The sequence below is a fragment of the Providencia sp. PROV032 genome, assembly GCF_028484875.1.
GTDB classification, from domain to species: domain Bacteria; phylum Pseudomonadota; class Gammaproteobacteria; order Enterobacterales; family Enterobacteriaceae; genus Providencia; species Providencia rettgeri_E.
In genome coordinates this window covers 1-57,671 of sequence record NZ_JAMPSX010000019.1, presented here as the reverse complement: position 1 = coordinate 57,671, position 57,671 = coordinate 1, and the positions used below count along the sequence as shown (strand labels likewise).

General features: G+C 40.3%; 55 protein-coding genes and 2 pseudogenes (1 of these 57 running past the window's edge). 31 read left to right on the top strand and 26 right to left on the bottom strand.

The genetic code is table 11. The features are described 5' to 3' along the window. Both narX and narL read left to right on the top strand, forming a co-directional pair. A protein-coding gene (narX, locus tag PSF42_RS13630; RefSeq protein WP_272680216.1) for a nitrate/nitrite two-component system sensor histidine kinase NarX crosses the window boundary here: on the top strand, positions 1–1,153 show its 3' portion. The gene continues 590 nt to the left of window position 1, outside the view; 1,153 of the gene's 1,743 nt are visible here — the last part of the coding sequence; the start codon falls outside the window, past its left edge; it ends in the stop codon at positions 1,151–1,153. Between the two features lie 21 nt (positions 1,154–1,174). Then, a complete protein-coding gene (gene narL, locus PSF42_RS13625) occupies positions 1,175–1,831 on the top strand; it encodes a two-component system response regulator NarL (RefSeq protein WP_272680215.1) in 657 nt (218 codons plus the stop codon). A gap of 12 nt (positions 1,832–1,843) precedes the next feature. Here narL and PSF42_RS13620 read toward each other — a convergent pair whose 3' ends face one another. The 7 genes from PSF42_RS13620 to PSF42_RS13590 all read right to left on the bottom strand — a co-directional run bounded on the left by PSF42_RS13620 (position 1,844) and on the right by PSF42_RS13590 (position 10,781). After that, a complete protein-coding gene (locus tag PSF42_RS13620; RefSeq protein ID WP_125890607.1) occupies positions 1,844–2,998 on the bottom strand; it encodes a CdaR family transcriptional regulator in 1,155 nt (384 codons plus the stop codon). Positions 2,999–3,012: 14 nt separating this feature from the next. Continuing rightward, positions 3,013–4,176 carry a glycerate kinase gene (locus PSF42_RS13615; RefSeq protein WP_272680214.1) on the bottom strand — a complete coding sequence of 388 codons (1,164 nt, stop codon included), beginning with the start codon at positions 4,174–4,176 and terminating at the stop codon, positions 3,013–3,015. 33 nt (positions 4,177–4,209) lie between these two features. Beyond that, positions 4,210–5,550: an MFS transporter gene (locus tag PSF42_RS13610; RefSeq protein WP_125890609.1), complete on the bottom strand. Its 1,341-nt coding sequence runs from the start codon at positions 5,548–5,550 to the stop codon at positions 4,210–4,212. A gap of 120 nt (positions 5,551–5,670) precedes the next feature. Further along, positions 5,671–6,855, bottom strand: a complete 1,185-nt coding sequence (locus PSF42_RS13605; protein ID WP_125890610.1) for a thiolase family protein — start codon at positions 6,853–6,855, stop codon at positions 5,671–5,673. A 9-nt stretch (positions 6,856–6,864) separates the two neighbouring features. Next, positions 6,865–7,602, bottom strand: coding sequence for a 3-oxoacyl-ACP reductase FabG (fabG, locus tag PSF42_RS13600; protein ID WP_272680213.1), 738 nt, complete (start codon positions 7,600–7,602; stop codon positions 6,865–6,867). 26 nt (positions 7,603–7,628) lie between these two features. Continuing rightward, a complete protein-coding gene (locus PSF42_RS13595; protein ID WP_272680212.1) occupies positions 7,629–9,197 on the bottom strand; it encodes an acyl CoA:acetate/3-ketoacid CoA transferase in 1,569 nt (522 codons plus the stop codon). Between the two features lie 66 nt (positions 9,198–9,263). Beyond that, positions 9,264–10,781, bottom strand: coding sequence for a class I adenylate-forming enzyme family protein (locus PSF42_RS13590; protein ID WP_272680211.1), 1,518 nt, complete (start codon positions 10,779–10,781; stop codon positions 9,264–9,266). Positions 10,782–11,274: 493 nt separating this feature from the next. Here PSF42_RS13590 and yghU point away from each other — a divergent pair, with 493 nt between their 5' ends. The 3 genes from yghU to PSF42_RS13575 all read left to right on the top strand — a co-directional run bounded on the left by yghU (position 11,275) and on the right by PSF42_RS13575 (position 15,946). Further along, a complete protein-coding gene (yghU, locus tag PSF42_RS13585; protein ID WP_125890614.1) occupies positions 11,275–12,114 on the top strand; it encodes a glutathione-dependent disulfide-bond oxidoreductase in 840 nt (279 codons plus the stop codon). A 652-nt stretch (positions 12,115–12,766) separates the two neighbouring features. Continuing rightward, the gene (locus PSF42_RS13580; RefSeq protein ID WP_125890615.1) at positions 12,767–14,035 is read left to right on the top strand and encodes a cytosine permease; all 1,269 of its coding nucleotides are present in this window, start codon (positions 12,767–12,769) and stop codon (positions 14,033–14,035) included. Positions 14,036–14,539: 504 nt separating this feature from the next. After that, complete coding sequence (locus PSF42_RS13575; RefSeq protein ID WP_125890616.1) at positions 14,540–15,946, top strand: cytochrome-c peroxidase; 1,407 nt, start codon at positions 14,540–14,542, stop codon at positions 15,944–15,946. Positions 15,947–16,012: 66 nt separating this feature from the next. Here the strand turns inward: PSF42_RS13575 and dmsD are convergent, their stop codons facing one another. The 4 genes from dmsD to PSF42_RS13555 all read right to left on the bottom strand — a co-directional run bounded on the left by dmsD (position 16,013) and on the right by PSF42_RS13555 (position 20,634). Further along, entirely contained in the window at positions 16,013–16,645 is a 633-nt protein-coding gene (gene dmsD / locus PSF42_RS13570; protein ID WP_125890617.1) for a Tat proofreading chaperone DmsD, read from the bottom strand. Between the two features lie 62 nt (positions 16,646–16,707). After that, positions 16,708–17,559: a DmsC/YnfH family molybdoenzyme membrane anchor subunit gene (locus PSF42_RS13565; RefSeq protein WP_248467139.1), complete on the bottom strand. Its 852-nt coding sequence runs from the start codon at positions 17,557–17,559 to the stop codon at positions 16,708–16,710. Position 17,560: 1 nt separating this feature from the next. Beyond that, positions 17,561–18,178 carry a DMSO/selenate family reductase complex B subunit gene (locus PSF42_RS13560; protein WP_102138125.1) on the bottom strand — a complete coding sequence of 206 codons (618 nt, stop codon included), beginning with the start codon at positions 18,176–18,178 and terminating at the stop codon, positions 17,561–17,563. A gap of 11 nt (positions 18,179–18,189) precedes the next feature. Next, the gene (locus PSF42_RS13555) at positions 18,190–20,634 is read right to left on the bottom strand and encodes a DMSO/selenate family reductase complex A subunit (RefSeq protein WP_272680210.1); all 2,445 of its coding nucleotides are present in this window, start codon (positions 20,632–20,634) and stop codon (positions 18,190–18,192) included. Between the two features lie 531 nt (positions 20,635–21,165). On the opposite strand from PSF42_RS13555, the gene PSF42_RS13550 reads away from it, so the two are divergent. Beyond that, positions 21,166–22,044 (top strand): SMP-30/gluconolactonase/LRE family protein, encoded by an 879-nt coding sequence (locus PSF42_RS13550; protein ID WP_272680209.1) that lies wholly within the window; start codon positions 21,166–21,168, stop codon positions 22,042–22,044. A gap of 68 nt (positions 22,045–22,112) precedes the next feature. Then, positions 22,113–23,453: an MFS transporter gene (locus PSF42_RS13545; protein ID WP_272680208.1), complete on the top strand. Its 1,341-nt coding sequence runs from the start codon at positions 22,113–22,115 to the stop codon at positions 23,451–23,453. A gap of 289 nt (positions 23,454–23,742) precedes the next feature. Here PSF42_RS13545 and PSF42_RS13540 read toward each other — a convergent pair whose 3' ends face one another. After that, positions 23,743–24,537, bottom strand: a complete 795-nt coding sequence (locus tag PSF42_RS13540) for an AraC family transcriptional regulator (RefSeq protein ID WP_442959229.1) — start codon at positions 24,535–24,537, stop codon at positions 23,743–23,745. A 316-nt stretch (positions 24,538–24,853) separates the two neighbouring features. Between PSF42_RS13540 and deoC the strand changes: the two genes are divergently transcribed. The 12 genes and pseudogenes from deoC to PSF42_RS13480 all read left to right on the top strand — a co-directional run bounded on the left by deoC (position 24,854) and on the right by PSF42_RS13480 (position 36,663). Next, positions 24,854–25,555 carry a deoxyribose-phosphate aldolase gene (gene deoC / locus PSF42_RS13535; protein ID WP_272680206.1) on the top strand — a complete coding sequence of 234 codons (702 nt, stop codon included), beginning with the start codon at positions 24,854–24,856 and terminating at the stop codon, positions 25,553–25,555. A 72-nt stretch (positions 25,556–25,627) separates the two neighbouring features. After that, a complete protein-coding gene (locus tag PSF42_RS13530) occupies positions 25,628–26,557 on the top strand; it encodes a ribokinase (protein WP_272680205.1) in 930 nt (309 codons plus the stop codon). A gap of 2 nt (positions 26,558–26,559) precedes the next feature. After that, positions 26,560–27,060 carry a D-ribose pyranase gene (rbsD, locus tag PSF42_RS13525; RefSeq protein WP_272680204.1) on the top strand — a complete coding sequence of 167 codons (501 nt, stop codon included), beginning with the start codon at positions 26,560–26,562 and terminating at the stop codon, positions 27,058–27,060. A 21-nt stretch (positions 27,061–27,081) separates the two neighbouring features. Further along, positions 27,082–28,128, top strand: coding sequence for an alcohol dehydrogenase AdhP (gene adhP / locus PSF42_RS13520; protein ID WP_272680203.1), 1,047 nt, complete (start codon positions 27,082–27,084; stop codon positions 28,126–28,128). A 1-nt stretch (position 28,129) separates the two neighbouring features. Then, positions 28,130–29,308: a mandelate racemase/muconate lactonizing enzyme family protein gene (locus tag PSF42_RS13515; protein WP_272680202.1), complete on the top strand. Its 1,179-nt coding sequence runs from the start codon at positions 28,130–28,132 to the stop codon at positions 29,306–29,308. Continuing rightward, a complete protein-coding gene (locus PSF42_RS13510) occupies positions 29,305–30,267 on the top strand; it encodes an aldo/keto reductase (protein ID WP_272680201.1) in 963 nt (320 codons plus the stop codon). The genes PSF42_RS13515 and PSF42_RS13510 overlap by 4 nt, the downstream gene beginning before the upstream one ends. Next, positions 30,251–31,111, top strand: coding sequence for an amidohydrolase family protein (locus tag PSF42_RS13505; protein ID WP_272680200.1), 861 nt, complete (start codon positions 30,251–30,253; stop codon positions 31,109–31,111). The genes PSF42_RS13510 and PSF42_RS13505 overlap by 17 nt, the downstream gene beginning before the upstream one ends. A 71-nt stretch (positions 31,112–31,182) precedes the next feature. Next, the gene (locus PSF42_RS13500) at positions 31,183–32,490 is read left to right on the top strand and encodes an MFS transporter (protein ID WP_272680199.1); all 1,308 of its coding nucleotides are present in this window, start codon (positions 31,183–31,185) and stop codon (positions 32,488–32,490) included. Between the two features lie 89 nt (positions 32,491–32,579). Further along, positions 32,580–33,746, top strand: coding sequence for a lactaldehyde reductase (gene fucO, locus PSF42_RS13495; RefSeq protein ID WP_432807054.1), 1,167 nt, complete (start codon positions 32,580–32,582; stop codon positions 33,744–33,746). Between the two features lie 23 nt (positions 33,747–33,769). Then, on the top strand, positions 33,770–34,678 hold the full coding sequence (locus PSF42_RS13490) for a dihydrodipicolinate synthase family protein (protein ID WP_336313771.1): 909 nt from the start codon (positions 33,770–33,772) through the stop codon (positions 34,676–34,678). A 10-nt stretch (positions 34,679–34,688) separates the two neighbouring features. Then, on the top strand, positions 34,689–35,021 hold the full coding sequence (locus tag PSF42_RS13485; RefSeq protein ID WP_272680198.1) for an L-rhamnose mutarotase: 333 nt from the start codon (positions 34,689–34,691) through the stop codon (positions 35,019–35,021). 118 nt (positions 35,022–35,139) lie between these two features. Continuing rightward, positions 35,140–36,663, top strand: a pseudogene (locus PSF42_RS13480) (carbohydrate porin). Positions 36,664–37,086: 423 nt separating this feature from the next. Here PSF42_RS13480 and PSF42_RS13475 read toward each other — a convergent pair. Next, positions 37,087–37,194: pseudogene (locus tag PSF42_RS13475) on the bottom strand (YccJ family protein); the annotation flags it as partial. A gap of 181 nt (positions 37,195–37,375) precedes the next feature. Between PSF42_RS13475 and rhaB the strand changes: the two are divergent. The 6 genes from rhaB to rhaM all read left to right on the top strand — a co-directional run bounded on the left by rhaB (position 37,376) and on the right by rhaM (position 43,577). Continuing rightward, positions 37,376–38,824: a rhamnulokinase gene (gene rhaB, locus PSF42_RS13470; RefSeq protein ID WP_272680197.1), complete on the top strand. Its 1,449-nt coding sequence runs from the start codon at positions 37,376–37,378 to the stop codon at positions 38,822–38,824. Positions 38,825–38,868: 44 nt separating this feature from the next. Further along, positions 38,869–40,119, top strand: coding sequence for an L-rhamnose isomerase (locus PSF42_RS13465; RefSeq protein ID WP_272680196.1), 1,251 nt, complete (start codon positions 38,869–38,871; stop codon positions 40,117–40,119). Between the two features lie 10 nt (positions 40,120–40,129). Continuing rightward, complete coding sequence (gene rhaD / locus PSF42_RS13460; RefSeq protein ID WP_272680195.1) at positions 40,130–40,951, top strand: rhamnulose-1-phosphate aldolase; 822 nt, start codon at positions 40,130–40,132, stop codon at positions 40,949–40,951. 74 nt (positions 40,952–41,025) lie between these two features. Then, positions 41,026–42,060 carry an L-rhamnose/proton symporter RhaT gene (gene rhaT / locus PSF42_RS13455; RefSeq protein WP_272680194.1) on the top strand — a complete coding sequence of 345 codons (1,035 nt, stop codon included), beginning with the start codon at positions 41,026–41,028 and terminating at the stop codon, positions 42,058–42,060. Positions 42,061–42,099: 39 nt separating this feature from the next. Beyond that, positions 42,100–43,251 carry a lactaldehyde reductase gene (fucO, locus tag PSF42_RS13450; protein WP_272680193.1) on the top strand — a complete coding sequence of 384 codons (1,152 nt, stop codon included), beginning with the start codon at positions 42,100–42,102 and terminating at the stop codon, positions 43,249–43,251. Between the two features lie 11 nt (positions 43,252–43,262). Then, a complete protein-coding gene (gene rhaM, locus PSF42_RS13445; RefSeq protein WP_272680192.1) occupies positions 43,263–43,577 on the top strand; it encodes an L-rhamnose mutarotase in 315 nt (104 codons plus the stop codon). A gap of 36 nt (positions 43,578–43,613) precedes the next feature. On the opposite strand, the gene PSF42_RS13440 is transcribed toward rhaM, so the two are convergent. After that, positions 43,614–44,471, bottom strand: a complete 858-nt coding sequence (locus PSF42_RS13440) for a helix-turn-helix domain-containing protein (RefSeq protein WP_272680191.1) — start codon at positions 44,469–44,471, stop codon at positions 43,614–43,616. A 43-nt stretch (positions 44,472–44,514) separates the two neighbouring features. Then, the gene (gene rhaS, locus PSF42_RS13435; protein WP_272680190.1) at positions 44,515–45,321 is read right to left on the bottom strand and encodes an HTH-type transcriptional activator RhaS; all 807 of its coding nucleotides are present in this window, start codon (positions 45,319–45,321) and stop codon (positions 44,515–44,517) included. A gap of 841 nt (positions 45,322–46,162) precedes the next feature. Here rhaS and PSF42_RS13430 point away from each other — a divergent pair. From PSF42_RS13430 to PSF42_RS13420, 3 genes are all read left to right on the top strand, one after another. Beyond that, entirely contained in the window at positions 46,163–46,552 is a 390-nt protein-coding gene (locus PSF42_RS13430; RefSeq protein WP_272680189.1) for a hypothetical protein, read from the top strand. A gap of 8 nt (positions 46,553–46,560) precedes the next feature. Then, entirely contained in the window at positions 46,561–46,842 is a 282-nt protein-coding gene (locus PSF42_RS13425; RefSeq protein ID WP_272680188.1) for a hypothetical protein, read from the top strand. A gap of 97 nt (positions 46,843–46,939) precedes the next feature. Next, positions 46,940–47,236: a DUF1240 domain-containing protein gene (locus PSF42_RS13420; RefSeq protein ID WP_336313769.1), complete on the top strand. Its 297-nt coding sequence runs from the start codon at positions 46,940–46,942 to the stop codon at positions 47,234–47,236. A gap of 24 nt (positions 47,237–47,260) precedes the next feature. Here PSF42_RS13420 and tssD read toward each other — a convergent pair whose 3' ends face one another. The 10 genes from tssD to PSF42_RS13370 all read right to left on the bottom strand — a co-directional run bounded on the left by tssD (position 47,261) and on the right by PSF42_RS13370 (position 54,967). Further along, the gene (gene tssD, locus PSF42_RS13415; RefSeq protein ID WP_336313772.1) at positions 47,261–47,662 is read right to left on the bottom strand and encodes a type VI secretion system tube protein TssD; all 402 of its coding nucleotides are present in this window, start codon (positions 47,660–47,662) and stop codon (positions 47,261–47,263) included. A 134-nt stretch (positions 47,663–47,796) separates the two neighbouring features. Then, positions 47,797–47,916 (bottom strand): Arm DNA-binding domain-containing protein, encoded by a 120-nt coding sequence (locus PSF42_RS13410; protein ID WP_442959228.1) that lies wholly within the window; start codon positions 47,914–47,916, stop codon positions 47,797–47,799. A 488-nt stretch (positions 47,917–48,404) separates the two neighbouring features. Beyond that, positions 48,405–49,343: a hypothetical protein gene (locus tag PSF42_RS13405; protein ID WP_272680187.1), complete on the bottom strand. Its 939-nt coding sequence runs from the start codon at positions 49,341–49,343 to the stop codon at positions 48,405–48,407. Positions 49,344–49,559: 216 nt separating this feature from the next. Beyond that, positions 49,560–50,387 carry a DUF932 domain-containing protein gene (locus PSF42_RS13400; RefSeq protein WP_272680186.1) on the bottom strand — a complete coding sequence of 276 codons (828 nt, stop codon included), beginning with the start codon at positions 50,385–50,387 and terminating at the stop codon, positions 49,560–49,562. Between the two features lie 60 nt (positions 50,388–50,447). Further along, positions 50,448–50,849 (bottom strand): antirestriction protein, encoded by a 402-nt coding sequence (locus PSF42_RS13395; RefSeq protein WP_272680234.1) that lies wholly within the window; start codon positions 50,847–50,849, stop codon positions 50,448–50,450. Positions 50,850–51,080: 231 nt separating this feature from the next. Further along, on the bottom strand, positions 51,081–51,419 hold the full coding sequence (locus PSF42_RS13390; protein WP_129466563.1) for a hypothetical protein: 339 nt from the start codon (positions 51,417–51,419) through the stop codon (positions 51,081–51,083). Positions 51,420–51,520: 101 nt separating this feature from the next. Further along, positions 51,521–51,985, bottom strand: a complete 465-nt coding sequence (locus PSF42_RS13385) for a hypothetical protein (protein WP_272680185.1) — start codon at positions 51,983–51,985, stop codon at positions 51,521–51,523. Positions 51,986–52,288: 303 nt separating this feature from the next. Next, positions 52,289–53,176 carry a GTPase family protein gene (locus tag PSF42_RS13380; protein ID WP_272680184.1) on the bottom strand — a complete coding sequence of 296 codons (888 nt, stop codon included), beginning with the start codon at positions 53,174–53,176 and terminating at the stop codon, positions 52,289–52,291. 95 nt (positions 53,177–53,271) lie between these two features. Beyond that, entirely contained in the window at positions 53,272–54,192 is a 921-nt protein-coding gene (locus PSF42_RS13375; protein ID WP_206276034.1) for a hypothetical protein, read from the bottom strand. Positions 54,193–54,706: 514 nt separating this feature from the next. Beyond that, positions 54,707–54,967: a hypothetical protein gene (locus tag PSF42_RS13370; protein ID WP_272680183.1), complete on the bottom strand. Its 261-nt coding sequence runs from the start codon at positions 54,965–54,967 to the stop codon at positions 54,707–54,709. 85 nt (positions 54,968–55,052) lie between these two features. On the opposite strand from PSF42_RS13370, the gene PSF42_RS13365 reads away from it, so the two are divergent. The 3 genes from PSF42_RS13365 (at position 55,053) to PSF42_RS20815 (ending at position 56,553) form a co-directional block, all read left to right on the top strand. Next, positions 55,053–55,622: an inovirus-type Gp2 protein gene (locus PSF42_RS13365; protein ID WP_206276036.1), complete on the top strand. Its 570-nt coding sequence runs from the start codon at positions 55,053–55,055 to the stop codon at positions 55,620–55,622. Positions 55,623–55,821: 199 nt separating this feature from the next. Beyond that, the gene (locus PSF42_RS13360) at positions 55,822–56,037 is read left to right on the top strand and encodes a helix-turn-helix transcriptional regulator (protein WP_206276037.1); all 216 of its coding nucleotides are present in this window, start codon (positions 55,822–55,824) and stop codon (positions 56,035–56,037) included. Positions 56,038–56,337: 300 nt separating this feature from the next. Then, a complete protein-coding gene (locus tag PSF42_RS20815) occupies positions 56,338–56,553 on the top strand; it encodes a putative zinc ribbon protein (RefSeq protein WP_439652720.1) in 216 nt (71 codons plus the stop codon). Between the two features lie 56 nt (positions 56,554–56,609). On the opposite strand, the gene PSF42_RS13355 is transcribed toward PSF42_RS20815, so the two are convergent. Further along, positions 56,610–57,572: an SH3 domain-containing protein gene (locus PSF42_RS13355; protein ID WP_206276038.1), complete on the bottom strand. Its 963-nt coding sequence runs from the start codon at positions 57,570–57,572 to the stop codon at positions 56,610–56,612. Positions 57,573–57,671 lie beyond the last annotated feature (99 nt).

Below are 57,671 nucleotides of genomic sequence, written 5' to 3'. Positions count from 1 at the left end.
TCGGCGCTTCCCTGTCGGCAAAAAACTAGATGAGCTAAATTCACTCGGTCAAACGTTAAATCAAATGTCGGATGAGCTCGCACAGAGTTACCATCAATTAGAATCCCGAGTTATCGAAAAAACGGCTGATCTACAAAATAAAAATAATGTATTACTCTATTTATACCAATCTAATCGCACCTTACATGCCATTGGGCCACTATCTGTCAGGCTAGAAAAAGTATTATCTGAACTGAAAAGCTTAATGCCATTACAACATATCAGATTGAGGCTATATGAAGAAAATAATGATGCCTGCTTTCAAGATATTCATTGTCCTGAAAACAAGGAACACTGCCTCAAATCACCCAAAATAGCTGAGCACCTTAAAGTAATATCATGGGAGATTTCCGATAACTTACAGCGTTATGGCATGATTTTGGCTGAAATAGATATAAACCAGCCATTATCTGAAGAGCAAAATAATTTAGTGCTCATGCTAGTCAAACAAATTGCTGGAATGCTAGCAATGGAGCACCAATTAGAACAACAGCAGCAGTTACTGATTATGGATGAACGCTCAGCGATTGCGAGAGAATTGCATGATTCAATCGCACAATCATTATCTTGCCTCAAAATGCAAATTAGTTATCTGCAAATGCAACCTAAAACATTGCCAACTAAGCACCAAGAACTATTAAACGAAATGCGCAATGAAATAAATTCCGCCTATAGCCAATTACGTGAACTTTTAACAACCTTCAGACTAAAGTTAACTGAATCAGGCCTATTCCCTGCCTTAGAAAGCACAATCCAAGAATTCAGCCAACGTCTTGGTTTTCAAATTGAATTAGATTACCGAATTCCAGCCAAAAGCCTCTCTCCACATCAATCTATTCATATTATTCAGATAATCCGAGAAGCGTTAAGTAATATTCTCAAGCATGCTAATGCAAACTGGTCACAAATCTCATTAATCGAAAGTAACGGGCTAATCACCATGACGATAGAAGACAATGGGGAAGGGATCCAACCTCAGCCAACAAAAAATAACCATTATGGATTGATTATTATGAGAGAAAGAGCCCTAAGCCTAAATGGGAAATATCAAATTTCCCCAAGAGTTCAGGGTGGCACTACGGTTAATGTCGTATTTCCACTGACTGTGGCCTAATTAAATTGGAGTAACTCATTAATGAAAAATGACAATAAACTGACTGGGCAATCTACCATTTTACTGATTGATGACCACCCGATGCTACGTAACGGTGTTAAACAATTAATTAGTTTAGAACCCACATTGAAGGTCATTGGTGAAGCAGACGATGGAATAACGGGTATTAAAATTGCGGAAGAGCAAGACCCCGATTTAATCCTATTAGATCTCAATATGCCAGGTATGAATGGCTTTGAAGTACTTGATAATTTACGCAGCCGCGAACTTTCAGGCCGAATTATCTTATTTACCGTATCCAATTACGGTGAAGACTTAATTCATGCGTTAAAACGAGGTGCTGATGGCTATTTACTCAAAGATATGGAACCCGAAAAACTCATTGTTGCATTAAAAGAAGCAGCAAGTGGTAAAATGGTCGTTAGCCCAACGCTTGCCTCCATTTTAGCTGAATCCTTAAGAGATAACCGAGCCTCTACAGAGCATAATTTATCGGCATTAACCCCAAGAGAAACCCATATCCTAGATTTAATCTCTCAGGGGCTATCAAATAAGATGATTGCGAATAAATTACAAATTACAGAGAGCACAGTCAAAGTCCACGTCAAACACTTACTAAAGAAGCTCAATTTAAAATCGCGCGTTGAGGCCGCTATTTGGGTTTTACAACAAAAGTAATGACACAGCACCTCAACTTAATGCATCGAGCCATGGCTGTTGTTTTGGGTAACGTCGACGGTAGCCATGCATCGCAACAGATAACTGAATGAGATCCGTAAACCTTGTCGGGTCCAAATTGGTTTGCTTTTTAATTTGCTGTAACCGATAACTTAATGTATTTCTGTGAATGCCTAATTGCTGTGCGGTGCTGCCTATTTCGCCATTTTGCGATAGGAATAACTCAAGGGTTTCAATCAAAATATCCCCCGAATCATGCAACAATATTTTATGGCAAATATCCAAGAAAAAATTAAATAGATAGCTATTTTCCAACTCATTAAAGAGGCACAAAGATGCCATTTCTTTAAATAGAAAAACCTGTTTATCAGGAACCGTTAGCCGGCCAACTTCAATGACTGAACGTGCAAAATGAACAGCATCCCTCACATGTTCCTGCGTGTCTGCCTGGACACCAACACCAATATAATATTGGCTAAGCTGGCTATCTAGAATGAAATGAAGACTCGGAATAAATGATTCATTTTGATAGTGAGTTGACGGAAATAGCATCAAAATTTCGCGGCTATTAAGTAATAACACATCACTTTTTTCTATCGCTGATAATTCAGTAATGATTGTATCGAGTATTTCAGGACGGTATTGAACCGCTTCAATATTTATAATCACAGGGATCGTCGGTAACGTGAATATAAAACCGGAATTATGTAGTTTGAGTAATGCGCTGCGTCCCTGTGCTTGCGTTGTACTTTCTATATATTGAACAAATAACATGTCACGCAAACGATGCTGCCAGTTAATACTACGCCGCTCAATTTCTTGCTGAATTAGCAGCTCAGCCGTCAGTATGGCAAGTTCGGCATAACGCTGGATCACGACGGGATCGCCACTCACACCAATCACTAATTCCACTTTATCCGCCACAACAATCGGATGGTTTATCCCTGGAGCCACATTCGAATAAGCTCGCGCTTCATTTTCATTGTAAATCGTGATCCGTTTGCCGCAGCGGATCACTTCCACTGCGGCTTCATGGATTTCACCAATACGTTTTTTTTCTCCTGAAGCGATAATCACGCCCTGACTATTAATCACATTAACGTTGTGATGGATAATTCCCATAGCACGCGTGACAATATCATTGGCTAATTTATCAGTCAGTAGCATCTTACCGCCTCACTCTAGGGTTTTATTTGCTTATTCGGATTTGCGAGTATGGTACGCAGCAAATTTTCAGCGGTATCTGCTAAATAACGCTCACCATTGATCATCGCTTGCTCAAGGGAAACCGGCCCGGGGCAAAGTGACCACATTGCAGTAATGCCATGTTGGTATAGGATACGGCTATCTTCACTATATCCCCCACAAAGAGCAATAACAGGTACATCATAATGACTGGCCATTCGAGCGACTCCCACAGGGGCCTTACCATTCGCACTTTGGCTATCAAGCCGCCCTTCTCCTACAATGACTAAATCCGCTTGTTGAATATAGGATTTTGCACCAAGGAGCCCCAGAACGAGATCAATGCCCTTTTCGAGTTTTGCCGAAACAAACCAACGAAGCCCCGCACCTAATCCACCCGCAGCACCACTGCCCGCCTCAAGTGAAACATCTTTTCCCGTTATTGTTGACATTAATTTTGCATAATGCGCCATCCCGATTTCAAGCTGGTCGAGTGTGGCTTGGTCTGCTCCCTTTTGGGGGCCATAAACATAAGTCGCCCCATTTTCACCTAATAAAGGGTTTTCAACATCGCAAGAGACACTAAATTCAACCTCTGCGGCGCGTGAGTCAAATTTATCAAAATCAATCTTTGCAATGTTAATGAGGTCTTTACCACAAATTGGCGCCTCAATAAGCTGCGAGTTTTTATCATAGAACTGAGCACCTAATGCTTGAGCAAATCCCGCACCACCATCATTAGTTGCACTTCCTCCTATCCCAATAATAATACGAGAGCAGCCCATATCTAATGCATGTTTGACCATTTCACCCAAACCATAAGTTGAAGCATTTTCAACGCGACGATGCTCACGTTGAACTAATTCCAGCCCACAGCATTGCGCCATTTCAATAAAGGCAGTTTTTTCCTCCAGCACTAATAACCCTGCATCAACCTTACTACCATAAGGCCCAGTACAGCTAAAAATGTAAGGTGTTACACCAGAAAGCGCGGGGCTATGTTCCAGTGACTCCAACAAACCTTCTCCACCATCAGATATGGGTAATAACGTCATATCTAACTCAGAGGATACACGCTTGAAACCCTCAGCAACGGCTTGACATGCTAACCTTGCAGAACAACTTCCTTTAAAGGAATCAAGTGCGATAACAATTTTCATGCAGACTTTCCTATTGTAAATGGCGATGTTGAATTACTTGCTTTCCACTGAAGCCGATACTTGTAATGATTCGGGTTCGCTCATACCGTTAGTATTCACTCGTGAAGCAATAATCGTTCCAATAACTAACAAACCGACACCAAACCATAATCCAGAAGTGGCTGTTCCTGTATAATCTTCAAAAAATCCTAGAATAAACGGGCCTAGGAAGCCACCAAATAAACCTAAACAGTTCAATAATGCCAAACTTCCTGCCAACATACTGCCACTCATATACGTCGGTGGAAGAGAGAAAATAATCGATTGAACTACAAAAAACATAAATGCCGTTAAACAAAAGCCAATTAAGCCAACTACTGGGCCGCCCACCGCACCAATCACTAACCCAACCGCCATCACGGCATAACCTGAAATTAAAATACGCGATGAACGCTGTGGTGTATTGGCTTTTCTCGCTACGAAAATGCCACCAATTGCGGCTGAAATCCAAGGGATCGCTGTTAATAACCCAATCTGAATAGGTGTCAATTTGCCATACTCACCGATAATAGTAGGCAAAAAGTAACTTAAACCATAGACCGAGAACTGGTGGGTGAAATAGATAGCAACAATCATCATGAAGGCTTTATTTTTAAATGCTGCCTTAAGTGAGAATTTACTATTACTCACACTAATACTATTTTTGTCTTGGTCGTGTTTATATTTAATATAATTCCGATCATCTTCATCTAACCATTTCGCATCTTCAGGTTTATTCGGTAACACAAACCACACAACAAATGCTAGGATAACTGCTGGCAAGCCTTCAATGACAAACATCCATTGCCAACCATGGAAGCCCCATAAGCCATCCATACTCAGTAATAGGCCGCTCAGCGGTGCCCCAATAATATTCGCGAGACAGACCCCTAGTAAAAATAACCCTGTTGCTTTAGCCCGCTCTTCTTGGCTAAACCAATATGTCATATACAAAATGACCCCAGGATATAGGCCCGCTTCAGCCGCTCCCAGTAATAACCGCAAGATATAAAAAGAAATCGGCCCTGTCACAAATGCCATTGCTGCAGATAATAGCCCCCACGTGATCATGATCCGCGTGATCCAAAAACGCGCGCCCACTTTTTCCATTATTAAATTACTTGGGATCTCAAGAATCGAGTAGGTTAGGAAAAAAAGCCCTGCACCAATACCAAATGCTGTTGCAGATAATCCTAAATCAATCGACATCGCATTTTTTGCCATGCCAATATTGGTTCGGTCAATAAAGCTAATAATGTACGCTAAAATCAACAACGGCATCAGGTTACGGTATATCTTTGCGTTGGTTTTTTTCCCCTGAGCCACATAATCTAACTTTGCATTTGTAGAAAACATAGATAAGATCCTCATGTTGTAGTGAAACAGGTACGGCTCTTGGCAATAAGTGACATACCTGTTGTTTTACTTCAGCAATAGCCCGACGCCCCACGTCGGGCTTTCTGCTTGCAGCTTTTCTTATTCTCTTTCGAACAACATTGATATCCCTTGACCACCACCGATACACATCGTGACTAACCCGGTAGCAACCTGACGACGCTCCATTTCATACATTAACTTCACTGGCAAAATAGCCCCACTGGCACCTACTGGATGACCCAGAGCAATCGCACCGCCATTCACATTCACCTTCGTGCTATCAAGAGACAAATCATTCATAACTGCGATAGCTTGTGCTGCAAATGCTTCATTTAGCTCAATTAAGTCAATGTCTTTTACATCCATTTTGAGCTTTTCCATTAATCGACGGGTTGCTGGCGCGGGTCCAAAGCCCATAATCGCAGCTTCACATCCCGCGACAGCCCAATCAACGACCTTCATTCTTGGCTTCAGGCCACGTTTTTCCGCTTCTTCACGGCGCATCATCACTAATGCCGCGGCACCATCATTGATCCCTGAAGAGTTCGCAGCAGTGATCACACCATCCGCCTTAAATGCAGGGCGTAACTTGGCTAATTTTTCACGTGGTGTGTCCCGCGGATGTTCATCAGTATCAAAAATACGTGTTCCTTTACGGCCTTCCGGTATTTCTACTGGCAATATCTGGTCAGCAAAATAACCCGCTTGAATCGCTTTTAACGCTTTTTGCTGGCTATCCCATGCAAAATCATCCATTTCTTCACGGGTAATATTGAACTGTTCCGCAACATTTTCTGCCGTCATTCCATTGTGATAAGGCCCTTCTGGCCAAGTTAGAATGGACGTTAACCCATCTTCGAGCACATCATTCCCCATGCGGTAGCCATAACGCGCTTTGCGTAAGTAATACGGCAGCATCGTCATATTTTCTGTACCACATGCCACCACAACATCGGATTGGCCAGTCTGTAGCAGCATCATGCCATCAGCTAAAGCTTGTAATCCTGAGCCGCATTGGCGGTTCACCGAATATGCCGTCGTTTCTTTTGGAAGCCCTGCCCGCAGTTGGCAAATACGTGCAATAAACCCACTTTCGGCGATTTGCCCAACATTACCCACGATGACTTCATCAACATCTTCGGGGGCAATTCCTGCTCTTTTCACAGCTTCACGGATCACCACAGCCCCGAGGTCATGTTGATGTGTATTTGCAAAACTTCCTCCCATCGTACCAATGGCTGTTCTCACACCACTCACAATGACAATATCATTCGCTTGTTTCATTATTTCCCCCTATAGCACCATTCCGCCGCCAACATTGATCACTTCACCATTGATATAACGCGCTTTATCAGAGGCTAAAAAGGCAACACATTGGCCTACATCGCGCGGATCGCCAGCAAACCCCGCAGGGATCTTGCTGATCATGATATCCCACACTTTTTCAGGTACACCGCGGGTCATATCGGTATCAATAAATCCCGGGCAAATCGCATTTACGGTGACACCTTTACGGGCTAATTCACGGCAAGCCGTTTTTGTCAGACCAATAACCCCGGCTTTAGACGCGGCATAGTTGGCTTGCCCAACATTCCCAAGCCAACTGGCCGAGGAAATATTGACAATTCGGCCATGTCCTTGCTCACGCATTAATTTTGCGGCTTCTTGCATGCAGTTAAATGTCCCTTTTAAATTGATATCAATGACTTTATCCCAATCATCTTCCGTTAATTTATGCAGCATGCCATCGCGGTTGATCCCTGCATTGTTCACCAGTACATCAATCGCCCCAAAATGTGCTAATGCTTTAGAAAATAAGGCATTCACCTCTTCACGTTTAGCAATGTCGCAAGGAATGAAAATGGCTTGATGGCCTTGCTCTTGTAGCTGTTTTGCACTTTCTTCACCTGATGACATGGCTAAATCAGAAATAACAACTTTTGCCCCTTCTTCTGCAAGTACCTGAGCAATAGCAAAACCAATACCTCTTGCAGAGCCTGTCACAATGGCGACTTTATCTTGTACTAACATGGATAAATTCCTCTTTAATATTGAAACTACAAATACGAAACCAGACCAAAGGGGGCTTCTTCAAATAATGAAGAAGACATCACCTTCAAATCAGGAGAAATTTCGGGGACAAAGTCCATATGGGCAAGAATGTCACGTTCTAGGTCAACACCGGGGGCAATTTCAACCAATACTGGGGTTTCCCCCCCTAAAGTGAACACTGCACGTTCCGTGACAAAATGCATGGTTTGGTTGATATTTCGCGCGACATCCGCATTCCATGAAATTTGTCGTACTTGGTTAACTAACTTTCTAATATCCCCTTCCCGCACAATCTTTAACTGTCCATTTTCACAACGAATATCTAACCCTTTTGCGGTAAACGTTGAGCAAAACACCACGTGTCGCGCATTTTGGGTAATATCAATAAACCCACCCGCACCCGGGCAAATATTGCCTAACAAAGTCGCATTGACATGGCCACTGGCATCCATTTCCCCTGCCCCCATATACGTGATATCAACGCCTGCACCGTTGTAGTACAACATTTGGTCTTGGTGACTAATCATCGCTGATAGGTTACGGCCTATGCCAAAATCAATACCGCCAGCTTGGACGCCGCCCCAAATCCCTGACTCCACGGTGATATCAACGCGCTTAGTTGCATTTTCTTCCTGAATAATGGAGCCGATAACATCGTTTGGAATACCCGTTCCTAAGTTAATCACACAGTTTTCATATAGATAACGGCATGCAATTCGCCCAATCAATTTGCGAATATCCAAAGGTAATGGCGTAGTTTGTTGGACAGGGGTGCGAATATCACCGCATAGAGTTGGGTCAAAGAACCAGCTAGAGGATTGGCGATGATCTTCTTCAGGGTTATCGCACACGACAATGTGGTCAATAAAGCTTGCAGGAACAGTGACACGCTTGGGATGTAGAGTCCCTTCTTCAACGCAATACTTCACTTGTGCAATCACTTTGCCGCCAAAGCGTTTAGCCGCCAGTACCGCATGTAAGACTTCTAACGTCATCGCTTCTTCATCGGTGGTGAGGTTACCTTTACTATCAGCGTGAGTTCCTCTGATCACCACGACATCTAAAGGAATTTCTGGGTACCATAACCATTCCTCCCCTTTAAAATTCACTTTTTCAACTAAAGGAGGAAGTGCCAACGTTTTCGCGTTCATCCTACCGCCTTCAAGATCAGGATCGATGAATGTCCCTAACCCCACTTTGGATAAACGCCCCGGTAAACCCGCAGCCATTGCACCATACAAGTGCACCATTTGCCCTTGTGGGAGGCAATACGCTTCGACTTGGTTATCATTAATCATTTGCATCCATCGAGGCGCTAGCCCCCAATGAGAACCAATGATCCGTTTTACCATCCCTTCGTGGGCAAAGTGTTGATTCCCTCGAATACGGTTACATTGCCCTGCCGCATGAACGAGAGTGAGTTGATTTGGCGCGCCCTCGGATAAAAAGCGTTGTTCAATTGCTGATAAAATAGATTCAGCAGCGCTGGTTAATGTCATTCCCACAGTACAAATCGTATCGCCATTATTAATTAATTTAGCGGCATCTTGTTTAGAAATAAATTTATTATTCATGATAAAACCTACCTGAAGGCTAATATTTCATAGCCCCTTTTGATTAATTAAAAACTAATTTAGACTTTAGTTATTTAAAGAGTAATATCGTAATTTCAAATCTTTCTTACTTATTTTACCATTCCATGTTCTAGGAAAATTACGTGTAAATATAATTCTTACTGGAACTTTATACGTTGGCACCCTATCTTTTAACCATTCAATAATTTCTTTACTGGTTAAACATACTTGATTCTCAGGGATAATAAATGCAATGGGTTCTTCGCCATAAATGGTGCTTTCAATTGGGATGACAGCAACCTCATTAACACCTGGGTAATTAGAAATTAAATCTTCGATTTCAATAGAATATATTTTTTCCCCACCACGGTTAATCATATCTTTAATTCGGTCTTGGATATAAAGAAAACCATCATCATTCCTATAACCAATATCCCCTGTGAAAAACCAACCATCGTTAAATGATGTCGTATTTGCAGGGCTATCAGGCCAATAACGTTGGATAACAACATCCCCTTTTACCCAAATATTACCTGTCGTGTTAGCGGGTTTATCTTCACCTTTATCATCACGTATGGCCACTTCTAACCCAGGAATCGGTGTGCCTGAGCTCGCTTTCTTATCACTATAGCGGATATCATCTCGAAATACCGTGGCTGGTGATGATGTCTCCGTCAAACCATAAACAGAATGAATGGATGTTTTGGCAAATATATAAGAAAGCTCTTTAATGGTACCTTCATTTAAATGACCAGCTCCACAAGCAATTTTTTTTAATGAATTAAATCGTTCCAAATTAATAATTTTATTTTCTTTTATTTTTTGAATTAATAATATAAATACCGTTGGCGAACCATGTAAGAATGTTATTTTTTCTTTCGCAATTGTTGAAATAATATCTTTCGCATTAAATTTCTTCTGAAGATAGATTGTACCACCTATATGAATAAATAATGCCAAAATAGCGGAGAGCCCCGTAATATGATAAATCGGTACAGCCAAAATTGTTTTATCGTGCTCAGTTAACTTTAACGTTTCCTGATAGGCATATACGGCAGATAATATATTCTTGTGCGTGATCACCGCACCTTTCGGCGCTCCCGTTGTGCCCGAAGTGAATATCACCACCGCTGGGTCTTCTTCATTAACTTGGTTAATAAAATTAATTTCATCAGTAAGGGTTATATTATTCCACTGAGAAAGGCTAACTCCTTTTTCACTGAGTTGTGCCAACCATGGTTGATATGTATCATCCCAAAAAACAGCATCCGCATTAATACAAGATAGATGCTCTTTACCTTCAAACTCTTTCATTTTGGTACTCAAGGGAATTACCTGAATCCCAAGACCTACCGCGGCATAAAATAATTGGCAAAATTCAATCGTATTTCCCCAGCCAAGTACAATCCGGTCACCTTTTTTCAACTGCACGGTGGTTGTTAGCCACAACATTGTTTGGTTTACTTTCACAAGTAATTGGTGATAACTCCAACTTTGCTCTTCAAATACAATGGCAACAGCGTCTGGCTGCACTTTTGCTCTCTGTAATAAGCTTTGGTAGATGTTTGAATTTGGCACAAGCATGGACACACTCCGATACTGCTGAATATGACTGATATGCTATCAATGTATAAAATACACTCCGATAAATTAGTGCCAATCTTCACAAATTATTCACACCCTTTTTTTATTTGAATTAGTGATCTGCACAACCCATTTGTTAACGTTTTTTTATTTTGGCCTCATTTCACACCCTATTTTTTATGGCAAATAAACATATTTACCTTTTGTTATTACCAAACCATCCAAAAGACACAGAAATTCCTATGAAAAACTCGTTTTCCATTGTGCGTATAAACAATAACTCAGAGACACAGAGAGTTCGGGGCTAATACTTCGCAAACTCGTTTATTCTCTATCTGCTCTTGCACTCTGTGCTATTTAGCCCTCTCACCACATCCAATAAGGTAAAAAGAGTGGTGAATTCACTGGAGATTGCTACAGTGAGAGACAGTCATAATGAAAGAACTGATGAAAAAGCAATCGCCACCTTTAAAAATGGTTAAGGAGTTAACTCATGGCAAACACCCCTTATGTTCCACCTAAAGTCTGGCAATGGGAGCAAGGGAATGGCGGAAAATTCGCCAATATTAATCGCCCAATTTCTGGTGCAACTCACGAAAAACCTTTACCTATAGGTAAGCACCCACTACAGCTATATTCATTAGGAACTCCCAACGGACAAAAAGTCACTATCATGTTAGAGGAGCTGTTAGCCCTTGGCATTAAAGAGGCTGAATACGACGCTTGGCTCATTAATATTGGTGAAGGTGACCAATTCAGTTCCGGCTTTGTTGAAATCAACCCTAACTCAAAAATCCCTGCATTAGTTGATAGAAGTGGCAAAGAACCTATCCGAGTATTTGAATCGGGTTCGATTCTGACCTATTTAGCTGAAAAATTTTCCGCTTTTTTACCCGTAACTCAACCAGAACGTGCTGAAACCTTATCTTGGCTATTTTGGCAAATGGGCTCAGCGCCTTTTGCAGGTGGCGGTTTTGGCCATTTTTATGCCTATGCGCCTGAAAAATTTGAATACCCGATTAACCGTTTTGCAATGGAAACCAAGCGTCAATTAGATGTGTTAGATAAACGTTTAGCAGAACACAAATATGTTGCAGGAGACCACTACAGCATCGCTGATATCGCCATCTGGCCGTGGTACGGTGCATTAGTGAAAGGTTGGCTTTATGATGCCGCTGAGTTTTTATCTGTCCATGAATATAAACATGTCATTCGTTGGGCTGATGAAGTCTATGCACGCCCAGCCGTACAGCGCGGCCGCCGTGTTAATCGCCTACAAGGTGACCCCACACAGCAAGTACGCGAACGCCACAATGCGAGTGATATAAGTTAGTTAATAGATTTTTATATGTATCATTAGTGATAAAAGCACAAGTAAGTTAGCAAACACTTACATTGTGCTTTTTTTTGCATTTATTCCCTATATCTAAATACTGATACAATATTGGCTTTTGGTGGTTAGATAGCAATTATTTCTCATTTCCCTCCATCTTCTCATTATTAATAGTAGAGTTATATCACTTAATTAAACACTTAAAATAAACAATAAAATAACAATTAACCAACATTGATTTTGATATAAATCACAGATAAGCGATTATTATTTTCACAACAAAAAATAAATTATAATTTAGGGTTTTAATATCATCGAAAAATAACATTAATTTGCTAATTAGCACGTTATCTGTCACAGAATATAGCCTTTATTGAAAGCAACTCAACAATCAATGCATCATTAATGAATTGTTTTTAAATGGATTTTATTACCCAACAACTATTGATATGCTTGACCCACCACAAATAGTAATAAAAACACCAATCTATTTATAGAAGTATTATTTTATAAATGATGATTAATCCATTTATTATTCATCAATATTATTTTCTTTAATAAATAATATGACATCAATAAAAAATTCATAAAAATATATTTTTTATTTTTATAGGTACGCCAGTTAATTTTATTTAAATGAGGTTCACCTAATATGACAAATAATGAGAATAAACCTACCTTACTTGACTCAGAATATGAACATGTCCCTGTCCCTATTGAACATCGCAAAAGCTTTGCATCCGTGTCTGCTGTTTGGTATAGCTTCCCTTTAGTCTTAACCAGCGCTGTTATTGGTGGCGTTGTCACCGCAATGCTCGGTTTTAAAATGGGGGTCACCGCCATCTTAGTTGGGAATTTACTACTGTGCCTAGTAATTGGCTCACTCAGTTATTTAGCCGGAAAAACGGGTGAAAACTTCGCTATCTCTGCTAAAAAAACATTTGGGCGCCGTGGATATATTGCGGTTTCAGGCTTACTTGCAACTGTCGTGATAGGCTGGTTTGCTCTCATGGTCGGCCTAACTGGTGACACGATGTTTCGGTCATTTGGACAAAATTTATTGCTCATGACCGTTTTAGGGGGAGTATTGTATGTAGGTGCCACCTTTATTGGTATTAAAGCCTTAGCAATTTTAGGTTATATTGCAGCCCCTATGTACGTAATTCTTGGTGTTATTTCCGTTGTTATTGCGATGCAAAGCGGTTCATCCGATATTATCAATTATCAACCGGTTGTTGGGGCTGGAGCCCTCTCATTCGGTGTCGCGGTTACCATGATTTTCTCGACATTTACCGACTCAGGTACTATGACCGCCGATTTCACTCGCTGGGCAAAAAATGGTAAACAGGGTTTCTTAGCCGCTTTCACCGCATTTCCTATCTCCAAATTTTTTGCTGAAGTTATTGGCGCAATTATTGTTGCGACAGGCGTTGTATTACACCCGGAAGTCACAGGCGGCGATTTTATTACCATTCTCGCAAATGCTAGCCCATTGCTCTCCATATTAGCCATCATCTTTGTTTTTGTTAACTTAGGTGTCGGCTGTACGCATTGTTTATACAACGGTGCAGTAGGTTGGTCTCATATTACTAAAGGTAAAATGAGAACCTTAACGATCATATTGGGTATTATCGGTATTCTTGTCGCAGTTACCGGTATTTGGAATGCATTCCAAACTTGGTTAAATTTACTTGGGTTAATCGTCCCCCCAATCGCCGCGATTATCATTATGGACCAATTAGTGTTAAAACGAAAAAATGATGAATCAAAAAACTGGCAACCTTTAGCCTTTATCTCTTGGATATTCGCCTCAGGAATTGCCCTCATTGTCAATTCGTATGCGCCTGAACTCTCCGTCGTTGTTGCAGGCTTAGTTTCATCATCTATTATCTATCTTATTGGCCATAAACTGACTAAATAGTTAATTCCAATTGGGGGATATTTACTCTCCCCCAATATCCTTCCTGATAAATCACCTAAATATATCAATACATTTTCTCTTCTTTTTCCGCAACATGCCCCTTAAATAATTTATATTTTTCTTAATTCTATAATATGCATTTAGTCTGCAACAATTAAAAACTTAAAATTTTCGATTAGATTTACTCAATTTATTTTAAAAATAAATAAGTCATCATTTATAAATACCCGCTGATTAAATTGGAATAAAAATATTTTAAAACAGCAAAAAAAATGATAATAACCAACATAATCAATTTGATATAAATTAATTTCGGTTTTTATATTTTAATGTTTTTTACATTGATAGGTAAATCTTATTTCAGCAATCGCTTAAACCGATGGCCATCATTGATAAAAATCAAGAACCTCTCAGGCTTATTTATCCATCATAGTCCGGCTGTAGAATTATATTAATTAAAAAATATTTAAATATATTTGACCGCAATCTTTCAAGGATAGTGTAATGAAAAAACTTACTCGCATTACGGTCGCTGTCATATTTTTGCTTTTACTCGGTTATTTTGGGTTATCTGGATATGTGTGGTATCACGATAATCAACGAAGAGAAAATAATGACATTCAGACATCTAAAATTGCAGAAAATAATCAAGTCCTAAAATTCTTTGCTGAAAAAGGATGCGATTACTGTCACACGCCGTCAACTGATTTACCTGCCTACGCATCATTCCCCATTGCTAAACAACTGATGGAGTACGATATTCAGCTAGGTTATAAATCATTCAACCTCGAGGCCGCTCGCGCTGCACTCATCGCAGGAGAACCTGTACCGCAAAGTGAATTAAATAAAATTGAGTGGGTTATGCAGAACCACACCATGCCACCAACGCGTTATGTTGCACTGCATTGGGCCAGTAGCGTCAGTGATGAAGAACGTGATAACCTATTGAATTGGATAGCTAAACAGCGGGAAGAGCACTATGCCAGCCAAGATACCGCTGCTGAGCACCGCAACGAACCAATTCAACCAATTCCAAAATCACTGGATGTCGATGATGCAAAAGTCGCATTAGGTTTCCGTTTGTATCATGATGCGCGCCTGTCAGGGGATAGCACGATCTCTTGTGCACACTGCCACGCACTCAATGCAGGTGGTGTTGATGGCCGTAAAACGTCAATTGGGGTTGGTGGCGCCGTGGGTCCAATCAATGCGCCAACGGTGTTTAACTCCGTATTTAATGTCGAGCAATTTTGGGATGGTAGAGCGCCTGACTTACAAGCTCAAGCCGGTGGCCCACCATTAAACCCTATCGAAATGGCATCAAAATCATGGGATGAAATCATTGAAAAACTGGATAAAGACCCCGTCTTAAAACAAGATTTCAATGCCGTTTACCCAGAAGGGTTTACGGGTGACACCATCACTGATGCGATTGCCGAGTTCGAAAAAACCTTAATCACCCCGGACTCTCCGTTTGATAATTGGTTGAGAGGTGACAAAACGGCATTAACCGCGCAACAGCTCCATGGTTATCAGTTGTTTAAAGAGAACAAATGCGCAACCTGCCATGGGGGCGTGATCTTAGGTGGTCGTTCCTTCGAACCTCTGGGCTTGAAAAAAGACTATGAGTTCGGTGAAATCACTGCTCAAGATATTGGTCGCATGAATGTCACCTCTGATGAGCGTGATAAATTACGCCAAAAAGTGCCAACGTTACGTAATGTTGAGCTAACCGCACCGTATTTCCACCGTGGGGATGTCGCCACCTTAGATGAAGCAGTAAAACTGATGCTGCGCTATCAAGTGGGTAAAGAACTGCCACAAAAAGATGTCGACGACATTGTTGCCTTTCTTGAAAGCTTAACGGGTGTGTATACACCGTATATGCAACAAAGTGGGTCACAACAGTAAATATCAATATCTGATTGATATGAAAAACCAATAGCACCGCGCAAATAATAGCGGTGCTATTTTTATTTATAACGTATCTTTGTAAAACACCACTTTCTCTAATACAGGCAATGTTAACTGTTGTTGATATCCATCCAATGTTTCTTTTGCCAATATTGCTAATGCACGGTAAAAATCGCTGTTAGCCGAATCTATCAATACTTCGAGAAAATGTGCCGACCAAGGTAATAAGTGCCAAGCGAGCAACTCTTCTAAATCCGCTCTGCGATTTTGCTCAGCCAGCCAAGCCGCTAACATCAAAATCAACCCAAAATGGTCTTCAGGCTCTTTTTGTGTTGTCACTGGCTCAACACCTTTATTCCGCATCCATTGGCGCAGCTCAACGGTTGAATCACCAAAAACAATCTTTTCTTTGTCTAGCCAGACTGAGCCCCAAGGAGGCGCGGGTAAAGCATAAGGCCCGATAAACAAGCGCTGCCATGCTTCACTGAGTGGTTCGTTTTCCTGAGTGCTGGATTGCAAAAGTTGGCTAATTTTCGCTAAGGAAGGTAAAGCAAATGGCCATTCTTCATGCCAAGTTGGCTCTTGTAAAATCGCAATAATCTCTGCATTGTTTTCATTTTCTGGTGAGAAATAAAATAAAGATCCCAGAACCCGGCCTGTCACTGCCACGTGCTCAAGAAAGTGCGCTTCTTGCATATTGATTGTCTCTGAAGTTATCAGCGCAGGGAGACCAGCTCCTGCGCTGAAAGGTTTACCAATTAAGCCACAGCCATGCCGACTGTCATATGTAAACCATAGAATAGCCCACGACCAATAAATTCACCAACCAGTACCAATACGGTGCCTAGCAGTAAACTCAAAACCGAAGGCTGATTTTGTCGTACAATAGGCAAAATCCATAGCAGTAACCCAAGACTGGTCACCACGATGCGTATCACTTGTAAAACACCGAAGTCAGGGACTAAATCTACGGCTTTTTGTACAGAAGTGGCAATTAGCGCGATTTCTCCGCTTTGCAGTAAAACTGACGCGATAGTCACAATATAAGCGATAACACTAATAAGGGCTAATTTACCACTATTAAACGGAAATTTAGCCACTCGTAATAGTAGAGTGCCTAAAATTGGCCCAACAACAAACAGGGTCATAAAGAAGCCGATGGTGGTATGTGGCGTATTCCATGTTGGCACCGTGCTTATCATATAAACTCGAGTCATTGCCCAAACAAATAACAGCCCCATCAGCATGGTGATGATTAACCACACTTTGTCCAACCCTGTTGGCATTTTTTTCATTGCAGATAACAGCCACCATAGGCCACCCAAGGCAAAGAAAATGGAGCCAAACAGCACTTCGTTACTTAATGATGACGCAAACACACGGTTCATCGAGTTAAATGCACGCATCGGTGAACCCATATGCATCATGGATGCGAGAAAGCCTAAGCCCATCAACACCCATAACGCCAACATTGCATTCACAATGCGCTGTTTTTGTGATTTATCATCTGTCGATAACCAGGCAAGCCCTGTCACAATCACGCCACCTGCAATACTTTGGCCTAATACTGTAAATAAAATGAGCGGCCATTCGTGTAATCCATTGCCCATGTTATACCTCCCGAGGATTGGCTAAATGGCCTGTCGTATCATTGACAGGACGACTATTGGCATTGGGTTTAATGACAATATTAGGCTTGGTATAGTGCGCTTCAGGTAATGGCGCAATCTCTGCCAAATTGCCATGTTTTTCACGTAACTCTTCAATAGGGCCAAAGTCTAATGCACGCAGTGGGCAAGACTCAGCACAAATTGGTTTTTTGCCAACCGCAACACGTTCATAGCAACCATCGCACTTGGTCATATGCCCTTTTTCGCTATCAAATTGCGGCGCACCGTATGGGCACGCCATATGGCAATAGCGGCAACCAATACAGACGCTTTCATCCACAACGACAAAGCCATCTTCACGTTTGTGCATCGCGCCACTTGGGCACACTTTGACACAAGCAGGGTCTTCACAGTGGTTGCATGAAATCGACAAATAATAACTAAATACGTTTTGATGCCACACGCCGTTATCTTCTTGCCAATCTCCCCCTGCATATTCATAAATGCGTCTAAAATTCACAGCAGGAGATAAATTTTTGTAATCCTTACACGCTAATTCACACGTTTTACATCCTGTGCAGCGCGCAGAATCAATATAAAAACCATATTGTGTTGTCATGATTTATCTCCCTATACCCTTGCCACTTCAACTAAATTACTGTGTTGTGGATTACCTTTCGCTAACGGTGACGGGCGCTGAGTCGTCAGGACGTTTAGGCTTCCACCATGGTCCACCTTGTTTTCATCAGGCGCGTACCAAGCCCCTTCCCCCATGGCCACAACCCCAGGAATGATGCGTGGGGTCACTTTGGCAGCGATCTGCACTTCCCCTCTATCGTTGTAAATACGCACTATGTCGCCATCTTTAATATTGCGACGTTTTGCATCAATAGGGTTGATCCACATCTCTTGTAAACAAGCAGCCTTAAGCACATCAATGTTGCCGTAGGTGGAGTGAACGCGCGATTTATAGTGGAAGCCACTCAATTGCAGTGGATATTTTTCGGTGAGCTGATCATCATGGCTTTCAAAGCCTGGAGAATACATTGGAAGTGCTGATATCAAATCGCCCTCTGCGAGGGTCCATGTTTTCGCGATATCCGCTAATTGTGATGAATAGATCTCAATCTTGCCTGACGGGGTATTTAATGGGTTCGCAATTGGGTCTTCGCGGAAAGCTTTGTGTGCCACGACATGCCCTTGTGGGTTCATTTTTTTGTAAATCCCTTGCTGCTGGAATGTCTCAAAATCAGGTAGCTCAGGTAACTTTTGTCGTGAGATTTCATACAAATGGCGTAACCACTCTTCTTGGGTTCGCCCTTCGGTAAATTTCTCTTCAACCCCCATACGGCGTGCGATTTGTGTACACATTTCATACACCGTTTTGCTCTCAAAACGTGGTTCAATGGCTTGGCTAGCGAAAATCACATACCCCATATTACTGGCGGCACCATCCAAGCAAAAATCCATTTGCTCAGAAGCAGTGCAATCAGGCAGAACTAAATCTGCATATTTCGCAGAGGCGGTCATATGGTTATCAATCACCACTATCATTTCGCATTTTTTATCATCCTGAAGAATGTCATGCGTTTTATTAATATCAGAGTGTTGATTGATTAAACTGTTACTGGCGTAGTTCCAAATAAACTTAATCGGCACATCCAGTTTATCTTTGCCTCTAACCCCATCGTGAGTTGCGGTCATTTCTGGGCCGCGTTCAATAGCATCCGTCCATAAGAATACGGAAATACTCGCTTTAACTGGGTTCTCTAACGTTGGCATCCGCTCAAATGGAATGTCATAGTTCCCTTCACGAGCCCCCGTATTTCCCCCATTGATACCCACATTACCCGTTAAAATCGGTAACATCGCAATCGCACGCGCAGTTTGCTCGCCGTTCGAATGGCGTTGTGGCCCCCAACCTTGGCTAATATAAGCTGGTTTTGCGGAACCGATTTCACGCGCTAATTTAATAATTTTATCCGCAGGGATACCGGTGATTTGCGCAGCCCATTGTGGCGTTTTTTCGACACCATCATCCCCTTGGCCTAAAATATACGCCTTGTAGTGGCTGTTTTTCGGGGCATCAGCGGGAAGCGTTTTTTCATCATAGCCCACGCAGTATTTATCTAAGAAAGGTTGGTCAACCATATTTTCTGTGATCAGCACATGGGCGAGCCCCGCGACTAGTGCAGCATCTGTTCCTGGGCGGATCGGGATCCACTCATCTTCACGTCCCGCTGCGGTGTCAGTATAACGTGGGTCGATCACGATCATTCGTGCATTGGAGCGCTCACGGGCTTGTTCCAATTGGTAAGTAATGCCACCACCGCTCATACGCGTTTCTGCGGGGTTATTCCCAAATAGCACCACTAATTTTGAGTTTTCGATATCGGAAACGCTATTCCCCGCCCCGCTACCATAGGTATAAGGCATCGCACAGCTAATTTGTGCTGTACTATAGGTACCATAATGATTTAAATAGCCGCCCATGCAGTTCATCAAGCGGGCGATTGGGGAATTCGCTGGCGGCCATGAGCGTGCGACGGTACCGCCTAATGTGCCTGTTCCATAGTTCAAGTACACCGCTTCATTACCATAATCGGCAATAATCCGTTTTAGATTGTCGCTAATCAAATCGTAGGCTTCTTCCCAACTAATTTGTTTGAATTTACCTTCACCACGCGCCCCAACGCGCAGCATCGGGTATTTCAAGCGGTCAGGGTTATAGACACGGCGGCGCATTGAACGCCCACGTAAACAGGCTTTAACTTGGTGCTTATTGCCGTAAACATCATCACCGGTATTGTCGGTTTCGACATATTTTATTTCACCATCAACAATATGCATACGCAGTGGGCAGCGACTCCCACAGTTAACGGTACATGCGCTCCAAACTATTTTTTCTTCAGGTATGGCTGTTTTGGGTGCTGTTTCACTGGTATCAGCAACACTATTAAAAGGTAAACTTAGCGCTCCACTTGCAAGTGCGAGTCCCCCGACGGTACTGGTTTGCATTAGCTTCCTGCGGCTGATCCCCGATTGGAGTATTCCCTCAGATAATGCTTTACTCATAATCTGCCTCACTTAACATTGCTTCAGCGTTTTAAAATGGCTTTTTGAAATTTATTTTTATCTTTAATTCATTTATCTACTTTCAATGACCATTTTATCGTTAGGGCTCAGTAGGGCATTGTGCGCGATCAACAATCCAACACAAAAAGTATGGTTTTTATCTATTAGCAATCATTAAATAACATTGAAAATAAAACCATTCCAGTTTATATCATTAAAAATTAATTTAATTAAAATAAATATAGTGAGATTATTTCTTAAGTTGAGTTGATTTAACTATTTTAAAGCCTTTTTATTTAATAAATATTTTTTATATTAATAAATTTCGCCATTCGTTTCTATTGTGCAAATGAACAAATAAATTAACAATTGGCCGTACAATAAACACAGCTATCTTCACATTTTTTTAATAGTACTTCCCTACTATTAGGATTACCTCTAACCAATAGCCAATCATATATATCACATCGTATCTAAATTAATTAGATACATTCCTTCTAACCAATCGATATTATTAATAGGACTGTAAAAATGAAAATAAACGTATTATTAGATTTGAAGAATAATTTAGGAGAAGGCCCTGTTTGGGATATTCAACAGCAACGCTTATATTGGATTGACAGCTTAGATGGTCGCGTATTTTCCTGCACAGAACGTGGAACTGAAATTAAAAGCTGGGATGTTAGGCAGAAAATAGGTTCAATGGCTCTATGTAAAGATGGAAACTCCGCAATCGTTGCGCTCGAAAAAGGAATTCATCTTCTTGATTTTGCAACGGGTGAAACAAGCCTTATACACTCACCTGAAAGTGATAAATCTCATAATCGATTTAATGATGGGAAAGTAGATAGACAAGGACGCTTTGTTGTCGGTTCGATGGATATGCAAGAAGAGACCCCGTCAGGTGCGTTATATCGCCTAGATACGGACTATTCCCTACATAAAATTGAACAAAATATTATTGTCTCTAATGCGCCTTGCTGGTCGCCTAAAGGCGATACTTTCTATTTCGCTGATACATGGACAGGTGAAATATGGAAATATGATTATGACGGCTTAACAGGCAATATCAGTAATCGCCAAACATTCTGTACCGTTAACACCTCATCGGGTGGAGCTGCTGATGGTGCGACCGTTGACAGTGAAGGCTATCTTTGGAATGCCCTTGTTTATGCAGGAAAAATCGTTCGATATAGCCCTTCTGGCGAGATTGACAGAATTATCGAAATGCCTGTTAAGAAAGTCACCAGCGTCGCTTTTGGTGGTGAAAACTTAGATATTTTATATGTCACATCAATGGCAAGACCACCATTACCTCGCTTTCCTGAAGATGGCCAGTTACGCGGAAGTGTCTTCTCTATACATAATCTTGGTGTAACCGGTATTCCTGAAAAACGATTTGGGGGTTAAATAACGTTTAAATCACAAGCGAATATCTCTGGTTCTCAAATTATTATACTTATAAAAGAGCTGCAATTATGATTAAAAATAATGCTTCAAATAATAAAATATCATTTAAAAAAATACATCGTTTCTCGTGGGTCTCATTATTTGTTTGCTGGCTTATTTGGTTATTAAATGCTTATGACAGAGAAATGATATTAAGACTAGGCCCTGTTATTTCTCAGGAATTTAATTTAAGCCCTGAAGAGTGGGGGAATATTGTTGCTATTATTATGATAGCTCTCGCTATTTTAGATATACCCGGTTCAGTTCTCAGTGATCGATATGGTTCGGGCTGGAAACGTGCTCGTTTTCAAGTTCCTTTAGTATTAGGTTATACCGCTATTTCATTTATTTCTGGTTTTAAAGCCATTAGCCATAACTTAACCTATTTTATCCTATTACGGTTTGGTGTGAATCTTGGCGCAGGTTGGGGTGAGCCGGTTGGAGTAAGTAATACGGCAGAATGGTGGCCGAAAGAAAAAAGAGGTTTTGCTCTCGGTGTGCACCATACTGGATATCCCATCGGGGCTTTATTAAGTGGCGTTGTAGCAAGTTTTATTATATCTGAATTTGGGGAAGCAAACTGGCGATATAGCTTCTTTATACCACTCGTGGTCGCGCTACCTATTATGATTTTTTGGGCTAAATATTCAACCGCGGCACGAATTTCAATATTATATGAACATATTGAAAAATCAGGCATGACCAAACCCGCAGAAAGTAGTAGTACCCAAGTACAAAAAGGCCAAGGTGTTAAAATTTTTCTCGCCACATTAAAAAATAGAAATATAGCACTAACAGCAGGGAACACATTATTAACTCAGATTGTTTATATGGGGATCAGCATGGTATTGCCTTCCTATTTATATCATGTCTCTGGATTATCTTTAGCCGCTTCAGCAGGACTGAGCATCATCTTCACATTAACGGGTGTACTCGGGCAAATTGTTTGGCCTTGGCTATCAGACATATTAGGTCGAAAAAGAACCTTAATTATTTGCGGTTTATGGATGAGCATTGGTATCGCTTTATTTTACTTCGCAACGTCAATGCCAAAAATTATCGCTATACAGCTGTTCTTCGGCTTGGTGGCTAATGCCGTTTGGCCAATTTACTACGCTATGGCATCTGATAATGCCAATGACCAATCCATTTCTACTGCAAATGGTATTATCACCACATCCATGTTCATTGGTGGTGCCATATCGCCGTTATTAATGGGCTGGTTAATTAATCTTGGTGGAGGCTGGAATAGCTCTTTAGGTTATATTTATACCTTCTTTGCCATGGCTGCCTGCGCACTGCTTGGTGTCATATTACAGCTCTTTACCACCCACACACCACTATATAAAAACCATACAGCAGCCGAATAAGTCACCTTAAATAAGGCTGTTTAAACACATAAAAATCCCCTTAAACGAAAATTGACTAAAACGTTTAAGGGGAAATATAAAATATAAATTATCGAGTGAATATTTGTTCTGCTAACCGTAATTAAAACAATCCATTACGCAGTTAGGCCACCATCTAAGACCAATGTTTGCCCTGTTAAGTACTGGCTATTATCGCCAATCAAAAATTCAACTAGCTCTAACGTATCTCACCACATTTTATCATCTTGATAAATATTGTTGTACCTCTGTAAAACACGCTAAAATATATTTAAATATTATTTTCACGCTCTTGTTGGCGAAATTTAGAAGGAGACATTCCTGTTGCAGCGTGAAAATCCCGAGAAAAGTGAAGAGGATCATTGTAGCCAATCTGCCACGCTATATGGCTAATACTTTCTTCAGTTTCCACCAGTAAGCGCCTTACTTGAGCGAGCCGATAATTTTTTAGCCACCTTAGCGGGCTTTGATTAAAGGTCGAATTAAATAACCGAAATAATTGTGATTTACTCACCTGACAATAGTGCATAAATTTTTCGATATCCCAATCATCACTATAATGGCTATGAATTTGATAAATTAATCGTCCTAAACCACGATGCATAATAACAGGCGATTTAGCCACTTCAAAACTTCGGTTTTCCATCAAAATATAAATCATTTGTGCACATAATGTATCGCATCGTGCATCCGCTAACAGTGTATGTCCTTGCATTGTTAAAAATATATGGTGATAAATTTCAGTCACTTTTTCTGGTTGCTCAAACTGAAAAATTGGCTTATGTGTAATATCAAGTATATTCATGATATTATTGAGTTTTCCACCATCTATTCTCACCCAGAGAATCTCCCAAGGATCTTCTTTATCAGGGAAATGCTCGTGTGGTAATTGAACTGGGATCCAGGCTAATTGATTCGCCTTAACCACATATTCTTTACCTTCCAATTTAATGTTTCCCTTTCCTCTTAAACAAAAAAGCAATTCATGTCCTGCAACAGAGTGCCTCTGCACGTGAAAGTCAGGAAATGCAATTAAATGGCCTCCCCTTAATACTCTATAATTCATCAAGGTAGAAAAATCATCTGATTCACGATATCGACTCGAAATAACCTGATGTGTACGTTTTTCACTTGTCAATTTGAGTACCTCAGCACGGTAAAATACCCCTATCTACTGACAACAATAACACCTTAATTTTTCTTTTATCACCAAATCGTAGTTTGTATCTGAGTAATATTTGACCCCTATCACAACTTCAAACACATGAAAATTTTATCCATAAGACAGGGAATTTCAGCTATCACACAAAAAAATTGCTACGGCTAGAGTAATGCTGTACCGACAACCACATAGGCTATTTACCATTAATTAGGAGTAATAAATGATTGATTTTAACGATCCTCGCCAGGTCGCCAAAGCAATTCAGTTTACTAATGTAAACCCAGATCTCACTCGTAGTGAGTTAATAAAACATTTAGAAATTTGTATGCAATACCAGTTTGATGCAGCCATGATCGCACCATGCTGGGTTTCTGTTGCAAAAGATGTATTAAAAGGGAGCGGAATTCGTGTTGCAACAACAGTTAACTTTCCACAAGCCAATGATACAACAGCGATGAAAGTCGCTGTTGTACGTGAACTAGCAAAAGAAGGCGCGGACGAATTTGATTTTCCACCAAACCCTGGTTTTTTACTTGGCGGTGAAGATGAGCTTTATTTCAATGAGTTAAAAGAAGTGACCCATGTGGCTCATGACTTAGGCATGAAAGTTAAAGCGATGCTCGAATTTGGTTTTATTACTGAAGAAGCAATGAAGATCAAGGCGACTCAATATGCATATCAAGCAGGTATTGATTGGGTAAAACAATCTAGTGGCTGGGGCAAAGGGGGATGTGCTGCCACAGTAGAGGATGTCCGACTTCTCAAAGCTAATATTCAAGCGCCTTGTCGCGTTAAAGTCTCTGGTAAAGTAAATACGATAGAAAAAATGAAAGCCATGTTTGAAGCGGGTGCCGAACTTGTTGGAACAAGCTCAGGGCCAGAACTGGTCAAAGGCTTAACAGGTGATATTAACGCCTATTAAGTTACGAATGCCGTGTGCTAACTGCCACGGCCTTTATTGTCTTTGATGCTAGCTCAGCAAGGAATTAAACATATGAGTATTTTTATTCTTGGTAGTTATGCAAAAGCATTAGTGATGACCACTGAACGCATACCTCTCGCTGGAGAAACACTAATTGGTCAAGATTTTCGTCAAACATGGGGAGGAAAAGGCTCTGACATGGCAGTACAAGCTGCACGATTAGGCGCTAAAGTTTGCTACAGCGGTGTGGTAGGTGATGATACTTTTGGTCATGAATTTATTTCGTTAATGAAAGAAGAACACATTGATATTCAATCTTTATCAATAACAAAAGAACTCCCGACCGGAGCTGGTTTAATTATTAAAGATAAAAACGCACTGAATATTATTGTCGTCGACATGGGGGCAAATAAATTATTTAGCCCAGAAAAAATTGATGCGGCATTACCTATTATGAAGCAAAACCATGTGGTATTAGCTCAACTTGAAATCCCTTTAGAAAGTGCCTTATATGGCCTACGTGCAGCAAAAGAAATGGATAAAATTACTATATTTAATCCCGCTCCTGCTCATGACTTACGCCATCTCGATTTAAGTGCAGTTGACTATTTAACCCCTAATGAAACAGAAGCTCGAGTTGCTCTTGGGCTTGCACCTGATGACCAACGTAGCAATCGTGAAATTGCTGACTTATTACTTAAAACAGGTTGTCGCTATATAGTCATGACTCTCGGTGACGCTGGCTCCGCCGTATTTAGCCAGAATGAAACGATTGAAGTCCCACCTTGTACTGTTGATGTTGTTGATAGCAATGGTGCCGGTGATAGCTTTAATGCCGCACTTGCTGTTGCACTTAGTGAAGGAATACCTATTTCTGAAGCGGTCTACTTTGCCAACGCCACCGCTGCCTTATGTTGTACAAAATGGGAAACTGTTCCTTCTTATGCCAACCGAAAAACCGTTGAATCCTTTATTCAAACATCTAAACAAAAAGAGGCATAACGATGAGACCCGACAGAATTTTACATCCTGAATTAGCTGCTGCTCTAGCGACTCTTGGTCATACCGATATTGTGTTGGTAACTGATGCGGGTTTTCCTATCCCTGCTCAAGCCCACCGTATTGATCTTGGTTTTTGGCCTGGAACAATTGATGTCATTGAAATATTAAATGTTTTACGTAAAGAAATTTTTGTTGAAGCTGTTCATTTTGCCCCCGAAGTAAAAAACCATCATCCACAACTTTATCGTGATATTCAGGATGTTTATACCGGTTCTGGTGCAGAGTTTTTCTCAGCAAGTCATGAACAGCTCTGTGATGAAATAGCTTATAAAGCCAAAGTTATTATTCGTTCTGGTTCATTTAATCCATGGGCAAATTTTGCATTAGTCGCAAGCACAGATCCTTTTGCATGGTTTACGGATGAATCTGGAGTTCAAGCACTACCTGCGTATGTTGAACGCCGTCAACGTATTACAAATCACCAAATCCCTGAATTAATATAAATATTTATAAGGAAAATCATCATGAAAGCGGCTGTCGTTAGCCCACGCCATTTAGGCAAAGTTGAAATCAAGCAGATTCAATTAAGGGCTCTCAAGTCAGGAGAAGCGCTGGTTGATATTGAATATTGTGGTGTTTGTCATACTGATTTACATGTTTTACAAGGTGATTTCGGCGAAGTACCCGGTCGTATTCTTGGTCATGAAGGTGTCGGTATCATTCGTGCTATTGCTGATGATGTAAACCACCTACGTATTGGTGACAGAGTCAGCGTAGCTTGGTTTTACGAAGGGTGCGGAGTTTGTGAATATTGTGTTTCAGGACGTGAAACATTTTGTCGCCAAGTAAAAAATGCAGGCTATAGCGTCGATGGTGCAATGGCAGAACAATGTATTGTTAAAGCAAACTACGCAGTAAAAGTACCGCAAGGCTTAGATCCTATGGTTGCCAGTAGTATTACCTGTGCTGGGGTCACAACTTACAAAGCAATAAAAGTATCTAAAATACAAGCCGGTCAGTGGATAGCAATTTGGGGTGCAGGTGGACTTGGAAATTTAGCCATTCAATATGCCCGCCATGTATTCAATGCAAGAGTCATTTCTATTGATATACAAGATGACAAATTAGAGCTTGCTAAACAAAGCGGTGCTGAAATTACGATTAATGCTACAAAACATGATGTTGCCGCCACTATTCATAACCTAACGGGTGGAGCCTATGCCGCTGTTGTAGTCGCTGTTGCACAATCCGCATTTAGCCAAGCCGTTAATAGTGTTCGAGCAAACGGTAAAGTGGTGTGCGTTGCTGTACCTAAAGGTGAGCTCGAATTAAATATTGTTAAAACTGTACTTGATGGAATTGAAATTATTGGGAGCTTAGTCGGTACCCGACAAGATTTAGCGGAAGCTTTTGGCCATGCATTAAGTGGGAAGATAACCCCCATTGTACAAGCAAGAGCTCTTGACGAAATTAACGATATTTTTGAAGAAATGCAACAAGGTACGATCCAAGGTCGTATGGTCATAGACATGAAAGCAACAAAGCGCTCATCGACACCGAAGGTGAAATAGCATGAAAATTACAGGTTGGAAAACATTAACAACACAACATAATTGGCAGCGACCCATAGGCGATGTTAATGGGATTATTGAATCGGGTATTACCGAAGTTCCTGTGCTTATTCTAGAAACAGATAGCGGTTATTGTGGGATTGGTATCGGTGGACATACTGATATTGAACGTGTTTTTCCTGCTATTGAAGGAGAAGATCCTCGAGCAGTCAACGCACTATACGACCGTATGCAATCATGGGTTTTCAAAAGCAGCCATCAAGGCAACACTTTCGGTGCCATTGGTGTTATTGATATGGCTCTTTGGGATATCAAGGCCAAGATTGCGGGTGAACCCCTATGGCGGCTGCTAGGCGCGAGATCACCTTTCGTACCGGGTTATGCTTCCGGGCTCGATTATCCACTAGACATGGAAGAACTTCTTGCTTTACATCAACGTTTTGTTGACCGAGGTTTCAGCGCGGTCAAAATTAAAGCCGGCTTAGATATTGAAACCGATATTGAACGTATTATGGCTGTAAGAGAGCTTTACCTCAAAAATAGTTCATCCCCGGTCATTATGATAGATGTCAATGAAGCGATGAATGTTAAACATGCTATCCGCTATGTCAAACAATTAGAAAAACATATTGACCTTGCATGGATTGAAGAGCCAGTTAGGCGCTGGGATGCCAATGGCCATTCAATGATCCGCAAACAAATTTCTGCTGCCGTCGCTACAGGCGAAAATTTAACTGGGCTAGAGCAATTCCTCCCCCTATTACGAGAAAATGCTGTTGATATCTTACAAACAGGAATGTGTTGGGGAATTAGCCACTTTCTACGGGTTGCCAATCTAGCTCATGCATGGGGATTACCAATTAGCCCTGTAAGTTATAACTGTAATCCTGTTGCTCATGCAGCGGCTGCGATCACCAACCACCTCACTTGTGAAGTCCAAGATCTCAATTTTCCGATCGGCCTTACCGTTGATCAGAAAATTAATGATGGTGGAATTTGGCTTGGCGAAAAACCGGGACTGGGTATTGAAGTTGATGAAGCTGAAATTTTACGCCATCAGCAGCAAGCACAGTGGACAATTCCTCAGGGGCCTCACGTTAGACCTGAGCAAGCAGGATTGCATCTTTCATTATCTTCTGCAACTAATCCGAATTTATCTTTACGAAGGAAATCTCAATGAAAACAGTCGCATTGGGGAATACTGGAATTCAAGTTCCTATCCTAGCAATGGGAGCCGCTTCACTGGGAAGTATTTATCGCCCAGTTTCACAACAACAAGCGAATGAAACCGTTGCTGCCGCTCTAAAAAATGGCGTGAATTATTTTGATGTTGCTCCCTATTACGGGTTAACAACCGCAGAGAAAGCACTAGGTCAAGCACTACAAGGGATTCCGAGAGAAAACTATACCATGGCGACAAAGGTTGGCCGCTATGGTGATAGTCAATGGGATTTTTCACGTTCAGCCACTTTACGCAGTGTCGAAGAGAGCCTTGCGAGATTAGGCACCGATTATATTGATATTATTCAATGTCATGATGTGGAGTATGGTGATTTAAAACAAATAAAAGAAGAAGCCTTACCTACTTTACGTGAGTTAAAGCAACAAGGTGTTGTTCGTCATATTGGTATTACAGGCTATTGCTTAGATTTTATTGAGCAACTCGCCATCGAAGAACACGTTGATACCGTAATGGCATATTGCACTTGGACATTGCAAGATCGGCGCTTAGGCGCTGTCGCAAAACGGCTTAAACAAGCTGGGATTGGTGTACTTAATGCTTCTCCACTTGGTATGGGCTTACTCACTCATATTGGTGCTCCAACTTGGCATCCTGCACATGAAACAGTACAGGATACTTGCAAGGAATTGGCTAAGTTTTGCGAAGAGCATGGGGAAAACTTGTCCCGTATTGCTATCCAGTTTGCTATTTCAACCGCATTAGAAAATGGCATCGCTTCTACTGTGATAGGAACCTCTAGTGAAGAAAACATGCTAGAAAATATCGCTTGGAGTAAAACTCCTCTCGATCCACAAATTTACACCGAAATAGAAACGCGTATAGCCCCTGTACTTAATATTGGGTGGGATATATTGCCAGGCAGTGGAGGAAAAGCAAAAAATGAATTGCTTAGATAGTCATCTTCATTTTTGGGATCCTCAGCTGCTCGATTATCCTTGGTTGAGAGAACTTCCTGCACTGAATATGCCTCAGCTTCCATCACATTTATCGAGTGAAGTTGAAGGTATATCTGGCGCTATCGTTGTTCAGGCTGATTGCCAACCTACACAAGGAATCGATGAAGTACATTGGATAAACCAATTAGCAAATACAGCCACATTTCCAATCGTGGGAATTGTCGCTTGGGCTGCTTTAGAACAAGGTGAAGATGTTATTCCTTATTTGAAGCAACTTAAGCAACTCAATCGTGTTGTCGGTGTCAGGCGATCATTACAGAACGAACCTGAATCATTATTTCATGACTCTAATTATAAGGAAGGATTACTCGCAGCAGCCAAAGCTGGATTCACTCTAGACATGTGCGTTAGAGCAAGCCAGCTCCCTGCACTTTGCTCTTTACTTGATTGGCTATTTGAACAAATGCCAGAAGCTCGAGTTATTTTGGATCATATGGGGAAACCCGATATTGCCAATAAAAAGCTCACAGTATGGCAAAAAAATATATCTGATCTCGCTAAATACCCCAATTTATGGTGCAAAATTTCAGGTCTTCCTACTGAAGCAGACTGGAAAAATTGGAGTGTAAGCGACTTAAAACCCTATGTTTTACATGCTCTAAATGCATTTGGTACACAGCGTTGCTTATTCGGTGGTGACTGGCCAGTGGTCAATCTCGCTGGAGGTTACGCTCAATGGAAACGCTGTATTGAACATATATTGGCATCATTTCCGATTTTGGAGCAACAGGCCATATGGTATGGCAATGCTCATCGTGTTTATTCAATCTCATTAACAGAATAACTCGCGATTAACTGCAAGATGCCGTTTATTTCAAGACCTTAACTAATTTTAAAAATAATGAGGAAATAAGCATGTCTGAAAGTATAAACTCTCTACCTACTGTGGATAATTCAAAAGATTATCCACCAAATGAAAAATATGCCAAATCACTGATGGTGACAGGCAAACGAAAATGGGTATTACTAACATCGTTATTCGGTAACTTTTTCGTATTATTAGCACTCTACAATGGGGTAATTTCTGTTTTATTACCAAACCATGTAGCCGCTATCGACCCTGCAAATAAAGCAAATAACTTGGCTATTGTCATGACAACTGCCCTGCTATTTACCATTTTTGCACAGCCCATTGCTGGTGCGCTGTCGGATCGAACGCGCTCCCGCTGGGGCCGACGTTCGCCTTGGATCGTTGGAGGTGCATTAATCGGAGGCTTATCCATTTTCGGTATATCAATGATGACAACTGTCGCGGGGATTGCTGTATTTTGGCTAATGGCATCGGTTTCTTTAAATTGTATGAATGGCCCACTTGCAACAGTCATCCCTGACCGTTTTTTACCTGAAAATAGAGGAATTGCTTCAGGTTTCGTTGGTGCGGGTTCAACAGCTGGTGGAACTGTAGGGATCATCCTTGCGGGTTATTTAGCTTGGAACCTACAACTTGGCTATTTAGTTTTTGCTCTTGCTATCATTGCTTGTTGTTTCGCTTTCGTTTTAATTAATAGAGAGTTACCTTCTAAAAACATTCAAATCGAACCATTTAGCTGGAAAAATTTCTTTAAAAGTTTTTGGGTGAGTCCACGTAAATACCCTGACTTTGGCTGGGCTTTCCTTGGACGTTTTATGATGTTTTTAGGATACCAAGGCGTTGTTACTTACCAATTATATATATTACAAGATTATATTGGTCTCAATGTCCAAGAATCAAACTATGCAATTGGTACTATTTCCGTTATCACATTAGCAACATTATTATTTTCAGGATTAGTTTCTGGCTTTTTATCTGACAAACTACAACGCAGAAAAATATTTGTATTTTTATCGAGTATTTTAATGGCAATAGGATTAGTTATCCCATTATTAATACCAAACCTAATCGGTATGTATATTTACGCTGCTATTTTAGGTTTAGGTTATGGTGCTTATACTTCCATTGATATGGCCTTAATGACACAGGTCTTACCTGGCGGTGGAAAGCAAGCAGGGAAAGATATGGGAATATTAACAATTGCAACTGTATTACCACAATCATTTAGCCCTATATTATCAGCATGGCTATTAAACACATTTAATAATGATTATTCATATTTATTTATTGCTGCAATTATATTTGTATTTGCTTCATCATTTTTTGTACTACCCATAAAATCAGTTAGATAATAAAAACAAATAATTAGTTATTAAAAATAAAGCTCATTAAATTAGAGCGGGGTCTACTCTGCTCTAAAATAGATAAAAGAGAAATAATTATGTCAAAACGTATGATATTAAACGAAACGTCGTGGTTTGGGCGTGGTGCAATTAAAAACCTCACCCATGAAATTAAACGTAGAGGATATAAAAAAGCATTAATCGTAACTGATTCGGGACTCGTTCGATGTGGTATTGTTAATAGTATTACTGCGTTACTTGATGCTGAAAAATGTACATATGCAATATACGATGAAGTTGTTCCTAATCCTGGTATTGTTGAAGTGAAACGAGGAGTGCAAGCCTTTAAAAATGCCGAGGCAGATTACCTCATTGCCATTGGAGGGGGCTCACCACAAGATACAAGTAAAGCTATTGGTATCATTATCAATAATCCTGAGTTTGCGGATGTACGGAGTTTAGAGGGCTGCGCTGATACCAAGCATCCAAGTATCCCTATTATTGCTATACCAACAACCGCAGGGACCGCAGCAGAAGTCACTATTAATTATGTAATTACCGATGATGAAAAACAACGCAAATTCGTGTGTGTTGACCCTCACGATATCCCATTAGTTGCCATTATTGATGCTAACCTGATGGACGCCATGCCTCCTGCGCTAAAAGCAGCTACTGGTATGGATGCTTTAACTCATGCGATAGAAGGCTATATCACATTAGGTGCATGGACACTTACCGATGCTCTCCACTTAAAAGCCATTGAAATTATTGGTAGCGCGCTAAGAGGGTCCGTTACAGGAGACCCACAAAGTGGCGAAGACATGGCATTAGCTCAATACATCGCAGGAATGGGGTTTTCCAATGTAGGATTAGGCCTTGTTCATGGTATGGCTCACCCTTTAGGCGCTTTGTATAGCACACCTCACGGTGTTGCAAATGCCATATTATTGCCTTGGGTAATGGAATGGAATGCTCAGTACACAGGGGAAAAATACCGCGATATTGCCAAAGCTCTCGGTGTTTCTCATGTTGAAAGTTTATCTATTGAAGAAGCAAGGAAAGCCGCTGTTGCTGCCGTTCGTCAACTAAGTATTGATACCCGTATTCCAAAAACATTAGCCGATGTTGGGATGAAGCTAGAAGATATTCCCTTTCTAGCGCAAGCAGCTTTGGATGATGTCTGCACTGGTGGGAATCCTCGTTTAGCAACACTTGAGGATATTACCCAACTCTATCAACAAGCTTATTCGGGCCTTTTATCATAAAACATTTTTAAGAGATTGTTATCATGAAACCTATATTTAGTGGAATTATTCCGCCCGTTCCGACTTTATTTAATAATACAGGACAATTTGACCAACAGGCTCAAGCAAAATTGATTGATAGGATTTTACTTTCTCCTGTTGATGGTTTGTTTTTCTTAGGGAGCGCTGGCGAATTTGCACATATGTCAGATAAGCAACGTAAAGAAGTTGCTGAATTTTGCGTTAATTATGTAGCAAAACGCAAACCCGTATTAATTGGTATTGCACATAGTGGAACACTTCCCACGATTGAATTTGGCCAACATGCGGAATCTATAGGGGCTGATGGCGTAGTTATCGTCAATCCTTGGTATAACCCGTTAACTGAAGCCAATTTGCTCACTCACTATAAAAATATCGCACTAGAATTAAAGTTACCGATTATTCTCTATAATTTTCCAGCGCTAACAGGACAATCTTTACCAGTTAGCCTTATTTGTACTCTCGCTGAACAACATCCGAATATCGTGGGCCTTAAAGATACCGTTGATACACTATCGCATATCAGGGAAACACTACATGCAGTTAAGCCTATCCGCCCTGATTTTGCCGTATTCGCAGGTTATGACGAATACTTACTAGGTACATTAATTTTAGGTGGTGATGGCTGTATCCCAGCAAGTGCAAACTTTGCTGCAGATTTGACCTGCGGAATATATCAAGCATGGCAGAACCATGATCTCCCAAAAACCATCGAACTTCAGCAGAAACTGTCATGGATCCCTCCGCTTTATAGCCTAGATTCCCCTTTCTATAATGCAGTGAAACTCGCCATTCGCTTAACTGGTACAGATATCCCTGTTCACTCACTTCCTCCCGCAGCGCCGTTAACTCTAGAAATGGAAGAGAAAGTTAAAAACATCCTAATACAAAGCGGTTTAATTGATAAATAAGGTGCTTATTATGGCAAAGATACGTCGTTTTGGTTGTGTGGTACAAGTAAGGCCTGAAAAATTAGAATATTACAAACAATTACATGCGAATCCATGGCCGGAAGTTAATGACATGATTAAGCAATGTAATCTGCAGAATTTTTCAATTTACTATAAAAATGGATTGCTCTTTAGCTACCTAGAATATGTCGGTAATGACTATGAAGCCGACCAAAAAAAAATGGCGGCACATTTAAAGACCCAAGAATGGTGGCAAGAAACAAACCCTTGTCAAATGGCATTACCTGGAGAGCCAGAAGGAACATTATGGACTGAAATGGAAGAAGTTTACCATTTAGATTAATTAAAAACTTACACTGCATTAATAAATATAAAGAAATGACTATTTCATTTTAATGAAGTAGTCATTCTGCACACCTCAAATAGGTGCCCTACATTTCGCTATTGGAATAAAGACTATTATGAAAATAACATCAGTAGCATTAATCAGCATTGGATTTGTTTTACATACCGCCGCAATTCCTTTTGCCGTTGCAAATAAATCTATGTCTGTTGAGGAAAGATTAACCCAATTAGAGAACCGTTTACAGCAAGCGGAAACTCGAGCATCAACAGCTGAGCAACAAAATCGAGAACTCAAAGCTCAAATTCAGCAAACTCAGCAACTCTCTCAAGAAACCTAACAAGCTACAGCCAAACTGGATCAAAGAACCAAAGCGATCGAAATTAATACCCCCGATGATAATGGCTATTTTGAATTACATGGCTATGCACGCTCAGGCATGATGACCAATCAACATGCCAAACATTCACAAGGTGGCCCTTTCATGACACCTGCAGGACAAACAGGAGGGGCAGTTGGCCGACTTGGTAATGAACCCGATACCTATGTTGAAGTTTATCTAGAGAAAAAACAACGTCTTGATAATGGTGTAACCACACGTTTCATGACTATGATTGCGGATCAACAAAAAAGTTATAACGACTGGACTGCTGACTCAAGTACGCTCAATGTTAGCCAAGTTTTTGCTGAAATCGCATCACTCCCTAGTTTTACAGGGCCTTTTAAAGATACAACACTATGGGCTGGAAAGCGTGTTGATAGAGATAACTTTGAAACACCTTGGTTAGATTCTAAAATTGTCGCTCTTAATGGTACTGGAGGCGGAATTTACGATATTCGATGGTCAGAAAACTTGCGGAGTAATTTTTCATTAATTGGCCGTAGCTTTGGAGATGTTGATATCGTTAATAATGACATTCAAAACTATATTTTAACTGCAAATAACTATTATGGCCCCGTTCAATTTCTATTGAGTGGCATGAAAGCAAAAGATAATGATGAACGAAAAACACCGAACGGGATTCACGTTTATAATGCTGCTGACACAGGTTACACAACCATGCTGGGTTATACAGGGAATTCATTCTATGGATTAGCAGCAGGAGAAACGCGAAGTGCTATTTCTTGGGGACAAGGTTTAGGAGCTGAAGTGAAAAATATTGGTTCCGACCCTGCTTTATTACAAGATGCTAAAACCGTACGTTTAAATAGCTATGGCATGGTAGCACTCAATAAAACCTGGGATTTTGCTCCGTCATTATTAGCACAATATAGTACTGACCGTTATGCAAAAGGAGATGACTACAGGTGGATAACGCTAAACGGGCGATTTATACAAAATATTACCGAAAACTTCGCTCTTGCTTATGAAACAACATGGCAATATATGGATCTTGACCCAAATGGCTATCAGGACTACCAAAAGGTTCACGGTAATTATTATAAATTAACGTTTGCACCAACATTTCGTCCTAATGACATCTCACCCTTTTTTACCCGCCCAGAAATACGATTGTTTGCTACTTGGATGGACTGGGACAAAGACCTCGATAACTACAGCCCCAATGACACATTAGGACAATATGGTTTTACTTCCGGTGGGCAGTGGAGCTTTGGGATCCAAATGGAAACATTCTTTTAATTTAAAAGGTTAAATGCCAGGTTATTGGTTTTATATTTTTTAGAATCAATCATCTGGCTTTATATCTAAGTTTAATTATTTTATTACTAATATCGTTATCAAATAAACAAAGTTTATCTCTGTTAAATAATTGCTGGAATAATGTACCAATAGAACGCTTTTATTAAAAACTTGAAAATAGAATAGATACTGAGATACCGATGATAAGTTACCGATATTTTACTGAAGCCTAACACTAAATAATCCGTTATATAATTGAATATTAGAGTCCGCTCAGATGTAATTAACATAAAGATGGATTAAGACCCAATGAGTCAGAACGAATGTATTGGAAAACTCTAAAACTGTGACTATTTTTTGTTGACCACTGCTCTTCGAAAAGGCTAAAGGTAAAACTTCATCAGAACCGTCTTCCCAAATTTATTCTGCTAACACTTCATCATTATTCACTAACTCAAAAATAGCTTGAGCAATTTCAATTGAGGTTTCTCTAACTTTAGCCCATTCAGCTATATCGTGAGGCTCTTTCATTATTCGCTCCTGATTAAATGGTTCTGGTAAAAATACTGAGAGATTTCAAGTCTGTGAATAAGATCACTACGACTTTAAATATATTGCCATTTTTCCCTTTTAGTGGCGCTCCATTGAACGCGCTCACTATTCACTCTCTCTAGTATATGACTATAAGTTAAGTAATAGAGATAAAAAAGTCATGAATATTCGCCATGTTGTTGCTATTGATTTAGGCGCATCTAGCGGTCGAGTCATGTTGGCTTGCTATGATGTGCATAATAAAAAATTATCATTAGATGAAATTCATCGTTTTACAAACCATTTGATCACTGAAGGCAACCATTGCTATTGGGATCTTGACGACATTGAGAACCAAATCCTGATTGGCTTACACCGTGTAGAACAATCTGGCATCAACATTGACAGCATCGGGATCGACACTTGGGGTGTTGATTATGTCCTACTTGACCGTGAGGGTCATACCATTGGTCGCAATTTCTCCTACCGAGATAACCGCACGCAAGGTGTCATGGAACAAGTTCAAACCGATCTCGGCGTTCAAAATATCTACCAAAAAACAGGGATCCAATTTCTTCCTTTTAATACCTTATATCAATTGAAGGCTTTGCAACAATCACACCCTCAATGGCTGGAACAAGCACACCATTTATTGTTGATCCCTGATTATTTGTCATATCGTTTGACGGGACAAATCAACTATGAATATACCAATATTTCCACCAGCCAAATGGTTAACTTACAAACGGGCGATTGGGATGATGAATTGGTCGAATATTTACAATTACCACGCCGTTTATTAGGTGAAATCAAGCAACCAGGTAATACCATTGGTCACTGGCAAACGCCCAAAGGTAAAAAAATTCCGGTGATTGCCGTAGCAAGCCATGATACGGCCAGCGCTGTCATTGCGGCGCCGATAACCGATAGTCATAGTGCCTATTTAAGCTCAGGAACTTGGTCATTAATGGGCCTCGAACGTACTACTCCTTGTACTTGTGAATACGCATTTGCTGCGAATATTACCAATGAAGGTGGAGTAAATGGCTACTACCGTGTCCTAAAGAATATTATGGGATTATGGTTATTCCAACGCATTTGTCTTGAACATGACGTGCAAGATATTTGCAGCCTAATTGCATCAGCAGAAGCTATCCCTGCATTTACTTATTTAATCAATCCTAATGATAACCGCTTCTTGAACCCCGAGTCGATGAGCCAAGCTATTAAAGCGGCTTGTCAGGAAAATCAACAACCCATCCCAAATACTATCGCTGAGCTAGCGCGTTGTATTTTCGACAGCCTAGCGCTGCTTTATCGCCAAGTATTTCTTGAATTGCAGCAAATAAACAATGCCCCATTACAACAGCTGCATATCGTCGGTGGTGGTAGCCAAAATGCCCTACTTAACCAACTCTGCGCCAACACCTGTGGGGTTCCTGTGAGCGCAGGCCCGATTGAAGCCTCTACCTTAGGAAACATTGGCTTTCAATTGATTGCTCTAAATACCATTACAGATGTACCGACTCTGCGCACAATTATTGCACAAAATACCGAGCTTTGTTGGTTTCAACCTCAAAGCATCTCGTTGGATGAACCTTGGAAACGATTTAAAACCATTACGGGCTAACTCTGGTTATTAACCGTATATCGATAAGTTATAAGGAAAATTTCATGTCTAATTACAAAGAAAGTTATCTTATTGCCAAACAACGCTTTGCTGATCTTGGTATCGATACTGAACTGGCGATACAAGCCATGGCTGATTTACCTGTATCGATGCATTGCTGGCAGGGAGATGACGTAGCTGGCTTTGAAAAATCTGCAACCGCTTTAAGCGGTGGTATTCAAGCTACAGGTAATTACCCCGGCAAAGCGACCAATGCGATTGAATTACGCGCAGACATGGATAAAGCAATGAGCTTAATTCCTGGCCCTAAACGCGTTAACCTGCACGCTCTTTATCTCGAAGCTGATACCGCCGTCGAACGTAATGAAATTGAACCTCACCATTTTGCCAATTGGGTTGATTGGGCGAAAAAAAACCATATCGCACTCGATTTTAATCCTTCTTATTTTTCCCATCCACTCAGTAGCGAAGCGACGCTAACTCACAGTAATAAGGAAATTAGAGACTATTGGATTGGTCATGGACAAGCTTGTCGCCGTATTTCTGCGTATTTTGGCGAGTCATTAAATAGTGCTTCCGTAATGAATATTTGGATCCCTGACGGCATGAAAGATATCCCCGTCGACCGCTATGCGCCACGCCAACGCTTAGTCGAGTCATTGGATGAAATTATCAGTGAAAAAATTGATATTAAATATCATATCGATGCCGTCGAAAGTAAGTTATTCGGTATTGGTGCCGAATCTTACACCGCAGGCTCCAGTGAGTTTTATTTGGGCTATGCCATCACACGTAAAACCGCATTATGTTTAGATGCCGGCCACTTCCATCCAACCGAGGTTATTTCAGACAAAATTTCAGCCGTCATTCCTTATGTTGAACGCCTATTACTGCACGTCAGCCGTCCTGTGCGTTGGGACAGTGACCACGTCATTTTACTTGATGATGAAACTCAAGCGATTGCCAATGAAATCATTCGCCATAACTTAAAAAACCGTGTGCACATTGGTCTCGATTTCTTTGACGCATCAATTAACCGTATTGCCGCTTGGGTCATTGGGACTCGTAATATGAAAAAAGCGTTACTACGCGCCTTACTTGAACCAACCACAAGACTACGCCAACTCGAAATTGAAGGAGACTTCACAGCTCGCCTCGCGCTATTGGAAGAACAAAAATGCCTGCCATGGCAAGCTGTTTGGGATGAATATTGCGAACGCAACAATGTTCCTGTAGGCGAAAAATGGTTAGATGAAGTTAAACAATACGAAAAATCAACATTATTAACACGTTAAGGTGAATTGTATGCAAGATATTCTGACATCTTGGTTTGTCCAAGGGATGATAAAAGCCACCAGCGATATGTGGCTCAAAGGCTGGGATGAACGTAATGGCGGTAATGTGAGCTTACGACTCACTGAAGACGATGTTGCTCCATTTAAACACACTTTTCACGCTGACCCGCGTTATATCGAAGCGACAGAGCCAGTTAAAGAGCTCGCAAACCAATATTTTATTGTTACAGGCTCCGGTAAGTTTTTCCGTAACGTTGCCTTAGACCCCGCAGATAACTTGGGTCTGGTTCGTATCGATAATGAAGGTCAGGGTTACCATATTGTTTGGGGCTTTGTGAATGGTGCAATACCAACCTCGGAATTTGCAGCTCACTTTCAATCACATATCACACGTATGAAAGCCACTAATGGCGCTAACCGAGTCATCATGCACTGTCATGCAACTAACATCATTGCATTAAGTTATGTTTTACCGCTCGATAGTGCATCCATCACTCGTCATTTATGGGAAATGAGTACTGAATGTTTGGTGGTTTTCCCTGATGGTATTGGTGTGCTGCCATGGATGGTCCCCGGCACAGATGGTATCGGTTTAGAAACAGCGGAACAAATGAAACAACATGGCTTAGTACTTTGGCCATTCCACGGTATTTTTGGCTCTGGCCCAACTTTAGATGATGCTTTTGGCTTAATTGATACCGCAGAAAAATCTGCGGAGATATTGGTAAAAGTTCTCTCCATGGGTGGTAAAAAACAAACTATTTCAACAGAAAATCTGATTGCGCTTGCCAAGCGATTTAATGTCACACCAATGTCTGATGCATTGAAATAAAACCTGTTTCTCTGTGGATACCCCTTTCCTTCCACAGAGAAATTAAAACGATAATAAACAGTGAGGAATAGTTCATGGGCAGTGGAATTTTACTCGGTATTTTTTGGCATTTTGTCGGCGCAGCTTCAGCTGCCTGCTTTTACGCACCATTAAAAAAAGTTAAAAACTGGTCATGGGAAACGATGTGGTCCATTGCCGGTATTTTTTCGTGGATTATTTTACCTTGGACCATCAGTTATATTTTACTTCCTGACTTTTGGGCCTATTACAACTCTTTCAGTGCAAGTATTCTGATCCCTGTATTTTTATTTGGCGCCATGTGGGGGGTTGGTAATATTGGTTATGGCTTGACCATGCGCTATTTAGGTATGTCAATGGGGATTGGGATTGCCATTGGTATTACACTCATTGTTGGTACCTTGATGACCCCTATTATTCAAGGCACATTTGGCGAGTTGATTGCCTCGACTGGCGGAAAACTAACGATTATTGGTGTCTTAGTGGCTGTTCTAGGGGTTGCTATCGTTTCCTATGCCGGGTTACTGAAAGAAAAGGCGACCGGAGTGCAAGCCGAAGAGTTTAACCTGAAAAAAGGCTTATTACTGGCAGTCATGTGCGGTATTTTCTCAGCCGGTATGTCATTCGCCATGAGTGCAGCCGTCCCTATGCATGAAGCTTCCGCTGCCCTCGGCGTTTCTTCTCTTTATGTCGCATTACCAAGTTACGTCATCATCATGGGTGGCGGCGCATTAATCAACTTAGGTTATTGTTTTATTAGGCTTATTTATCGCCAAGACATCTCTTTTAAATCAGATATCTCTGTCCCCACAGCCCTACTGATCAGCAATATTTTATTTGCCATTTTGGGTGGCGGTATGTGGTACTTCCAATTCTTCTTCTACGCATGGGGGCACGCCAATATCCCATCACAATACGGCTTTATGAGCTGGATGCTACATATGAGTTTTTATGTTCTGTGTGGCGGTATTGTGGGGTTAGCCCTAAAAGAATGGAAAGGCACTGGCAGAAAACCTGTCCGAATTTTATGTTTAGGCTGCTTAGTGATTATCTTAGCTGCAAACATTGTTGGCTTGGGAATGGCAGCATAACGTAACGACTTTTTATTTTAATCGATCGGGAGGTCAGCGATGACCCATAGAATGATACTCAATGAAACCTCATACTTTGGCAAAGGGGCTATTAACCACCTTGTAGAGGAAATTCAAAAACGCCAATTTAACAAAGCACTGATTGTTACGGATGCGGATCTGGTTAAATTTAGTGTTGTCAGTAAAGTCACCCAATTATTAGATAACGCTAAATTGGACTACGCCATTTATGATGCCGTTATTCCTAACCCAACCATTGATACCGTCCAACAAGGACTAAAACACTTCAAACAATTTAATGCAGATTATCTTATCGCTATCGGTGGTGGTTCCCCACAAGACACCGCTAAAGCGATTGGGATTATTATCAATAACCCACAGTACGAAGATGTGGTGAGCTTAGAAGGTGTCGCTCCAACCCAAAACCCAGCAGTTCCTATTATCGCTATCCCAACTACCGCAGGAACAGCAGCTGAAGTTACAATTAACTATGTCATCACAGATAACCAACTGTGCCGTAAATTCGTGTGTGTTGACCCCCATAGTATCCCTGTAGTTGCCATTATCGATCCGTCAATGATGACATCCATGCCCGCAAGCTTAAAGGCTGCAACTGGAGTTGATGCTCTCACCCATGCTATTGAAGGCTATATCACGAAAGGAGCTTGGGCACTAACTGATGCTCTGCACCTTAAATCCATTGAATTGATCAGTAACTCGTTACGACAATCCGTTAAAGGCGACCCGCAAGGTGTTGAAACGATGGCTCTCGCACAATATATGGCCGGAATGGGTTTCTCTAACGTTGGCTTAGGGCTAGTTCATGGTATGGCTCACCCACTTGGGGCTTTTTACAATACGCCCCATGGCGTTGCCAATGCCATTTTATTGCCCCACCTCATGGCATATAACGCAAATTATACTGGGGGAAAATACCGTGATATCGCCCGTGCGATGGGCGTAAAAAACATAGACTCCCTCTCACTTCAAGAGGCCAGAGATGCAGCCATTGCCGCTGTCTTTACACTAAATAAAGATGTTGGCATTCCTGAAAATCTGCGTGAAATCGGCATGAAACCGGAAGATATTCCATCCCTTGCTCAGGCCGCCTTTGATGATGTGTGTACTGGAGGCAACCCACGCGACGCAACATTAGAGGACATCGCTGAGTTATATCAAGCGATTTATTAGAGGATAATATCATGATAAAAAAAGCATTTGTGATGCAAATTGCTCCTGACTCCCACCAAGAATATCAGCGCCGACATGATGAAATTTGGCCTGAATTAGTGCTGACACTCAAAGAACATGGTGCACATCACTATTCTATTTTCTTAGATAACAAACGAAATTTATTATTCGGCTATGTGGAAATTGAATCACAGGAACGCTGGGATAGCGTCGCACAAACGGAAGTATGCCAAAAATGGTGGAAATATATGTCGGATATTATGCCATCAAACCCTGACAATAGCCCAATCAGTGATGAGTTAAGGTTGGTATTTTATTTAGACTAATTTTCCCCTAGGCAGTGCTAGTCTATTGGCTAGCACTTACCTCAATTTATCTTTTTGTAAAAAACAACGGCGATATGCACTTGCTGTCATTTTCATTTTTTTATGGAAGACACTCGAAAAATAATTACTGTCTTCATAACCACATTGCCCAGCGACTTCACTAATCGACAACGAGGTACTACGCAATAATAACGCCGCCTGGCACAAACGTAATTGTTGCAGATATTCCATTACCGTCATTCCCGTTTTCGATTTAAATAAACGCTGCAATGAACGCGCAGACATCTGATGCTCCTGAGCAAATTTTTCTAATGAAAATGGCGTATTGATACTTAAATTTAAACAGTTTATTAGCTGATCCATTTGGTGTAATAAACTTATTGGAGCTTGATCTGGCTGATAACGTAAACGATAAATATAAATAGCTAGCTGTAAAAATAGGCCTTCGCAAAGATGAATAGATGGAATATCCGGTTTTTGGCATTCTAATGCCATTTTCTCAATAATGGGCGTCAACGTTGATAAGCTGGAAGGCGGCAATTTCCAGTGCCTAGATGTTATCGGCTGATAACTTAATGGAACATACTTTTCAATAGATTTTTTAATGAGAAACTCATTAGGTTTATATAATACATTAACCAGCTTTAAATTATTTACTGAGTGATAGCCATGACAATCTTCCTCATTAATATAAAACAGGTCTCCACAAGTAATTGGATAATCAATGCCATTCCAATGGTGTAAACCATTTCCTGAAAAAACAATCACAAACTCATTAAAATTATGGCTATGAACAATAAAATCTTCCTGAGAATCCCGCATTTCTATCGTCACGGTATTTTCAGGCCTAATAAAATAATCGCTGCTATTGATCGAAAGAATGCTATGTTTCATGACCACCTCAAACAAGTTGTAGAAATGATCATTACGATCTTTTTTAATTACTGCAATGACGCAGGTCACGGGGGGTGAAATTATACTCACTTTTAAAACATGTCGAAAAATACGCACTATCATTAAAACCACTTTCCAACGCAATATCCGTAATAGTTTTATCCGAAAAACGGATTTGATAATAAGCTTCTGATAGTCGCAATTTTATTAAATAATTTTGTGGCGATATGCCTAAATTATTTTTCATATAACGATGAAAAGTCCGTAATGAAACTGAAAATTGCGCCGTTAAACGTCCCCACTCGATTTCTTCGGTAAAATTCGCATTTAGCCAACGTAACATCTGAATAATACGTTGTTCATTATTCCCTTCACCTACATTGTTATAACGACCATCTTGTAAGTTAACAATTAGCTGCAAAAAAAGGCTTTCAGTATAAGCAAGGTCAGAATCACTTTCATTAAGCTTATCAATAATCTGTTGCGCTTTATTGTAATGCTCTTTATTCAATAGCCAATGGGAAATGTTTTTTTCAGCATCGGTAGGGAAAAAATGACTAATATTATTTAAATACGTAAAGCTGGAGTCTGAGCGATATAACACATTAGTTAAATTTAGGTTAGAGACATTATCGAATAGGTGATAATCGCTGGATTTAATATAACACACCATACCTTGACACAATGTATAAGGCCGACCATTCAACACATGCAGGCCAATACCTTGGGTCACCAAAAAAATCTCACTAAAATCATGTGTATGCTCAGGGAAAATAGGCTGAGGCACCCTTGGTTCAACCGCAATATGTTGTTGTGGCGTAATAAAAAAATCTTCGCTATACAGTTTCATGAAAGATCTCCCAATAAGTACTCCTCACCTGTAAAACTCACCATTGGGTTTATACCCCGATAATCCATTTATCGTAAATACCCTTATCTCTTCATTCTAGTGATCTCATCTCAAATCACCTTGAAATTACTGCCAAACAATCACTTGTTATTGGCAATATTTTCAAGAGTTCATCAAGTAAATGTGCGAAATGTGATCTTGCAGGCACAAAGGGCTTCTATAAATTAGCCGAAAAAATCCCTCAAACCGAAGAGTAATAAAAAGTTTAAGGAATAAATGCGCAAGTCTAACTAGAAGTATAAGAAGTAGAAAGTGTCCACTTCCCCTATCAACACAGTTTTGAAGTTGGCATACGCAGAGTCCCACGTTATTAAGAATGAACCAACAAGAAACGCTACGAAAATGTAAAAACACCAAAAAACAAAAGAAATAATACTTGGTATGAGGAAGTACTACAGCATGGCTTTATTGGTATAGATTCCCATAGAATCATAAGTTGAACATCCAGTTGGAATAAGGCCTTACTTGTTTCCTATGAAAGTGAGATAAATGATGTCAGCCATAATTCCTTTAATTTCCATTGAATATTATCAATGCTTCTCATAAGCTTAACCTAAGCTAAATTTCAGAAGGAACTAGCATGGCATATAAATATGACCCCGTATCAAAAACACTCATTGATGCGGACGCGAAATTTAGCTTCGAAGAGGTACCTAACTATGATTAGCTTTACTATCAAGCTAATCTAATAAAAATTAAAAGTATTCTTAACAATGAAAAAGACGATGATAATGTTGCTGCAGTAGCTACAATTGAAGAAGCAGATTATATTTTAAAGAATATGTCCACCCCCACGCCTTTCAAAGACCCGAAAGAGGATTTATTTGGTATTGGTAATTTTATTTCTAATTACTCATCGAATATCTATGAAGCCCATCGTGTTGCTAGAATTATCAATGAATTTAGAAGTATTAATATCCAAGCAACTGAATATGTTGGCCCAAACGGTAATGTTTATATTCGTCTATCTGAGTATGCTGGAGTTAGAGCTTACTTAAATGGGACTCGGTATTTAATCAACAATCCTCGCATTCTATACATGGGTGTAGGAACCCAAGGTATGAATAACATATCCGTTGGTGCAACTCGATTCGCAATCGTTTTTTCAGCAGCTTACAGAGTAGTAGAATTAATATTCAAAAGTGAATATACGCTAGTAGATTTTTTGTAAACATCACCATGGATATGGCAAAATTAGCTATTAGCACTCAGATAAGTACTACCATTGTAGGAGGTTTAACAACCGCAGGATTAATTACAGGAGGAAGTGTTATTGTCATATCCGTGGGGATATTTTTACTAGGAGCTGCAATCGCTTATGCTCTGTATAAATTAGATGATGAATTCCAAATTAGTACGAGTATTATTAAAGCCTTAAAAACTCACAGGCCAAGAAAACCTGAAACACCTTACCATCCAGATCAGTTTTTTTCTCAGTGGGGGAGATTCAGTCGTGGTTAAAATAAACTCATTTAAATTATACTTAATTGCAGCATTTCTTTTATTTTTGGCTTTATTTTGTTTCTATGACTCGATAATTTTTTATAAAAATTATTTCATGATGAAAGATAGAATTTTATTTTCATTTCAAACTGGTCTACTTTGTTTTGCAGCACCTTTTATTATTTATTTTTCATACCTATCTTTTATATGTGGATATACAAAAAAACCACAAAAAATGAATAATAAATTAGCCAGTTTTTTTGCCGGAATCGGGGTAGTGGGTATCATATTTAGTTCTTTCTTTTCGGCCTATGTCAGCATTGATTTAGCATCGAAGGGCTACTACACGTGCTACAAATCATCTATTTTTGCACCAAATGAATATGTTATATCAAAAGAGATGTGTAAATAATATGCATCTCTTTTGATGCTAAAATTACTTAACCATCTCACTATTAATGCTGTAACTTGATGTGTTCGTCATTAAATGGCTTCTTGATATAGATTCGTATTTCATTTGAACCCGTTGATATGGCATGGATTCATTATCTTTTATTGAATCAGGAAATATGTCAGAAATCTCAATCAAGGAAATGCCAGTGAGTTTAATTTCGTAGTATTTTTCAAGTTGCCCCGCTTGACTGGTGCGGTAAAACATAAATTTTGCTTCTAGCACTTCGTTACTATCCAAAGCCACCGAAAGTAAAGGAGATGATTTATCAATCGGCTTAGTAAATACGACGGGTTTATATGAAGCATTCTGCTCGCGAAAAGAACCACTATTTAAGCCGATTATCTGAATTTCGTCTTCATGGCCGACCTGATAACGATTACCTATTGAATCCTGAGATGAGCACCCTGCCGAAATTAAACCTTGGCTTTTACCTTTAACACTAAATACGTCGGATATACCATACCCTCTCCTGTAATCGTTGGCCTTTAACTATTAATAATTGTTCATATTACCTGAATTTAGGTTAAGTGGACAGAACCATTCGAGTGAATATAAAGAAACAGGCCATCACTACCAGTCAGTGTATAAGCTTTCTCGTCTGGTTTAGCTGCACGAACTTTCGTATCGGTTAATGCCATATTCTTTGTCCTCTCACCTTTGAGCAAGCATATACTCTAAATAATTCGGATTACATGTAGGCGGCAAGTGAAGATAGCCGAGGAGCATAGATAACTATGTGACTCGGATAGCTGAACGAAGCCAACACCCATGTAATTCGAAGTATGACGAGTATACATTCATTATCGAAGCGACGTATATACTCACTCGGAGGTTGAGTTAGGTTGACATGCATTGACTGAAAACACGGGGAAAGCCTTGCAAACACTGGATTTTAGATACAAAAAAAGACGTCCGTTGACGTCTCTTGATGTTCTTATGGTGCGAAGGCCGGACTCGCAAAGAAAGACTAACAACATGAAATTTAAATAATATATTTTAATAGATTATTTTTATACCCGTAAATGTACCCATATTGAAAACATTGCATTGATAGATATAAAATTTAGGGCAACACTTGGTTTATACTTTATCAGCCTAATACATGAAATTTAAATAAAATTCATGCCTAACACTTTATCCATACCAACTCACCAGACAAAGAGTTTATGTTCACCGTCTTTCCTAAAGTCTTATAATCATAAAATTCATAACCATAATACTCATTTACTATAACATCAGTTATGAATTGATGACTAATTTTAGTATCAACCGCTTGAGGCTTTAGTGCTACAACAGGCTCTCTTTTTGCCATTACTGATGAATAAAGAATTCCATCACAAGAAACATCATCTAGAAATATCTCACTAATAGCTGAAGTTACCTGATATAATCTTTCAGAACCTTGCCGAGATAAAACATCAGCCAAAAAACGTTCAGTAAGCTGATAAGCTTTGGTTAGATTTAAATTAAATTTCTGATTTTTATATTCTTCTACTTTTTTGTAATACTCAAACGTTTGCTGGCTTAGATAGTATGGTTTTTCATCCCGTCGCACTTTATCCCATATACTGGGCATCCTTAAATTCAAATCAGTATCAGATTTTTGATGGGACCTCAGTACATTTAAGTGGTCAAGTTTTTTCGCTTTTACCTCAGACAAAACTGTTCCCAACGCTGAATCATCTTTTTTCAAAACGATCGAAGCATAAAAAATAGCCTGCCCTATTTGATTCAATCGCCCTAAGCTAGGAAAAGAATTTGTTGTGTCTTGAATATATGACAACTCTTGAATATTATCAAAATTCCCATTATTACAAGAACGAACCCTTAAAAACTCTAAATCTTGAATTGGTATATCTAAGGTCAAAGTCAAGCAACCTACAAGGCAGTCAACTTTGGTTGCTATTTCTTTTGCTGAGAGGTTACTGATACCACAAATATGATCATTTAGCTGACGAGTACACGTGGATGCATTAAGTAAAGCAGTCTCTCCACACTCTATCGCGGCTTTAGTATCGATCAGATCAATAATTTTCTTATCTATTTGTATTGATGTATTTTCCATATCTAGTCCTTTATTTAAACCATTTATCTAATTTTAACACATTGAAATTATTCATTAATACAGTTAGTCCCCCTAAGACTGCTTTTCTAACCCTCATTAAAAGAGTTACGAGTAATAACCACTAAAGATTATTTTTAATAAAAAATAATCGCATTACCAAATAAATAATAAGCACATTATTTTTGATAAAATAATGTGCTTCCATTTTTATATTCTCTATCTTCCAGCAAAATGTTCATGCATCTTTTCTGTCATCACCCACAGCGCCTTATTCAATTTGATATCACCATCAATACTATTCACCGAACGAGTGCGAGCCCTCTTGCCTTTAGCGTTCCGACCCGATAGCCCTCCCTTGATTAAATTCTCCTGCAAGCGTTGATATACCGTCCACAGATCATCTTTCTTATCCTCCCAGCGACGAGACTGTAATACTTGCTCCTCGGTAATAGGTTGATGTTCTTCACCAAAGCGATACGTTAAAGCTGCTTGTGCCAAAGCTTGCTGTGCTGGTGGAGGCAACAATAACGATTGCATCTGTTCACGCTTTTCAGCAATAGAATCAAAGGTTTCCAGTACCTCATAAGCCCCTTCAATTACCTTACCTACCACATCCCCCTTGTGTGGCACACGCACTTCACCAAAGGTATCTCCGCACACTAAACCGTTCGAACATACCGCTCTAAAGAGTCCCGGCAACATCTGATAGCTACTCGAACCATCATGGCTATTTAAGAGAATAATTTCAGGGACTTGTATACCCGTAATTTGGTCATGTCGCCTTAGCCGTAACATATGCTTGGTGTGCTCTCGACGGCTAACATCACGTACACGGGTTTGACAAGCAAAGAACGGATAAAAGCCTTCTTTTTGTAGGCTGTCGAGTAAGGTAATGGTTGGAATATAAGTGTATCGGTCACTTCTAGATTCGTGTTTTTCTTCAGAAAAAACACTCGGTACAGTACGAAACAATTCTTCAATGGTTAACGGACGGTCACGACGAATGCTATTCGCCGCACCAAAACGAGAAGCTAAACGAGTCATAATGAATTTCCTTGAATATAAATAAGATAGGTAAAACTGAAAGAATGAATTAAGAGAGAGTTAATCGATAAGATGGAAAATGGCTGAACTTTCAGGGTGTTGAATAGCGTAATCACGAAGCTGGTAGAAACGCTCGACGAGTAGCTCACTTTCCGTTCTAAATGACCACTGGCTATACAGCATCAAACAAACAGCCACACCTGCCGCTTCAGGGCTGAGACTCGCTTCGTTGCCATTATGCATATTGAATAGCGTGAGTTTTTCATGGTCCAAATCAGGATAAATAAATGCACCGCCGTTGGGTAATGTGCAGTATTCCCAATAGCCGCCAGTGTACTCATCACAAAACTGCCCCATGATAGTGAAAATCACCACTTCAAACGTGGTGAAACCCTTTACTGTGCCGAAGTGACTTTGCCAGAAATTTGAACGGGCAGAAAGTGGAACAACAGTAGCTTGCATAAGTGTGTCGGGTTTTGAGGCTGAATAAGGGGATGACATGTGATATCTCCATGTAATAATTGAATAATAAATAGGCTGAGGGGTATAAATAAGAATAAAAATGCGTTTGGTAAATAACGTGAAGCAGTGCGTTTTACATTAGATGCCAGAGAAGGGAGTCATTGATAAACAAAATAAGGTAGCCTGCTATGTTGAGCAGGCCATAAAAGATTAAGGTAAAAATAAGAATGATTATTTGAAATTAAATGTCCATGTACCTTGGTTAGTATCAACAGCCACTTCGAGCACATTACAGGGTGTTCCCGCTCGTTTTCCTGTGAAAATACGTTCATAGGTGCTGCCAAAATTCAGCCTAATGGGCTTCCAAGGGAGATACTCTGCATCTTTACAATTGCCTCGATTAACGATGATTTTCTTGATAATCACACTATCGACATTCGAAGTAATATACACTTTACTGTATGTACGCCCTGCATTACTGGGGCCTGATTTGAGTTGAATCGGTGCTTGTTCAGCATAGACGGAAAAAGCACTGAGCCCTAATAAGAGCGCACAAAGTTGTTTTTTCATAATTATTGTCCTAGTCGTAAATAGAAGAGTAATAGAAAAGAAGGCCATAGCCGTATCTGGCAAATGATGCAATATGGCTCATTTGCCATCATGAGGTATGACTAAAGGAAAAATTCAGCGAGACAACCATCATCACCAAATTCAGGAAGAACTGATGCAGCGCCATTAAGCGTAAAAGTCACGGACTCACCTTCATCACTGGACACTGTAACTTGTTTAGCTGTACGTAAATTATACCAAGCTGAGGCTAGATGACTTGAGCCCGCTCGGCTTGCGCTTTCACTGATTTGAGCCGTCTCCTCCCCGTCAAATTTCATTTCCAAATATTGCCCCGTATCCATACGGGTTTGATGACCATTGCTATCCGTAAACATAATTTGAATGGGTTTATCCCCTTTGTCTTCACAAGACAGATAAAGCTGAGACTGGCCCTGCCCCAGAATGACAAACTCGGTCACGCCTTGTGTTTTGTTACTCATCCAAGTGTGTTGGTTACCAAAAGCGTGAGTAAATGTCGGTGTTAAAGCCGAAATAAAAAATGCAGAAATAATGAGTTTTGTTTTCATGATATTTTCCAATTAGCTATTTTTCCTATTCAGATATAGGACCGTAAGAACTCATTAATGCGAACAAAGAGTGAGCTCTAAATAAGAGACTGATGGTTTTCCATTCTTAATAACGTGACAAACCATTCGACTTATCGCATTGATTTTTATAAGTAAATTTAATTCATTGATACCTCTGAGAGATTGTATAGCCATCATTTCCGTATGGATAATGAAAAAAACCGATCGGTTCGATCGACAAATTCGATCATGACAACGTAAAATCATTTATCTATAGGTTAGTATTTCAGGGATGCAATTGAATTAATTGAAGAAAAATGACCAAACATAGCGCGCTGCTTGAGCGATATGATGAGTTGTTGATTTGAGAGCATGTCGAGCGACTTGGGGAAGTGGAGCGAAATCAATCACGCGCTCAATGATATCTACGACCGTATCACCGAAAGAGCTACGTGCATGATTGATAACCGTTGTGGTCTGATAGGCATTTTGTAAATGTGGGATTAAGGGACTACGTGCCTGCTTTGGGAGACGGGTAATAATCGCCTCCACCAATTGGGGAAGATGATATCGGCCTTTAACAGATATCGGAATGAAGGTATCTGCAGAGATATGCATTTGTTTGGCGATAGCATGTCGTTTCAATGTGATATGAGCTTGCTGCTGTTTTGAAGGCTGTGCAGATGCCCAGTGCCACTGCTCTACAGGCTCTATCTTATCAACTTGATTCAAAATCCAAGTAATAGCCGGTAGCTCTCCGTTATACTCCGTGAATACTGTTTGATAAAACTGTTCTTCAATAGAAAATGCGCGGTCATCGGCTTTGAGCACCCAAAGCACCATATCGAGTTTAGGTATCCACTCACGATAGAGCTCACGATACTCCTCATCACGCTGTTGGCTTTCTCCGACACCCGGTAAATCAACTAGCGTTAGTGTGTGTCGTCCAAAGCGTAATTTGACCTGTTGGGGCTGCCGAGTACAAGCTTCAACAGCATTGACAGCACAAATTTGACTGCGAAATAAGGCATTACACAGGCTGGATTTCCCGACTCCAGTCTTACCCATGATACCAATGACAGGTTGATAGGTCACAAGCTGATTGAGCTCTTTTAATAAGGTTTGACGCAGTGAACGAGGGTAGCGTCGGAGATGACGGCGAATAAGGGCATAGCCCGATAATTTTTTCATATTGACCTCAAAATAAAAAAGCCATTCGAATTGAATGGCGGGATAAGAAATAAGATAAGGGTTATTCATTGAGGTAATATATAACTGAGATTTTTTTAGATTTTCGTGTTCCGCTCAGCCCATGCTTTTTCGATGAGGTATTCAATGACCTCTGCACGGCTTCGGTTAAACTGTTTCTCTAATTTGAGCAGTGTTTTTTTACTATTTTCTGAAACTCGAATGTTGATAGGGGATTTATCCGCCACTTTTTGGCGGTGTTTCATGTTGGCATAACGTTTACGCAGTGCTGTGAGGAAAAGCGCTTTGGTATCGGGGTGTTCATCCCAAAGTGAATAAAATAACGGCACTGCCAGAGATTGCAGGTCGAGTGGTAAGTTAATTCCCCTAAAAGGGCGAAGTAGATAGCGATGTTGGGTAAATTGGTCCATCACCCAGTGGATATGGGTAGCTTCGGTGTTGTCTAACCACGCAAAATCTGCCTGATATTTGAGATGATGGTTAAAATAGTCTTGACGAAGGCGAGAAACCCACCGATTTTTTTCCTCTAAACGGTAAGGTAAAATATCTAAGAGGGATAAAGCGGCGTGATACGTGTCCTCGGCACAATTTGGAATGACGCTGGCTAACCGGTCATACGCCAACCGTATTCGCCGTTTTCGGTCGTACCGCCCGCGCGGTAAAAATCGTTCATGACCGTGAATAACAATATATTCTTGAATGAGCCCGAGCCAAACGTATAAGCTGGCTTGAGGGGAGCGTTTTAGCCACGTTAATTGTGACTCATCAATTTGTCGTCGTCGAAATAAATGTAAAAAACGCAGAGCATCACGGATAATTTGTGCATCCCCGTCTTGTTGCGTTAATTTTTCGTCGATTAAGGTATTAATTCGGTCATTAATGTCCTGTGTGTTTTTTGTCGTGTTAAACGCAAATTGTTGAGCTTCTTCCGTGTATTTTAATCGCCAAAGTAAATACACTCCTTCGCGTATTGAATTCACTTCAAGGCATTTTTCCATTCTTGTTCTTCTCCACGGATTTGATGAGTTAACGTGATGACAGCATTGAGTCCCTATCATCGCGATACGTTCAATGGGGTTCTTTTTTAGATGCACGGCATGCGGTGCCGTTGACTCATCTTATATCATGATACTGGGGGATTTCCACCATGATGTCACTGTGGATTGCGATGAACCTTTTATCGGGCATTCCTGTGATATACAGAATATTCACCGAGTATTCAAAGTAGATAATGCTATGATACAAGGGAGATATTAGTAAGATATCAGTGGGATATCACGATATTAATTAATGATTACATTAACGATTAATCAATATGTTATGATTTTAAATGTACCATATTTATTGCGTTTTAATTTAATAATAATGCACTAATTTCTTCGTGAAAATTAGTGGACAAACGCGTGTTCACTCAGAACAATCGGGAGGCGACTTTAAGGTGAAAAATAAAACGTTTAGGTTAGTTAATATTATTAACGCACCATAGATATTTGACAGTCAGTCATGAATGCGTCATTGCCATTGCTGTGTCATTCGACAGTCCGTGTTCCAAACATGATTCAACAACAATCCGTGTTCAACCCTCACCATAAAATCCATCATGAAAACGCAGGCATTGTCATTAGCGTGACAGGCCATGGTATCAATACCGGAAGGGCTTATTGAGTCTGTGGTGTATTTTTCCTGCCTATTGTGTGACGGTGACGATTTTATTGCTAGGGGAGACAGACGACGACATTCACCGCCGCTTGTGGGTAAGGCATTTTCTAACATTTTCTCGCGTTTCTTTTTGCATCCATTCAAAAATTAAATAGGCCTGCTATTTCATGAGATAAATTATCAACTGAGGAATTTAATCATGAAATTTAACCATAAAGCAGACTACGAATTACAACGTCAATTATTGGCACACCAGGACAGACTGTTTGCATCGTATTCCAAGCTCATGATGTTGCGTATTGATTTTGCCTACCTCAAAGAGGGGGATGGGTTTGAGTTTGTTGATATGCACCAAATCGCGGCAGACATGACCCATTTAATTGAGCAGGTAAACGAACTTGTGGGTGTCGTGGGGTTTGCTTGGGTATTGGAATATGGGGAAGTGCATCGATTTCACATTCATGCGGTCTTTTACATTAATGGTCAACGTTATCAGCGAGTGTGGCATTTTTGGAAAGATATCCGTGCGATATGGAAAGAGGTCACCGAGGGGGAAGGGTATGCGTATCACTGTACTCCCCAAGCACACTATCGCGTTCAGGGAGAGCGTGTGATTGCGCACGATGACGTGAGAGGACGTCAAGGTCTGCAGCATGTCTTGAAATACCTCGCGAAAGAGAGCCAGCGGACACCGCGTCGGGTATATCAATACAGTGACGTGCCCGAGAAACAAAAAGGCGGTCGTAAACGGCGAGTCAACTCGCATTAACCACAGGAATAGCATGATGTCCGTGATTCAGTAAACACCGTGGCACGGCATGATGCGAAGCGGATACCGCCGCCAATCGGCTCCCCTGTTTGAGGGCGTGTCAAAAATTACGCCAGTCCGTTATTGTTTGAAGGAGCCCCGTCAGTCCCATTATCCCTTTACGGCTCCTTCTCCTTTTTAATACTCGGAGAAACAAACAATGACTATTCAAACAACTAACACCCCATTACTAAGCGACCAATTCATTGATATGAAATTTATCACAAAATTAACGGGATTAACGGATAAGTGGTTTTATAAGCTGATACAAGACGGTGAGTTTCCTAAGCCTATCAAACTAGGGCGTAGCTCACGTTGGTTACAGAGTGAAGTTGAACAATGGCTACAAAATCGTATTAGCCAGTCACGCACTTAATTTCAATTCAACCTTTCTCAGTTATCGCTTCACCGTTCGTTTCTTAAATTCAACCACAATAATCCACCTAAACGATTTCTTGTTGGATGAGTTACGCCGGTTAGGTAAGCGGTAAATGCCTCAATCATTAGGAGCTAATTGTTATGAGAGAGTTTCCTGCCAGCATTACTTTATATATCACAGCAAAAACATATCAGTGCTCAAGAAACAGCTAAAGAGGCGTTAAGACAATATATCTGTCCACATTACCAAGGCAAACTGACACTGGAGAATTACAATGTCGAATATTGGTTTATTCATTTGGACAATGAAGCTGAACAAAAATGTATTTACTGCCAAGCTGAGTTTAATAAATTATTACGAGAGCAAGAACTGGCGAATTGGGGACGCTGGCTCCCGCCTTTAATCAAGGTAACTCATTGGTATTGTGTATTATGCCAATATAATTACATGGGCTTAAAGCAATGCCCTTGCTGTCAGCAGGGTATATACAGTATCGCAATCGATAACAACTAAACCGAATGCATTCCTTGCCAAATGAGGAATGCATTGTTGATTTAAACGGCTACTGTCTAATTAAAATGTTGGGTATACTTGCGGGATACCCAACCTTGAATGAACTCATCCTCTTCTTCAATTTCAACTAAGAGCCAAACTTTATCTGACTTATCAATAATTCGAACAACTTTGCCAATATCTAAAAGTGTAATGACACTCGACTTCATCGAGGGCTTGGTACGCAATTGAACATTATGACCAATAATAACCCGCAGCCCCTTTAAGACCTCTTTATCATAAAGAGAAGTCATCTTGCGTGCTTGCTGTTTGACTTCAATTGGCGACGTTAGTACGGTACACTCTTGCTGAATCTGTTGGAATTGATCATATAAATAATTAGATAACAAGCTGATTATTATGGGTAATATTACAAAATTGATCATGTAAAATATCATGTTTTGTAAACGTGGTGATAAACTGAAAAAATCAGTTTTGTCACATATTTCAGTCACAATAGTATTATCAAGCTCATAAACATCATCATTGAAGGCAGACATATCCTCAGTATCATACTCGTGGTATACATAGCCTTTAGCCAATGGTGAGTTTTTAAGCTTGCTAATGATAGCTATTGATTCTAAGTTATAATTATTGGATATCGATTCTAAAAGTTGATAATGACCCGAGCCTAATTCGAACGGCTTCAATAAAGGGAAAACACCTTTTACCATTTGCCCCAATTGCAAAAACGACTCCAGCAATTTGATCTGGGATGCTATTGAATTAGCACTTGAGATAGCTGATTGATATAAATGACTATCTATCCAAGCAAAATCAATAATATTGCCGCTTTTACTATACTTTTGGGTGGCTTCTATGGCTGCTTGTTGTGGAAATACTTTTTGTATTTGCTTCAATGATTCAGGGATCATCTTTGATGTTTGATTTACGATATCCCTAAAAGGCGTAGTTTGCTTTTGTAAGCTTTCTATTGTTTTAAATAAACTTGAATCTAGCAATTTCTCAATGTCACTCATTAAAATAACCACTCTGCATCATTGTTTTTTAATATGATATAACACCCTATTGATATCTTCCTGTACTTATTAAACTCGCTAACCTGTTAACACTTATGC

Bases quoted from the DNA above. Each gene is read 5' to 3' on its own strand.
- PSF42_RS13545 (WP_272680208.1), top strand. From the start codon at position 22,113: ATGATTAAAAATAATGCTTCAAATAATAAAATATCATTTAAAAAAATA.
- yghU (WP_125890614.1), top strand. From the start codon at position 11,275: ATGGCAAACACCCCTTATGTTCCACCTAAAGTCTGGCAATGGGAGCAA.
- PSF42_RS13485 (WP_272680198.1), top strand. From the start codon at position 34,689: ATGGCAAAGATACGTCGTTTTGGTTGTGTGGTACAAGTAAGGCCTGAA.
- PSF42_RS13395 (WP_272680234.1), bottom strand. From the start codon at position 50,849: ATGCAAGCTACTGTTGTTCCACTTTCTGCCCGTTCAAATTTCTGGCAA.
- PSF42_RS13575 (WP_125890616.1), top strand. From the start codon at position 14,540: ATGAAAAAACTTACTCGCATTACGGTCGCTGTCATATTTTTGCTTTTA.
- PSF42_RS13370 (WP_272680183.1), bottom strand. From the start codon at position 54,967: ATGTTAGAAAATGCCTTACCCACAAGCGGCGGTGAATGTCGTCGTCTG.
- PSF42_RS13515 (WP_272680202.1), top strand. From the start codon at position 28,130: ATGAAAATTACAGGTTGGAAAACATTAACAACACAACATAATTGGCAG.
- PSF42_RS13465 (WP_272680196.1), top strand. From the start codon at position 38,869: ATGTCTAATTACAAAGAAAGTTATCTTATTGCCAAACAACGCTTTGCT.
- fucO (WP_432807054.1), top strand. From the start codon at position 32,580: ATGTCAAAACGTATGATATTAAACGAAACGTCGTGGTTTGGGCGTGGT.
- PSF42_RS13410 (WP_442959228.1), bottom strand. From the start codon at position 47,916: ATGGCATTAACCGATACGAAAGTTCGTGCAGCTAAACCAGACGAGAAA.
- PSF42_RS13390 (WP_129466563.1), bottom strand. From the start codon at position 51,419: ATGAAAAAACAACTTTGTGCGCTCTTATTAGGGCTCAGTGCTTTTTCC.
- PSF42_RS13500 (WP_272680199.1), top strand. From the start codon at position 31,183: ATGTCTGAAAGTATAAACTCTCTACCTACTGTGGATAATTCAAAAGAT.
- narL (WP_272680215.1), top strand. From the start codon at position 1,175: ATGAAAAATGACAATAAACTGACTGGGCAATCTACCATTTTACTGATT.
- PSF42_RS13595 (WP_272680212.1), bottom strand. From the start codon at position 9,197: ATGAATAATAAATTTATTTCTAAACAAGATGCCGCTAAATTAATTAAT.
- rbsD (WP_272680204.1), top strand. From the start codon at position 26,560: ATGAGACCCGACAGAATTTTACATCCTGAATTAGCTGCTGCTCTAGCG.
- PSF42_RS13420 (WP_336313769.1), top strand. From the start codon at position 46,940: ATGATGAAAGATAGAATTTTATTTTCATTTCAAACTGGTCTACTTTGT.
- PSF42_RS13530 (WP_272680205.1), top strand. From the start codon at position 25,628: ATGAGTATTTTTATTCTTGGTAGTTATGCAAAAGCATTAGTGATGACC.
- PSF42_RS13510 (WP_272680201.1), top strand. From the start codon at position 29,305: ATGAAAACAGTCGCATTGGGGAATACTGGAATTCAAGTTCCTATCCTA.
- PSF42_RS13365 (WP_206276036.1), top strand. From the start codon at position 55,053: ATGAAATTTAACCATAAAGCAGACTACGAATTACAACGTCAATTATTG.
- PSF42_RS13555 (WP_272680210.1), bottom strand. From the start codon at position 20,634: ATGAGTAAAGCATTATCTGAGGGAATACTCCAATCGGGGATCAGCCGC.
- rhaD (WP_272680195.1), top strand. From the start codon at position 40,130: ATGCAAGATATTCTGACATCTTGGTTTGTCCAAGGGATGATAAAAGCC.
- PSF42_RS13505 (WP_272680200.1), top strand. From the start codon at position 30,251: ATGAATTGCTTAGATAGTCATCTTCATTTTTGGGATCCTCAGCTGCTC.
- PSF42_RS13400 (WP_272680186.1), bottom strand. From the start codon at position 50,387: ATGACTCGTTTAGCTTCTCGTTTTGGTGCGGCGAATAGCATTCGTCGT.
- PSF42_RS13425 (WP_272680188.1), top strand. From the start codon at position 46,561: ATGGATATGGCAAAATTAGCTATTAGCACTCAGATAAGTACTACCATT.
- PSF42_RS13385 (WP_272680185.1), bottom strand. From the start codon at position 51,985: ATGAAAACAAAACTCATTATTTCTGCATTTTTTATTTCGGCTTTAACA.
- deoC (WP_272680206.1), top strand. From the start codon at position 24,854: ATGATTGATTTTAACGATCCTCGCCAGGTCGCCAAAGCAATTCAGTTT.
- fucO (WP_272680193.1), top strand. From the start codon at position 42,100: ATGACCCATAGAATGATACTCAATGAAACCTCATACTTTGGCAAAGGG.
- PSF42_RS13440 (WP_272680191.1), bottom strand. From the start codon at position 44,471: ATGAAACATAGCATTCTTTCGATCAATAGCAGCGATTATTTTATTAGG.
- adhP (WP_272680203.1), top strand. From the start codon at position 27,082: ATGAAAGCGGCTGTCGTTAGCCCACGCCATTTAGGCAAAGTTGAAATC.
- PSF42_RS13490 (WP_336313771.1), top strand. From the start codon at position 33,770: ATGAAACCTATATTTAGTGGAATTATTCCGCCCGTTCCGACTTTATTT.
- PSF42_RS13375 (WP_206276034.1), bottom strand. From the start codon at position 54,192: ATGGAAAAATGCCTTGAAGTGAATTCAATACGCGAAGGAGTGTATTTA.
- rhaB (WP_272680197.1), top strand. From the start codon at position 37,376: ATGAATATTCGCCATGTTGTTGCTATTGATTTAGGCGCATCTAGCGGT.
- PSF42_RS13560 (WP_102138125.1), bottom strand. From the start codon at position 18,178: ATGACAACACAATATGGTTTTTATATTGATTCTGCGCGCTGCACAGGA.
- PSF42_RS13355 (WP_206276038.1), bottom strand. From the start codon at position 57,572: ATGAGTGACATTGAGAAATTGCTAGATTCAAGTTTATTTAAAACAATA.
- PSF42_RS13405 (WP_272680187.1), bottom strand. From the start codon at position 49,343: ATGGAAAATACATCAATACAAATAGATAAGAAAATTATTGATCTGATC.
- PSF42_RS13580 (WP_125890615.1), top strand. From the start codon at position 12,767: ATGACAAATAATGAGAATAAACCTACCTTACTTGACTCAGAATATGAA.
- dmsD (WP_125890617.1), bottom strand. From the start codon at position 16,645: ATGCAAGAAGCGCACTTTCTTGAGCACGTGGCAGTGACAGGCCGGGTT.
- PSF42_RS13610 (WP_125890609.1), bottom strand. From the start codon at position 5,550: ATGTTTTCTACAAATGCAAAGTTAGATTATGTGGCTCAGGGGAAAAAA.
- PSF42_RS13620 (WP_125890607.1), bottom strand. From the start codon at position 2,998: ATGCTACTGACTGATAAATTAGCCAATGATATTGTCACGCGTGCTATG.
- PSF42_RS13540 (WP_442959229.1), bottom strand. From the start codon at position 24,537: ATGAATTATAGAGTATTAAGGGGAGGCCATTTAATTGCATTTCCTGAC.
- PSF42_RS13380 (WP_272680184.1), bottom strand. From the start codon at position 53,176: ATGAAAAAATTATCGGGCTATGCCCTTATTCGCCGTCATCTCCGACGC.
- PSF42_RS13615 (WP_272680214.1), bottom strand. From the start codon at position 4,176: ATGAAAATTGTTATCGCACTTGATTCCTTTAAAGGAAGTTGTTCTGCA.
- rhaM (WP_272680192.1), top strand. From the start codon at position 43,263: ATGATAAAAAAAGCATTTGTGATGCAAATTGCTCCTGACTCCCACCAA.
- PSF42_RS13565 (WP_248467139.1), bottom strand. From the start codon at position 17,559: ATGGGCAATGGATTACACGAATGGCCGCTCATTTTATTTACAGTATTA.
- fabG (WP_272680213.1), bottom strand. From the start codon at position 7,602: ATGTTAGTACAAGATAAAGTCGCCATTGTGACAGGCTCTGCAAGAGGT.
- PSF42_RS13430 (WP_272680189.1), top strand. From the start codon at position 46,163: ATGTCCACCCCCACGCCTTTCAAAGACCCGAAAGAGGATTTATTTGGT.
- PSF42_RS13590 (WP_272680211.1), bottom strand. From the start codon at position 10,781: ATGCTTGTGCCAAATTCAAACATCTACCAAAGCTTATTACAGAGAGCA.
- PSF42_RS13360 (WP_206276037.1), top strand. From the start codon at position 55,822: ATGACTATTCAAACAACTAACACCCCATTACTAAGCGACCAATTCATT.
- PSF42_RS13550 (WP_272680209.1), top strand. From the start codon at position 21,166: ATGAAAATAAACGTATTATTAGATTTGAAGAATAATTTAGGAGAAGGC.
- rhaT (WP_272680194.1), top strand. From the start codon at position 41,026: ATGGGCAGTGGAATTTTACTCGGTATTTTTTGGCATTTTGTCGGCGCA.
- PSF42_RS13605 (WP_125890610.1), bottom strand. From the start codon at position 6,855: ATGAAACAAGCGAATGATATTGTCATTGTGAGTGGTGTGAGAACAGCC.
- rhaS (WP_272680190.1), bottom strand. From the start codon at position 45,321: ATGAAACTGTATAGCGAAGATTTTTTTATTACGCCACAACAACATATT.